General features: G+C 53.6%; 52 protein-coding genes (2 of these 52 cut by a window edge). 31 read left to right on the top strand and 21 right to left on the bottom strand.

The window, feature by feature from the left end:
- On the bottom strand, positions 1-920 hold the 5' portion of the coding sequence (gene nhaA, locus DF283_RS01460) for a Na+/H+ antiporter NhaA (RefSeq protein WP_303672835.1). Its footprint begins 469 nt before the window's first position; only the first 920 of its 1,389 coding nucleotides appear in the window; its start codon is at positions 918-920; its stop codon lies off the left edge, out of view.
- A 123-nt stretch (positions 921-1,043) separates the two neighbouring features.
- Entirely contained in the window at positions 1,044-2,075 is a 1,032-nt protein-coding gene (locus tag DF283_RS01455) for an L-threonylcarbamoyladenylate synthase (RefSeq protein WP_303672833.1), read from the bottom strand.
- A gap of 242 nt (positions 2,076-2,317) precedes the next feature.
- Here DF283_RS01455 and DF283_RS01450 point away from each other — a divergent pair, with 242 nt between their 5' ends.
- The 9 genes from DF283_RS01450 (at position 2,318) to DF283_RS01410 (ending at position 14,180) form a co-directional block, all read left to right on the top strand.
- Positions 2,318-2,803 (top strand): peroxiredoxin, encoded by a 486-nt coding sequence (locus DF283_RS01450; RefSeq protein WP_303672832.1) that lies wholly within the window; start codon positions 2,318-2,320, stop codon positions 2,801-2,803.
- Between the two features lie 40 nt (positions 2,804-2,843).
- Positions 2,844-3,548, top strand: coding sequence for an ABC transporter ATP-binding protein (locus DF283_RS01445; RefSeq protein ID WP_303672830.1), 705 nt, complete (start codon positions 2,844-2,846; stop codon positions 3,546-3,548).
- Positions 3,541-6,150 (top strand): ABC transporter permease, encoded by a 2,610-nt coding sequence (locus tag DF283_RS01440; protein ID WP_303672828.1) that lies wholly within the window; start codon positions 3,541-3,543, stop codon positions 6,148-6,150. The genes DF283_RS01445 and DF283_RS01440 overlap by 8 nt, the downstream gene beginning before the upstream one ends.
- Before the next feature lie 4 nt (positions 6,151-6,154).
- Positions 6,155-7,291, top strand: a complete 1,137-nt coding sequence (locus tag DF283_RS01435; protein ID WP_303672826.1) for a lipocalin-like domain-containing protein — start codon at positions 6,155-6,157, stop codon at positions 7,289-7,291.
- Between the two features lie 95 nt (positions 7,292-7,386).
- Complete coding sequence (locus DF283_RS01430; protein WP_303672825.1) at positions 7,387-7,899, top strand: hypothetical protein; 513 nt, start codon at positions 7,387-7,389, stop codon at positions 7,897-7,899.
- Between the two features lie 17 nt (positions 7,900-7,916).
- Entirely contained in the window at positions 7,917-8,636 is a 720-nt protein-coding gene (locus DF283_RS01425; RefSeq protein WP_303672823.1) for a pseudouridine synthase, read from the top strand.
- 435 nt (positions 8,637-9,071) lie between these two features.
- Positions 9,072-11,540 (top strand): ATP-dependent Clp protease ATP-binding subunit, encoded by a 2,469-nt coding sequence (locus DF283_RS01420; RefSeq protein WP_443082976.1) that lies wholly within the window; start codon positions 9,072-9,074, stop codon positions 11,538-11,540.
- Positions 11,541-11,560: 20 nt separating this feature from the next.
- Positions 11,561-12,598: a hypothetical protein gene (locus DF283_RS01415; RefSeq protein WP_303672819.1), complete on the top strand. Its 1,038-nt coding sequence runs from the start codon at positions 11,561-11,563 to the stop codon at positions 12,596-12,598.
- 214 nt (positions 12,599-12,812) lie between these two features.
- Positions 12,813-14,180 (top strand): tetratricopeptide repeat protein, encoded by a 1,368-nt coding sequence (locus DF283_RS01410; RefSeq protein ID WP_303672817.1) that lies wholly within the window; start codon positions 12,813-12,815, stop codon positions 14,178-14,180.
- Between the two features lie 9 nt (positions 14,181-14,189).
- Here the strand turns inward: DF283_RS01410 and DF283_RS01405 are convergent, their stop codons facing one another.
- Positions 14,190-15,521 (bottom strand): DUF512 domain-containing protein, encoded by a 1,332-nt coding sequence (locus DF283_RS01405; RefSeq protein ID WP_303672816.1) that lies wholly within the window; start codon positions 15,519-15,521, stop codon positions 14,190-14,192.
- A 161-nt stretch (positions 15,522-15,682) separates the two neighbouring features.
- On the opposite strand from DF283_RS01405, the gene DF283_RS01400 reads away from it, so the two are divergent.
- Together DF283_RS01400 and ruvX are read left to right on the top strand one after the other, a co-directional pair.
- Positions 15,683-17,407, top strand: a complete 1,725-nt coding sequence (locus tag DF283_RS01400; protein ID WP_303672815.1) for a hypothetical protein — start codon at positions 15,683-15,685, stop codon at positions 17,405-17,407.
- Between the two features lie 13 nt (positions 17,408-17,420).
- The gene (gene ruvX, locus DF283_RS01395) at positions 17,421-17,891 is read left to right on the top strand and encodes a Holliday junction resolvase RuvX (protein ID WP_303672814.1); all 471 of its coding nucleotides are present in this window, start codon (positions 17,421-17,423) and stop codon (positions 17,889-17,891) included.
- On the opposite strand, the gene DF283_RS01390 is transcribed toward ruvX, so the two are convergent.
- From DF283_RS01390 to dprA, 10 genes are all read right to left on the bottom strand, one after another.
- A complete protein-coding gene (locus DF283_RS01390; RefSeq protein WP_303672813.1) occupies positions 17,888-18,838 on the bottom strand; it encodes a UDP-glucuronic acid decarboxylase family protein in 951 nt (316 codons plus the stop codon). The genes ruvX and DF283_RS01390 overlap by 4 nt on opposite strands.
- Complete coding sequence (locus DF283_RS01385) at positions 18,835-20,193, bottom strand: UDP-glucose dehydrogenase family protein (protein WP_303672812.1); 1,359 nt, start codon at positions 20,191-20,193, stop codon at positions 18,835-18,837. Before DF283_RS01385 ends, DF283_RS01390 begins: the two co-directional genes overlap by 4 nt.
- 203 nt (positions 20,194-20,396) lie before the next feature.
- Positions 20,397-21,401, bottom strand: a complete 1,005-nt coding sequence (locus DF283_RS01380; protein WP_303672810.1) for a GDP-mannose 4,6-dehydratase — start codon at positions 21,399-21,401, stop codon at positions 20,397-20,399.
- Positions 21,398-22,609 (bottom strand): LL-diaminopimelate aminotransferase, encoded by a 1,212-nt coding sequence (locus tag DF283_RS01375; protein ID WP_303672809.1) that lies wholly within the window; start codon positions 22,607-22,609, stop codon positions 21,398-21,400. Before DF283_RS01375 ends, DF283_RS01380 begins: the two co-directional genes overlap by 4 nt.
- Positions 22,610-22,826: 217 nt before the next feature.
- Positions 22,827-23,729: a TIGR02281 family clan AA aspartic protease gene (locus DF283_RS01370; RefSeq protein ID WP_303672807.1), complete on the bottom strand. Its 903-nt coding sequence runs from the start codon at positions 23,727-23,729 to the stop codon at positions 22,827-22,829.
- Positions 23,730-23,924: 195 nt separating this feature from the next.
- Positions 23,925-24,047 (bottom strand): hypothetical protein, encoded by a 123-nt coding sequence (locus tag DF283_RS01365; protein WP_303672805.1) that lies wholly within the window; start codon positions 24,045-24,047, stop codon positions 23,925-23,927.
- Positions 24,048-24,332: 285 nt separating this feature from the next.
- Positions 24,333-26,090: a DNA repair protein RecN gene (gene recN / locus DF283_RS01360; RefSeq protein ID WP_303672804.1), complete on the bottom strand. Its 1,758-nt coding sequence runs from the start codon at positions 26,088-26,090 to the stop codon at positions 24,333-24,335.
- Between the two features lie 71 nt (positions 26,091-26,161).
- Entirely contained in the window at positions 26,162-27,103 is a 942-nt protein-coding gene (locus DF283_RS01355) for an NAD(+)/NADH kinase (protein ID WP_303672803.1), read from the bottom strand.
- 61 nt (positions 27,104-27,164) lie between these two features.
- Positions 27,165-30,158, bottom strand: coding sequence for a DNA polymerase I (polA, locus tag DF283_RS01350; protein ID WP_303672802.1), 2,994 nt, complete (start codon positions 30,156-30,158; stop codon positions 27,165-27,167).
- Positions 30,146-31,303 (bottom strand): DNA-processing protein DprA, encoded by a 1,158-nt coding sequence (dprA, locus tag DF283_RS01345; RefSeq protein WP_303672801.1) that lies wholly within the window; start codon positions 31,301-31,303, stop codon positions 30,146-30,148. The genes polA and dprA overlap by 13 nt, the downstream gene beginning before the upstream one ends.
- 144 nt (positions 31,304-31,447) lie before the next feature.
- Between dprA and kdsA the strand changes: the two genes are divergently transcribed.
- The 5 genes from kdsA to DF283_RS01320 all read left to right on the top strand — a co-directional run bounded on the left by kdsA (position 31,448) and on the right by DF283_RS01320 (position 37,442).
- Positions 31,448-32,290, top strand: a complete 843-nt coding sequence (gene kdsA, locus DF283_RS01340; protein ID WP_303672800.1) for a 3-deoxy-8-phosphooctulonate synthase — start codon at positions 31,448-31,450, stop codon at positions 32,288-32,290.
- A gap of 823 nt (positions 32,291-33,113) precedes the next feature.
- Positions 33,114-34,241, top strand: coding sequence for a DNA polymerase III subunit beta (gene dnaN, locus DF283_RS01335; protein ID WP_303672798.1), 1,128 nt, complete (start codon positions 33,114-33,116; stop codon positions 34,239-34,241).
- Between the two features lie 50 nt (positions 34,242-34,291).
- Entirely contained in the window at positions 34,292-35,509 is a 1,218-nt protein-coding gene (gene recF / locus DF283_RS01330) for a DNA replication/repair protein RecF (RefSeq protein ID WP_303672797.1), read from the top strand.
- Complete coding sequence (locus tag DF283_RS01325) at positions 35,506-35,880, top strand: DciA family protein (protein ID WP_303672796.1); 375 nt, start codon at positions 35,506-35,508, stop codon at positions 35,878-35,880. Before recF ends, DF283_RS01325 begins: the two co-directional genes overlap by 4 nt.
- Positions 35,881-36,128: 248 nt before the next feature.
- Positions 36,129-37,442, top strand: a complete 1,314-nt coding sequence (locus tag DF283_RS01320) for a S41 family peptidase (protein ID WP_303672794.1) — start codon at positions 36,129-36,131, stop codon at positions 37,440-37,442.
- A 20-nt stretch (positions 37,443-37,462) separates the two neighbouring features.
- Here the strand turns inward: DF283_RS01320 and DF283_RS01315 are convergent, their stop codons facing one another.
- A complete protein-coding gene (locus tag DF283_RS01315) occupies positions 37,463-38,212 on the bottom strand; it encodes a M48 metallopeptidase family protein (protein ID WP_303672793.1) in 750 nt (249 codons plus the stop codon).
- Positions 38,213-38,254: 42 nt separating this feature from the next.
- Entirely contained in the window at positions 38,255-39,253 is a 999-nt protein-coding gene (locus tag DF283_RS01310) for a bifunctional riboflavin kinase/FAD synthetase (RefSeq protein ID WP_303672791.1), read from the bottom strand.
- Between the two features lie 170 nt (positions 39,254-39,423).
- On the opposite strand from DF283_RS01310, the gene DF283_RS01305 reads away from it, so the two are divergent.
- Complete coding sequence (locus tag DF283_RS01305; RefSeq protein ID WP_303672789.1) at positions 39,424-40,368, top strand: DNA methyltransferase; 945 nt, start codon at positions 39,424-39,426, stop codon at positions 40,366-40,368.
- 190 nt (positions 40,369-40,558) lie between these two features.
- Here the strand turns inward: DF283_RS01305 and DF283_RS01300 are convergent, their stop codons facing one another.
- Positions 40,559-40,786 (bottom strand): hypothetical protein, encoded by a 228-nt coding sequence (locus DF283_RS01300; RefSeq protein ID WP_303672787.1) that lies wholly within the window; start codon positions 40,784-40,786, stop codon positions 40,559-40,561.
- A gap of 230 nt (positions 40,787-41,016) precedes the next feature.
- Here DF283_RS01300 and DF283_RS01295 point away from each other — a divergent pair, with 230 nt between their 5' ends.
- Positions 41,017-41,949, top strand: coding sequence for a hypothetical protein (locus tag DF283_RS01295; RefSeq protein ID WP_303672786.1), 933 nt, complete (start codon positions 41,017-41,019; stop codon positions 41,947-41,949).
- A 35-nt stretch (positions 41,950-41,984) separates the two neighbouring features.
- Here DF283_RS01295 and DF283_RS01290 read toward each other — a convergent pair whose 3' ends face one another.
- Complete coding sequence (locus DF283_RS01290; RefSeq protein WP_303672785.1) at positions 41,985-43,343, bottom strand: DUF1015 domain-containing protein; 1,359 nt, start codon at positions 43,341-43,343, stop codon at positions 41,985-41,987.
- Positions 43,344-43,440: 97 nt separating this feature from the next.
- Between DF283_RS01290 and DF283_RS01285 the strand changes: the two genes are divergently transcribed.
- The 5 genes from DF283_RS01285 (at position 43,441) to DF283_RS01265 (ending at position 46,255) form a co-directional block, all read left to right on the top strand.
- Positions 43,441-43,947 carry a 23S rRNA (pseudouridine(1915)-N(3))-methyltransferase RlmH gene (locus DF283_RS01285; RefSeq protein ID WP_303672784.1) on the top strand — a complete coding sequence of 169 codons (507 nt, stop codon included), beginning with the start codon at positions 43,441-43,443 and terminating at the stop codon, positions 43,945-43,947.
- Between the two features lie 120 nt (positions 43,948-44,067).
- Positions 44,068-44,499 carry a YwiB family protein gene (locus DF283_RS01280; RefSeq protein ID WP_303672782.1) on the top strand — a complete coding sequence of 144 codons (432 nt, stop codon included), beginning with the start codon at positions 44,068-44,070 and terminating at the stop codon, positions 44,497-44,499.
- A gap of 172 nt (positions 44,500-44,671) precedes the next feature.
- Entirely contained in the window at positions 44,672-45,058 is a 387-nt protein-coding gene (locus DF283_RS01275) for a rhodanese-like domain-containing protein (RefSeq protein WP_303672781.1), read from the top strand.
- A gap of 65 nt (positions 45,059-45,123) precedes the next feature.
- Positions 45,124-45,816: a class I SAM-dependent methyltransferase gene (locus tag DF283_RS01270; protein WP_303672780.1), complete on the top strand. Its 693-nt coding sequence runs from the start codon at positions 45,124-45,126 to the stop codon at positions 45,814-45,816.
- Between the two features lie 88 nt (positions 45,817-45,904).
- Positions 45,905-46,255, top strand: coding sequence for an arsenate reductase family protein (locus DF283_RS01265; protein WP_303672779.1), 351 nt, complete (start codon positions 45,905-45,907; stop codon positions 46,253-46,255).
- Between the two features lies 1 nt (position 46,256).
- Here the strand turns inward: DF283_RS01265 and DF283_RS01260 are convergent, their stop codons facing one another.
- Positions 46,257-46,754 carry a hypothetical protein gene (locus DF283_RS01260; RefSeq protein ID WP_303672777.1) on the bottom strand — a complete coding sequence of 166 codons (498 nt, stop codon included), beginning with the start codon at positions 46,752-46,754 and terminating at the stop codon, positions 46,257-46,259.
- Between the two features lie 151 nt (positions 46,755-46,905).
- Positions 46,906-47,133 (bottom strand): hypothetical protein, encoded by a 228-nt coding sequence (locus DF283_RS01255; RefSeq protein ID WP_303672776.1) that lies wholly within the window; start codon positions 47,131-47,133, stop codon positions 46,906-46,908.
- Positions 47,134-47,590: 457 nt separating this feature from the next.
- Here DF283_RS01255 and DF283_RS01250 point away from each other — a divergent pair, with 457 nt between their 5' ends.
- Positions 47,591-48,544, top strand: a complete 954-nt coding sequence (locus tag DF283_RS01250; protein ID WP_303672775.1) for a HEAT repeat domain-containing protein — start codon at positions 47,591-47,593, stop codon at positions 48,542-48,544.
- Positions 48,545-48,667: 123 nt separating this feature from the next.
- Positions 48,668-49,405, top strand: a complete 738-nt coding sequence (queC, locus tag DF283_RS01245) for a 7-cyano-7-deazaguanine synthase QueC (protein ID WP_303672774.1) — start codon at positions 48,668-48,670, stop codon at positions 49,403-49,405.
- 309 nt (positions 49,406-49,714) lie between these two features.
- Here the strand turns inward: queC and nagA are convergent, their stop codons facing one another.
- Positions 49,715-50,902 carry an N-acetylglucosamine-6-phosphate deacetylase gene (gene nagA, locus DF283_RS01240; protein WP_303672773.1) on the bottom strand — a complete coding sequence of 396 codons (1,188 nt, stop codon included), beginning with the start codon at positions 50,900-50,902 and terminating at the stop codon, positions 49,715-49,717.
- A 179-nt stretch (positions 50,903-51,081) separates the two neighbouring features.
- On the opposite strand from nagA, the gene DF283_RS01235 reads away from it, so the two are divergent.
- The 3 genes from DF283_RS01235 to cdd all read left to right on the top strand — a co-directional run bounded on the left by DF283_RS01235 (position 51,082) and on the right by cdd (position 53,830).
- Complete coding sequence (locus DF283_RS01235) at positions 51,082-52,086, top strand: hypothetical protein (RefSeq protein WP_303672772.1); 1,005 nt, start codon at positions 51,082-51,084, stop codon at positions 52,084-52,086.
- 76 nt (positions 52,087-52,162) lie between these two features.
- Entirely contained in the window at positions 52,163-53,389 is a 1,227-nt protein-coding gene (locus DF283_RS01230; RefSeq protein ID WP_303672771.1) for a S41 family peptidase, read from the top strand.
- Between the two features lie 21 nt (positions 53,390-53,410).
- A complete protein-coding gene (gene cdd / locus DF283_RS01225; protein WP_303672769.1) occupies positions 53,411-53,830 on the top strand; it encodes a cytidine deaminase in 420 nt (139 codons plus the stop codon).
- On the opposite strand, the gene DF283_RS01220 is transcribed toward cdd, so the two are convergent.
- A complete protein-coding gene (locus DF283_RS01220; RefSeq protein WP_303672768.1) occupies positions 53,827-54,906 on the bottom strand; it encodes an ABC transporter ATP-binding protein in 1,080 nt (359 codons plus the stop codon). The genes cdd and DF283_RS01220 overlap by 4 nt on opposite strands.
- Positions 54,907-55,147: 241 nt before the next feature.
- Between DF283_RS01220 and DF283_RS01215 the strand changes: the two genes are divergently transcribed.
- The 3 genes in view from DF283_RS01215 to DF283_RS01205 are tightly spaced (at most 35 nt apart) and all read left to right on the top strand, a layout consistent with a single transcriptional unit that may run on beyond the window.
- Positions 55,148-56,554, top strand: a complete 1,407-nt coding sequence (locus tag DF283_RS01215; RefSeq protein WP_303672767.1) for a cbb3-type cytochrome c oxidase subunit I — start codon at positions 55,148-55,150, stop codon at positions 56,552-56,554.
- 35 nt (positions 56,555-56,589) lie between these two features.
- Positions 56,590-57,630, top strand: a complete 1,041-nt coding sequence (locus tag DF283_RS01210) for a cbb3-type cytochrome c oxidase subunit II (protein ID WP_303672766.1) — start codon at positions 56,590-56,592, stop codon at positions 57,628-57,630.
- 2 nt (positions 57,631-57,632) lie between these two features.
- Positions 57,633-57,671 carry the 5' end (the start) of a cbb3-type cytochrome oxidase assembly protein gene (locus DF283_RS01205; protein ID WP_303672765.1) on the top strand. The gene runs 129 nt beyond the window's last position, so the window shows 39 of its 168 coding nt (coding positions 1-39); it begins with the start codon at positions 57,633-57,635; its stop codon lies off the right edge, out of view.

Raw genomic sequence — 57,671 nt, 5'->3', positions numbered from 1 at the left:
TCCTGCACACTGGCTTGATGCTCCTGATTGGTCAACATCAGCACGGGTTGGGGATCCAGATCAGCCGCCTGAAAGCGTTTCAGGGAGACCATGCCTCGCTCGTAGAAATCCACCGGGTTTAAACGAGAACGAGCCGGAATGGCAAAAGCCAAAAGAACGCCAGCCAGCGTGGTATGTAAGCCCGATTGCAAAATAGCCCACCACAAAGCCAGCCCTAACAAGGTATAGGGTAGCGCGGAGCGGATTTGCAGGCGATTCAGAGCGTAAAGCACGCCCAGTATCAACAAAACCGAGCCCAACGCCTCCCACTGCAAACCTTGGGAATAAAACAGGGCGATCAGCACAATGGCGCCCAAGTCATCGATAATGGCCAGGGCGGTCAAAAAAACCTTCAGGCCCAGAGGCACGCGATCCCCCAACAAAGCCAAAATGCCCAAGGCAAAAGCGATATCGGTCACCGTGGGAATCCCCCAACCCGAGAGATAGGACGACCCCGCTGGAACCGGTTGCGACCCGACAATTGCCAAATAAAACAAAGCCGGGAGCAACATACCACCCAAGGCTGCCATGAAGGGCAACACGGCTTTTTTGGAAGAAGACAGTTCTCCCACCCACAATTCCCGCTTGATTTCCAGACCCACCACAAAGAAGAAGACCGCCATCAAGGCATCATTAATCCAGAAATGGAGCGAGTGAACCAAACGCCAGGAGCCCACTTGCAGCCCTACCGGCAAATGCCAGAGCCCTTCATAACTGTCTCGCCAGGGGGAATTGGCCCAAAACAGGGCAATAAGGGTAGCAACCAGCAACAAAATACCGCCGGAGGTTTGCAGCTGAAAAAACTGATGAAAGGGCTTGAATAAAATTTGCTTGAGTCGGCCAGCCATGGGAATCTCCGTCAACTCGACTTGCGTCGGCAAAATTTAAAATCGTTCCTCAGGCGGGGTGGGCGTCACTGCCCCTCAATGCCGTTGACTTGAAACGCTTTGCTTTATTGTACCGCTTTCCCCACACAGACCCAAACAGCAACCCTTCCAGCGACTTTAGCCCACAAAGGCCGCCCGGGTCAACCGATCGACCACCGCCGCCCACGGCGCATCCGCGGGCACCCGCTCCACCCAAATGCAGGAAAGCCCCAAAGCGTCCAGATCCCGCAAGGTGGCGTATAGCAAACGGGCGTAATCTTCCGGCTTGTTTGGCATTTCAACCCATTTTTCCACGGAGCCAGCGGGAAAGGCCAAAACCACCGCCTCTGACACGGCCAGAACCCCAATCCGGTCTTGAGGCTGTAAATCCGCCAATGGCACCGGTAATTCAGAAGGACTAAATAACCGCAAGGGAGTACGGGGGGCATAATGACTGGCCAAAGTACCCGGGGCTCGACTGACTGTAGACGTTGGCGCGTTTGCCAAAATCCCTGACTGGGGTTCAAAACCCCTTGACGCCGCCTGCAAAGCCTGCTGAATCTGATCTTCAGTAATGAGACCGGGCCGCAGAATCACTGGCCGTCCCTCCCGGAAGGCCACAATAGTGGACTCCACTCCCACCTGACAGGGGCCGCCATCCAGAATGACATCCACATCCTCGCCCAGATCCTGTTGAACGTGCTGGGCCGTGGTGGGACTCAATCGCCCAAACCGATTGGCGGAGGGCGCGGCCACCCCACCCCCGAACGTTTGAAGCAGGGCCAGCGCCACAGGATGATCCGGCACCCGAATGCCCACGGTATCCTGTCCCCCCGTCACCGCATCGGGCACCCGGGAAGAACGCTTTAATATCAGAGTCAATGGGCCCGGCCAAAAGGCCTCTGCCAATACCTGTGCGCCTTCTGGAATGTCCACCGCCCACTGAGCCAGTTGCTGAGCGCTGGCCACATGCACAATGACCGGATGATGGGTGGGTCGGCCTTTCACGGCGTACAGCTTAGCCAAGGCCTCGGGATTCTCGGCATCCGCCCCCAGCCCATACACCGTTTCCGTGGGAAAAGCCACCAGACCACCCGCTTTCAGGCATTGGGCGGCAGATTTCAGTTCCGGCTGAGAACTATCTATAAGTTGAGTCGGTGCGGGGGACATCTCAGATCAATCCAACAGGGTCTGTTCGTAAATCCATTTAGAGACTACCATTGTAGCTAAAGCAGGCCATTCATAAAACGACAACCAGACAGACGCCCAAACAAAGTCTTTAAGGGCCTGAAGGACTGCCTGAGGGCGGGCTACCCTAACAAAACCCAAACCGGTCCATCGCTTGCCTGAGAGACCGACTTGACGCATGATAAACTAAGCAAGCTACCGAACGGTACATCACTGGAGGGACTATGCTCAATCTTTTGGACCCCCAACCGACCTTGCAAGTTGGCCAAACCGCGCCCGACTTTGAGTTACCGGACGCTGAAGGCCAAGCGGTTCGTCTGTATGATTTGCTCGCCAAGGGCTGGGTGGTATTGTTTTTCTATCCCAAGGACAATACACCGGGCTGTACGGCCCAAGCCTGCTCCTTTCGCAACAGCTATCAGGAATTTCGCGCTTTAGGGGCGCAAATCTTTGGCATTAGCGCCGATTCCAAAGAGTCGCATCAAGGCTTTAGCCAGCAACAAAACCTCCCCTACCCCTTACTCAGCGATAGCGATGGTGCCGTAGCCAAAGCCTTCGGGGTGAAAAAAACACTGGGCCTGCTCCCGGGACGGGCCACATTTGTCATCGCTCCAGATCGCACCGTGCGACTGGCTTATGCCTCCCAATTAAACCCAGAATCCCATCAGCAAAAAGCACTGGAAGTTTTACAGAATCAAAAACAGGCCTAGTCGCTCCGTTCGCGTTCATCCCAAGAGGTTCCTTCCGTTCATGTCTGCCACCGCCTCGTCCGCCAGCCCTCAACCCATTATTCAAGTTGAACAACTCAAAAAAGAATACGGCGAACATCAGGTCAACGCCCTGAAAGGGGTCAGTCTGTCCATTCGGCCCGGTGAGTTTGTGGCCCTGATGGGCCCCAGCGGCTGCGGCAAAAGCACCTTACTCAATATTTTAGGCACTTTGGATGAACCCACCAGTGGGCAGGTGCTGTTTCACGGAAAAGCCCTGTTTGGTAAAAGCGAAAAAGCACTGACCGAGTTTCGGCGTAAGGAGCTAGGCTTTATTTTCCAGTTTTTTAACCTGCTTTCCACCCTCACCGTGCGAGAGAACGTCTCTTTACCGCTGGATTTAGAAGATCGCTTGCCCGAAAGCGAGCGGGCCACCAAAGTGAACGCCATTCTGGAGCGGATGGGCATGAGCCATCGGGCCGACTTTTTCCCGGCCACCCTATCTGGTGGAGAAATGCAGCGAGTGGCCATCGCCCGGGCCCTGGTGCATCAGCCCACCGTCATTTTGGCCGATGAACCCACCGGCAATCTGGATACGGAAAACGGCACCGCCATCCTAAAACTACTGCGAGAAATTTCCGATCAGGAAAACGGCCCCATCATCCTGATGGCAACCCACAGCGAGGAGGCCGCCGCTTGCGCCCATCGGGTCATTCGCATGCGGGACGGTCAGATTCGCCATGAATAAATTTCTGCGCTGGATTCCGGGGCTGATTGGTCGCTCCCTGGCCCAAAACAAGCTGAGAACCCTACTGACCATTCTGGGGATCGCCCTGGGGGTGGCCATTCTGCTGGCCATCAATCTGGCCAACGAAATGGCCCTGAGCAACTTTAAAACCAGCATCAACCGGGTCAGCGGCTCCAATAACCTGACCATTTACCCCACCCAAAGCGATGTACTGGATGAAACCCTGCTGAATCAGTTGGGCTGGATCTGGCTGGTTCCGGGAAAAGCGTTCAGCCACTTCAGCCCCGGCATTGAGCAAACCGCCTTGTGGGCCGATACCCAAACCGTCAGCGACCCGGCCAACCCGCCCCCGGTGATTCGGGCGTTGGGGGTGGACATGCTCTCCAACCTGCAAGCGGACGATGCGGACAGTATGAAGTTGAGCGCCTCCTCCGGCAATAGTTTTGACATTTTAAAGCCCTATCACGCATACGTGGGGGAAGTACTGGCCCGACAGCGCCAACTCAAGCCGGGCAGTCACTTTGATTTATATCTCAACGATGGTATCACCCGCTTTACGGTGGCCGGTATCCTCTCCCGAGGGGAGCTGGGCGACGCCTACGGCGGACAGATCATGGTTATGGATCTTTCCACAGCCCAGCAGGCCTTTGGACTACGGGGCCTGATTCATAAAATTGACATCCGGGTGCCGGAAGAGAGCGTGGCCGCTGTTCAGGACAAGCTGAAAGCGCAACTACCCCAGGGAGTCACTGTACAACGGCCCGCCCAAAAAGGGGAGCAGGTGGAAAAAATGGTGCGCTCCTACCAGTACAACCTGACCACCCTCAGCTTTATCGCCCTGCTGGTGGGGGTATTCCTCATCTACAACACCATGTCCATCACCATCATCCGGCGACGCTCTGAAATTGGCACCCTGCGGGCCATTGGCTTTTCCAGGCGGCACATTTTCGGGTTGTTTGTGACCGAAGCCTTACTGATTGGCCTGCTCGGAACTCTATTGGGCCTTGGATTCGGGGTGTTTTTATCCCAGTTTGCCATCAAGGCCATTGCCACCACCGTGGCCGCCCTGTATACCGGGCAGGTGCTGGATCAGTTTTCGATCAATCCCTGGTTAATTGTGCAGGCCTTCGGATTTGGCATCATTATGACCCTGCTGGGAGCCTTAGCCCCGGTGCTGGAGGCCACCACGGTCGCCCCGGCGGAAGCCAGCCGACGGGCCACCTATGAGTCCAAAATCTTTGAGTCTTCCGGCAAATTGAGCATTGTAGGCACCCTGTTTTTGATGGGAGCGGTGATCAGCGCCTTGCAACCGCCGATCAATGGGCTACCGGTGTTTGGCTTTATGGCCGCTCTGGGCACCATTTTGGGCACGGCCCTGTGGTTACCGCTCTTGCTGAAAGGCTCACTGAGCGCTTTATTACCCGTGCTGAAACGCGCCTTGGGCATTGAAGCCCGACTGGGCGGCCTGATCCTGCGGGGAGCGCTGGGCCGTACCGCCGTTTCCGTGGCCAGCCTGATGATAGGCATTGCCATGATGGTCAGTCTGGCGGTGATGATCAGCAGCTTCCGGCAAACGGTCATCACCTGGGTGGAACAGACCCTGAAAGCCGATTTGTGGATCGAGCCCGTTTCCAAATTCGACAGCAAGCAAAGCGGTCGCATCCAACCGTCTGCGGTGGCGGTTATTCAGGCCATTCCGGGGGTGGCCGCCGTGGATGATTTTTATGAGTTTCCCATTCAATACCACGGCAATCCCACCAACCTGGGGGTGGGCCAATTTCAGGTTTTGGCCCGACACGGGAATTTACAATTTTTAGACAACGAAGCGCCTCAGGCTGTCTTGAAGCGGGTCATGGCCGAGCCCTCCGTGATTGTCACCGAGGCCTTTTCCACCCGCAACAAAGTAGGCAAAAACAGCCTGATTGAACTGGCCACCCCCACCGGCCTTCGGAAATTCCGGGTGCAAGGGGTTTATTACGATTATTCCAGCGATTTGGGCTACATTGTGATGCCTCGGCAGTGGTACGCCCGCTTTTACCAAGACAATCGCATCAGCAATCTGGCCGTCTACCTGAATCCGGATACCGACCCGGAAGCGGTTCGTCAGGCCATTCACGCCAAGCTGCAAGGCAAAAGCCGTCTGGAGATTCGCAGTAATCAGGAACTCCGGGAAAACGTCTTGCGCATTTTCGATCGCACCTTTGCCATTACGTACGCCTTGCATGTGATTGCCATTGCCGTGGCCTTGCTGGCGGTGATGAACGCCCTGTTCGCCCTGGTACTGGAAGCCCGCCGGGAATTTGGCCTGCTGAAATATCTGGGGGCCACCAACGCCCAGATCGGTAAAATTGTAATGGTCAAAGCGGGCCTGCTGGGCTTCTTTGGCAACACCAGCGGGCTGGCCGTTGGATTGGCCCTGTCGTTTTTGCTGATAGAAGTAATCAACAAGCAGTCCTTCGGGTGGACCATTCGCTTTGAACTGCCCTGGTTCTTCCTGCTGCAATCCTTTGGTCTGGTCATGATCACCGCCATTGTGTCCGGCATCATCCCGGCCCGGATTGCCGCCCAAACCCCTGCCCCCCAAGTGATTAAAACGGAGTAATCCCATGATCTCCCTGCCATTATTTTTAAAAAAAATCCCCCGCTGGGGGCTGCCACTGTTGGGCTTATTGCTTTTGATACCGCTGGCTTTGGCCTTTCAGTACAAAGCGGCCTTGCCGGGTTATCAATATCAATTCCCCCGCGATCACGCCTCTCATGAGGCGTATAAAACCGAATGGTGGTATTACACCGGCCACCTGCAAACCCAATCCGGCAAGCGCTACGGCTATGAATTGACATTCTTCCGCATTGGCAACGATCCCCAAATTCGCTCCGAGAGCAGCTCTCCCTGGAACACCAACAACCTGTACGCCACCCACTTCGCCCTGAGCGATGAAAACCAAAAGACATTTCACTATTACGAAAAACTGAACCGGGCCGGGCTCAATCAGGCCGGAGCCCGCAGCGACAGTTACTATGTGTGGAACGAGTTGTGGTGGGCCGAACTGCTGGGCCAGCACATGGTGCTGCGGGCCAGCTCCCCGGATGGCAAGCAAGAGGCGCATTTGCTACTGACCAGCCTGAAACCCCCGATCATTCACGGACAGGGCGGGGTTAGCCAAAAGGCCGCTTGCGTGGGTTGCGCATCGCATTACTATTCCCTGACCCGACTGAAAACCGAGGGTTTGCTGTTCATCGATGGCAAGGCCGAGCCAGTCACGGGCCTCTCCTGGATGGATCATGAGTTTGGCAGCAACCAGCTCAGTCGAGAACAAACCGGATGGGATTGGTTTAGCATCCAGCTGAATGACAACACCGAACTGATGCTTTACCTGCTGCGCCGAGAAGACGGCTCCATTGAACCCAATTCCAGCGGCACCGTGGTGGACGCCCAAGGACATAGCCGCCATTTAACCCTGAACGAGTTTAAAGTCATTGAAACGGGTCAATACTGGACCAGCCCGGCCAGCAAAGGAACCTATCCGGTGGGCTGGCGGATTGAAGTGCCTTCGGAAAAGCTGGCGCTGAAAGTGACCCCCAGCTTTGACCATCAGGAACTCTACACCGCCGGTTCCACCAAAGTAGCTTACTGGGAAGGCAGTTCCAGCGTCAGCGGCAGCCGGGCCGGAAAACCCCTGCAAGGGCAGGCTTATGTGGAAATGACCGGATACGCCAAAGAAAGCGTGAAAGGCAAACTGTAAACAACACCCCTTCACATTGCAGGTTCACACATTGATTTCGGCTACAATAAAAGCCGGAACAATGCCGCAACCCGTGCTGCAATGGTGATGAAACGATGTCTGCAAATTCACTGAAAACCAAACCGCAAAACGCGCAGCTGTCTCTAACAGAGGCCCAACGCATGGCCAGCCTGCATCGCCAGAATTCGCCCACCACCTCCCGAGAGGCTCTTGGGCGAGTGCTGGAAAGCGCCCGCTTCGCCCTGGAATCGTTTGACGCGGATCAACTAATGACCACCCAGATTTCCCTGGAAGACACCCTGATTCGGGTGCTAGTGGCCATGAACAGCCTGAACATTCACCCGGAATTGGCCATGCAACGGGCCTTGAGTCGCCTGCAGGAAGGGCATGCCCAGGGGACTTTTCACATTTACGTGGATCGGGTGGAAATACAGGCTCAGGGGGAAATTCGGGGCGAGTGGCCTCTGTATTCCCAGTCTGATTATGAAGCCGCTTTGCGTCTGGCCCACGAATTGGGCTGCGCCGTGGTACATGAAGATTCCTGCCAGCTGGGCCTATTTCAGCACGTTCGCCTGCATCAGGGCAAAGCAACGGCCCACTCGGCCTAAAGGAAGCAAACACCCCCATGATTCGACTGAATAAAGCCATTGCCGACAGTGGCTACTGTGCCCGTCGCAAGGCCGATGAACTGATTGCCCAGGGCAAAGTAAAACTCAACGGGGAAGTGGTGACGGAACTGGGCACCAAGGTAAACCTGGAAACCGATCAGATCACGGTGAATGGCCAGCCCCTGCAATCGCCTCCCAAAGTGTATTTACTGCTGCACAAGCCGGTGGGCTACGTCACCAGCCGGAAAGCAGGCAAAACCCAAAAAAGTTTTTATGAGCTGATTCCGCCAGAGTGGCGCAGTGTAGACCCGGCAGGACGACTGGATCAGGATAGCAGCGGGGCGCTGATTGTCTCCAACGATGGGGATTTTATCTACAAGGTCACCCACCCCCGGTTCCACTTGCCCAAGGTGTACGAAATCACCCTGGATCGTCCACTTCAAGAGGGCGATATCCAACAGCTTAAAGAGGGCGTGCGGCTGATGCCGGAAAACAAGCTGGCCAAAATGACCCGGGTGGAGCCCCTGAACGGCCATCGACCCACGTATCAGGTGGAACTGATCACCGGGTTTAATCGACAAATCCGGCGCACCCTGATTGAACTGCGTTACCGGGTTCTCAGCCTGCATCGGGTGTCCTTTGGGCCGGTTCAAATTGAAGGCTTGGGCGCTGGGGACCTTCGTCCGCTGACGGACACAGAGCTTTCCGGTTTATTGGCGCCTCCGTCGCCAGAGTAACGGCAAAAATCCGGCCAATATAAACACCGGGAAGTGAAACAGCCAGCTCAAGAGCAGGGTTAAAACCAAGCTCCCCAGCAGGGTTAAGCCCAGCGTGGCCCATCCCGCCGTTGACTTTGACTCTGGACTGGGCTCCGTTAACTTTTGCGGCAACCGTTGGCCACAATGAGCGCAATATCGGTCGGTTTCCCGGGTTTCACCGGAACAGTTCGGACATGCCATCGGTACACGAACCCCCTTGATTCCTGAAAAAAACATTAAATTCTGAATGTTAGAGCTTTAACGCTCTTGTACGGGTTTCCCCGATAGGATACACTAGAAAGGTGAAGTGAGGGGAGCGTGTGCGTTTGAGAGAGTTTTCCTGCCGCCGGTCGCCTCTTTTACAATTTGATACTAAAATGTTTACAAAGAGATCGGTTTGCATCTGAGGCGCCTATGTTTGAAAGATTTACAGAAAAAGCTATCAAAGTCATCATGTTGGCCCAGGAAGAAGCACGTCGCTTAGGCCACAATTTTGTGGGCACCGAACAAATTTTGCTGGGACTGATTGGTGAAGGGACTGGCATTGCCGCCAAAACCCTCAAAGGCATGGGCGTTAACCTGAAGGAAGCGCGCGCCGAAGTCGAAAAGATCATTGGCCGAGGCTCCGGTTTTGTGGCCGTTGAAATTCCGTTTACCCCACGGGCCAAACGTGTTTTAGAACTGTCCTGGGATGAAGCCCGGCAGTTGGGACACAATTACATTGGCACCGAACACTTGTTGCTGGGCCTGATCCGGGAAGGGGAAGGCGTAGCCGCTCGGGTACTGGAAAATCTGGGCGTGGATCTGACCAAGGTCAGAAGCAACGTCATCCGTATGCTGGGCGAAACCCGGGGCGCCGCCACCACCGCTACCCCCGGACGCAGCAAAACCCCAACGCTGGATGAATTTTCTACCAACCTGACTCAATCCGCACAGGAACAGCGGCTGGATCCGGTGGTGGGTCGTGAAAAGGAAATTGAACGGGTGGTGCAAATTCTGGGCCGCCGTTCCAAAAATAACCCGGTACTCATCGGGGAACCCGGCGTGGGTAAAACCGCCATCGCCGAAGGTCTGGCCCAACGCATCGTCAACGGCGATGTGCCCGAAATCCTGAACGATAAAAAAATCGTGCAGTTGGATATCGGCTTGCTGGTAGCGGGCACCAAGTACCGGGGCGAGTTTGAAGAGCGCCTGAAAAAGGTCATGGATGAAATTCGCCAATCCGGCAACATCATTCTGGTCATTGATGAATTGCACACCCTGATTGGGGCGGGTGCCGCCGAAGGGGCCATTGACGCCGCCAACATCCTGAAGCCTGCCCTGTCCCGTGGGGAGTTGCAGTGCATCGGGGCCACCACCATCAGCGAGTACCGCAAGCACATTGAAAAAGACGCCGCGCTAGAGCGTCGTTTTCAGCCGGTCATGGTGGAAGAACCGTCCGTGGAAGAAACCATCGAGATCATGCGTGGGCTGCGGGAAAAATACGAAGCGCACCACAAACTGGTCATCACCGATGAAGCGTTGGAGGCGGCTGCCAAGTTGTCTTCCCGCTACATTGCCGATCGTTTCCTGCCCGATAAAGCCATCGACCTGATCGATGAGGCCAGCTCCCGGGTACGTCTGTCATCCAGCGCCTTACCACCGGAAGGCAAAGCCCTGGAAAAAGATCTCAAAGGCATCATCCGGGAAAAAGAACAGGCCATCCGCAACCAGGAATTTGAAACCGCCAGCGACCTGCGGGACAAGGAAGCGGAGCTGCGGGAAAAAATTCGGGAAATGGCCGAAGACTGGAAAAAGCAACAAGAAGACAAGAAAATTCTGGTCACAGCCGAGCATATCGCTCACATCGTATCCAGCTGGACTGGGGTGCCTGTCTCCAAGCTGACCGAAAGCGAGTCCGAAAAACTGCTGAAAATGGAAGACACCCTGCACGAGCGGGTCATCGGCCAGCATGACGCGGTGACCGCCATTTCCAAGGCCATCCGTCGGGCCCGTGTCGGTTTGAAAAACCCCAATCGGCCCATTGGCTCCTTTATCTTCAGCGGCCCCACCGGGGTGGGAAAAACCGAATTGGCCAAAGCCCTGGCCGATTACTTCTTCGGCTCTCAGGACAATATCATCCGGGTGGATATGTCCGAATACATGGAGCGGCACACGGTCAGCAAGCTGATCGGTTCCCCTCCGGGGTATGTTGGCTACAGCGAAGGCGGACAACTGACCGAACTGGTGCGTCGCAAGCCGTATGCCGTCATCCTGTTTGATGAGATCGAGAAAGCGCACCCTGATGTGTTCAACCTGTTGCTGCAAATTCTGGATGATGGTCGCCTGACCGATTCCAAAGGCCGCAACGTGGACTTCAAGAACACCATCATCATCATGACCAGTAACGTAGGGGCCCGGGGCATCGAAAACCCGTCGCCGTTCGGCTTCTCGGTCAGCGATGACGATGAAAAGGCCCGCTACGAAAAAATGAAGGAAACCGTGATGGACGAAATGAAAAAAATGTTCCGTCCCGAGTTCCTGAACCGTCTGGATGACACCATCATCTTCCACCAGCTGACCAAAGAAGAGATTCGCAACATTGTGGATATCATGTTGCAGGATCTGATCAAGCGGTTGGCCACCCAAAGCATGACCTTGTCCGTCCCGGATGAAGTCAAGGACGAACTGGCCAAAGAGGGCTACAGCCCCTCTTACGGTGCCCGTCCCCTGCGTCGGGTCATTCAGAAGAAACTGGAAGATGAACTGTCTGAACAGATTCTGCTGGGTCGCTTTAAAGAAGGCGATAACATCTCTACCAGCCTGAAAGACGGTGAAATCGTTTTTGAGAAAACCGATGAGAAACCCGCTAAAAAAGCAGATTCTCCCCAGGTAACCGCTTAGCTTAATCACGCCAGAGGCAGATGAGCAACACCCATAAAACCAGCTATGAGGTCTCTCCATCCCCGGCGGCAGGGATATCAGTTTTCGATCTGATCCTTCCGCCTCAGGCGATTCCTCTGCTGGTTTTATTGCTTCTGGTGACTCCCTTGGTCATTTTGACCGCCGAAAGCCTGATTGTGCCGCTGTTTGAGTGGATTCGGGCGCGCATTATGGTGGCAGCCGGACAAGAGCCAACCTTCGGGGATTTGCCGTCCTACTTTTTTATCAAACTTGGCGCTTTTACCATCCTGTCCTTCCTGGGCGGCTTCCAGTTGCTCCTGCGCATCAAGTCCATTTACTTCACCAGCTGGGCCAGGGCTTTTCCTCGCCCCCACAGCCTGCATGTGGATTACCAAACGGATAGCAATCAGGGCATGACGGCCCTGATTCAGTGGAAAATTTATCAGGTGGCCGCCATTTGTCTGCCCCCCCTTGTCATGGGCACTATCACCTTTGTTGTGGGCCTCATCGAACTGTATCTGTTTAATACCTTCAGCGATCTTTCCTTTATTGGGCTTTCCATGCAGCTCACCATTGAGCTGTTCCTGATTATGATGCTGGGGTTGTTCACCCTGTTTGCTGTCTGTAATAGCCTGTGGAATACTTTAACTTCCCTGTTTGGGGACGTCATTGCCGTCACCGAACCCGATTTATCCAACGCCCTGATTTTACAGCGCTGCGGACGCATTGCCTTTTCCTCCCCGTATGTGTATGTCCTGTTTCCGGCTTACCTGATTTTAACGCTCGGTATTTTGGGAGAAGTGTACTGGCTTTTAAGTGCCGTGGACGTTCACGACTTTACCAGTTTCCAGGCCAATATGGCGCTCATCTTCGGTCTGGAAGTCCTGACGGTAGCCTCCTATCTGGGATTTAACTTTTTCAAGTTCTTTACCTACCACCATGGCCTGTCCATTTATTACAGCAAACTCCCCCCTCAGCTGAGAGACTGCTTCAGCCCACCTCCCACCCGAAGCAACGCCCATCAGATAGCGGCACAGCTTTTCGCCCGGCGGCCCTGATTCATATAACCCTCTGTTTCAAACGGAAAAACGGCTGACATGGGCCCTGCTGTTCTGTGCAAAAAGAAACGCCTGAATGCGGCCCGCCTAAAACTGCAAATCCCGATTTTCTACATACACTTTGAACAGCTCCTGCAAACGCAGGATTTTTTCGATTCTTTTCTGGAGTTTCATCCCAACGCACCGAAACCACGGATAGGGCCCAAAGCCCGGATTGAGCATTCCAGCGGCCAAGCCCTCCATTCGACAGTGGGAGCAGTCAGCATCCATGGTATCCCGTGTTTATACACCACTCATCACCCCGTACCAGCGTCCTCAGCAAAACGCGGGCAACGGCAATGCGGGCACTGTAAACCCCGATGAACAAAAGGCCTCCGGCTGGCAGCCACCTCAGGCGGAGCAGCAGCGGGCAGCCCGAGAATCGGGATCATCCAGCTCTGGACTAAAAGCCATCCAGCACAGCCAGTTTCAGAAAATTCCCCTGAACGATGTCATTCATGACTTCAACAACACCATGACCGCCCTGGGGGTGGATGAGACTACCCAACAGGAAGTGGCCACCTATCTGGGTGTGGTACGCCTGCAAGCGGGCAAAGAACAGCCCGAAGTGGGATATATCAAGCAAACCCTGCGCACGGCGGCCAATACCCTGGATCAGTACATCGGCAAGGCCTTGGGACAGCCCTCCAAAGTGGTGAAGGAATGGGTGGATGCCCTGCTGATGCAGGACATTGACTACAAGGCCAACATTGCCCCGGAAGAAGTCAACCCGCCCAAGACCGCAAGCCAACGCCCCCCCTCCCAGCCACCCGATCCGGGTCCAGACACGAACCCAACGATGGTTCCACCGGATAAAGCAGAAACAACCGGTGTCAAAACACAGCTGAAATCCCTGATTGAAACGGCCAAAACCCTGCAAAGCCAGCAACAGTTCCTGCAGGCTGATGAAACGCTGCAAACGGCCCTGGACTTGCTTCAGGAACGCAACAAGCCAGACTGGGAAGGCAAAGTCTGGGGGTTAAGAGGAAAAATTCTGGATCAAGGCGGGCAGTGGCAAAAAGCCCTGAACGCTTACGAGCAGGCCGCCGATCGCTTCGCTCAGGCCCAACTACCCCAAAAGCAGTCCTATGCGCTGCAGGCAGCCGCCTCCCTGCTGGAAGATCACGGGGATCTGCAAAAGGCCAAAGGCTACTACGAACAAGTGGTTTCACTGGACGAGAAAACCGGCGATTCCAGAACGCTGCTGCATTCCCTGAACGATTTGGGCAGTGTGGCCCTCAAAGTGGGCGATACCACGCAGGCTATTCAGGCGCTGGAAAAGGCGGCCCAACTGTTACCCACGGAAAACATTTCACCCGCGGTACAAAGCGACATTCAGGCCAATCTGGCGGCCGCATACCGCCGAACCCAAAATTACAGCCAGGCCATTGATACCTACCAGCAATCCCTGCGAACCGCCCGGCAAGCCAAGGACAAAACACGCTACATCAGCGGTTTACAGCAGTTGGCATCCCTGTTTGTAGAGGCCAACCAGCCCCAAAACGCCATGAAAGCCCTGCAACGCTTGCAGCAATTAACCTGAGTCCACCCATTAGGCCGTAACGGGTTGCTGATTAAAAATTTTATCCACCAATTCACGGGCGCTGTAAGGATCTTGCACCACCAAAAACGGCAGGTTCAAGGCTTGCGAAAGCTCGCTGACCGTTTTGCCATCCAAAAAGGCCTCCGTGGATTGTTTGAGCATGACGGAAGGAATAATGGCGGCCCGGTAGCCAGAAATATCCATTTGAGAAAGCGTCGATAAAATATCCTGCCCGGTGACCAGACCGGCCACATCGACCGAATCCCCCCAAAACTGGCTTTTAACCGCCAGTAAATCCACATACAAGCCCTCCACCGCGTTCAGGCGGGTGGCGATGGGCTGTAAAATCATGGCCCCCAGCTTGCCGGTCAGTAGCAGTACATTCAAGGGTTCCGCAATCCTGGCAGGCAACTCATTCTCCAGATTAAAAAAGTCTTCCAGCAGCATGCGGGCCGTTCCCACCCCGTCATCCAACTGGGGAAACTCGCCGTATTCCGCATAGGAGGGCAGCGGGAGCCCCGCCTTAAAGTAAAATTCATCGGATAAAAAGACAAAATCAGCCGCATCGGGATGCTGAGCCTTAAACGTATCCACGATTTGAATGACGCCCAAAGCGCTTTGGCTGTCCACGGGGGTTAATTCCGAAAGCTGCTCCCGGTATTGGGTCAGGCCCACCGGCACCACGGCCACCGACATGGCCTCCGGGCGCAAGGTATAGAGATCGGCCAGCGACTGGCGCAGGCTGTCCCCATCCGTCAAACCGGGACAGACCACAATTTGGCAATGAAAAGGCACTTCCAGACTTTTCAGCCAGGAAAGCTCCTTCAGGATGTGGCCGCCCTTTTTGTTTTTCAGGGCCACCTCTCGCACTTCCGGGACGGTAGAATGCACCGAAACATACAAAGGGCCAGGCCGCAAGCGGGCAATGCGCTCCCGATCCCGCTCCGTAAGATTGGTTAAGGTAATATAGGTATTGGCAAAGTAGGACAGACGGTAATCATCATCCTTCACATACAGGCTGGCCCGCAGTCCGGCAGGTTGCTGATCGATAAAACAGAAGGGGCAGGCGTTATTGCAGGTTTTAATGGGGGTAAACACCGGCGAGGTGAAAACAAGCCCCAAATCCTCGTCCGCTTCTTTCTCCAGTTCATAAATCTCCTCTGAACCGTCGTTGTGTCGAACGTGCAGTTCAAGGTATTCTGAACCGGAGACTTCAAACTGATAGTCAAACATATCCTCCAGGGCATCGGAGCCATTGATAGCCAATAGGGCGTCCCCGGGCAGCAAGCCCAGCTGATCAGCAATACTGCCAGCGGCCACCGAAGCAATTACGGCATTCATTTTGAAGGACACGTCGGGTTTTCTCCTGCCTTACATGGCTTGACCAAGCACGATCATAACCGCTTCCCTAACAAAAACCAGTCCCGGCCCTGACTTGCCCGGATGGCCTGACCACGATTGGAAGCGGTGGTTAGAGACAGTAATGTAATACAATTTGAATTATGAACCAATCGCCCCCCCCCACCTCCAAACTTTTTATCCGCAGTGAAGTGCTGTCGGTCATCGATTTTTTGAACACCTGGGATGAAGCGTCCCGGCTGGATAAAAACAAGCAAATCAGACGCCTGCAAGTCATCACCGACCGGGAAACCGTCCTGCGCATTCTGGTAAAAGAGTTACAGCGAGCCGGTAACCCCTGCAGCATGCAGGTTGTTTCCGAGTTGCTGATGGAACTGGGCAGCATTGAGAGCCTGCAAAAACCGCTATGGTCGCTCATAGAAAACGCTAAAAGCACCGATGAGGTCAAGGACGCCGCCAACGTCATTCTGCGGCAACTGGGCGATGAGACCGACCCCAACCTGTATCTGGATTATCTGGACGATCCGGCCGGCCTGATCAACCGGGAAACTGAACGGATGCTGGAGGTTTCTACCCGCAACCCGGAAGCGCTGATTGATTTTATCGACTTTATTTTTTCCCTGCCCGTGGATGAGCAGTGCAACCTGATCAGCTCGCTACAATCGGACTACCCGGTGGAATACCTGCTCAACATTTTTTTACCCGCGCTTTTGGCCCTCCCGCCGCATCAAACCCAGGAACTGCTGTTAACCCTGCTGGGCGAAACCCGGTCCAAAAAAGCGGCCCTGTTTCTGGCTGAGCATCAGGACTGGTTTGCGGATGACCCCAAATTGATGAAAGTCATCAAAAAATCCATTAACGCCCTGAAAATCGGGGGCTTGTATCGAGACGAAAAACTGGATGAGGCTCGACTGGAAGCCACCGAAATCCATCCACTGGTGGCTCAAACCGAGCTTTACCAATGCTATGCCACCATCCCGGACGGCATTGGCAATCAGGGCATCATCATCAGCCGGGAGCGGGAAAACGGCGACATCTGCATGATGAGCGTGGCCATTAACGACCTGCATGGGGTAATGGACTGCTTTGGCTTTTACGAGCTGTCCAAGCCGGATTTCCACAAACTGATTGAAAAATTCCATGAGGAAAACACCAAAATCCACACCCCGGCGGCCTACTGCCTGCAAAAATTAAACGCCGCCGAAGCCATCAATCACCAGCAAAAGTTTCGGATTCCGTATGAGTACACTTGCTGGAAGGTCTTGTTGCAAGATCCGGCCCTGTTAGCCCTGCCCGCTATAGACCTGATTTCTAACAGCGCCCAGTGGGCCAATCCCAACTGGCATCAGGCCAGCGTCAGCCTCTATCAGCATCCCGACTTTAGCACCTGGTTTCTGGAGGAAGGCGATCACCCGGTGGTGACCAGCATTCTGGAAAACGTGCTGGAAGTCTGCGCCCGCGCCATGGCCGAAGCCAATGACGCCGAGAAAGAACATAAACTAAAGCAGTTGGAAGCCGCCTTTATCGCCACCCTGGATAAACTGGCCGAAGCCATGGTACACGGCCTGTTAAACAGCGAGTGGAAAGAGATTTTGATCAACCGGCTGGCCGATTCCGCCTACCTGTTGATGGAACAAAAGGCCAGCACCTTCGCTGGACTGGCCGCCACCGAGGTGCAAAAGCTGGTGAACTACCACGGCATCGAATCGGAACTGGATGGCTTTATCAAGCATTATGGGCGCCGCTGCGTGGAAGAGGATCTGTTGCGCCTGAAGCAAGGGGCCCAAACCAGCCCGGAACTTCAAAACAGCGACACCTTTGAGCATTTGGTAGATGCCGTATTAACGGCATGGGAGCTGGAACCGTGAGTAAAAGACCCTCATGAGCGATGACGAGTTGCTGCCGCCCCGCGTTTTGGGCATTGATCCCGGAGAAAAACGCCTGGGTTTGGCCATTAGTGATCCCTTCGGCAACTTCGCGGTGGGCTTGGAGACCATCAGCAATTACGAGGGCAAAGACCTGCTGCCTGAGTTTCGGGCGGTCTGTGATCGCTATGAGGTCAAAGAGATCATCATTGGCTTGCCCTTGCACATGAGCGGGGAAGAAGGGGTTTCCGCCCAAAAAGCCCGGGAATTGGGCGCCGTCTTAAGCGAGGGGCTGGGCCTTCCGGTGGCCTTTATGGATGAGCGGCTGACCTCTAAAATGGCCGAGCAATCCCTGCGGGATATGGGCATTCAAAGCTCTCGGGAGCGGCACAAAGGCAAGGTGGATCAAGCCGCCGCCATGCGCATTTTGCAGGATTATCTGGATCGCAAGAAAATGGGGAAAGTCAAAAAACAGGTGAACCGCTAACCCTGCTTTTTCAATTGGGCGTCAAAGTAGGCGATGGTCTTTTTCAGGCCCGCTTCCAGCATAATGGTGGGTTCCCAACCGAGTTTTTCCTTGGCGATGGTGATGTCCGGGCGGCGCTGAGTGGGATCATCCGGCGGCAAGGGCAAGCGCTCAATTTTAGAGCTGGAGCCGGTCAGGGCAATGACTTTTTCCGCCAGTTCCAGAATGGTGAACTCACCGGGATTGCCAATGTTCACCGGGCCGGGATAATCGTCCGGGGTGTTGTCCATCAGGCGAATAAAGCCTTCCACCAGGTCATCCACATAGCAGAAGGAGCGGGTTTGCTGGCCTTCCCCGTAAACGGTAATGGGCTTGTTTTGCAGGGCTTGCACAATAAAGTTACTGACCACCCGACCATCGTTAATGGCCATGCGGGGGCCGTAGGTGTTGAAAATCCGCACGATTTTGACCCGCAACCCGTGCTGCCGGTGATAATCCATGCACAGGGTTTCAGCAATACGCTTGCCTTCATCGTAGCAACTGCGAATGCCAATGGGATTGACGTGACCCCAGTAGCTTTCCTGTTGGGGATGCTGTTCCGGATCGCCGTACACTTCCGAGGTGGAGGCCTGAAAAATTTTGGCCTTGGTGCGCTTGGCCAAACCCAGCATGTTGATCATGCCCATGACATTGGTTTTAACCGTTTTCACCGGGTTGTACTGGTAATGCACCGGGGAAGCCGGACAGGCCAGATTATAAATTTCATCCACTTCAAGCAGAATGGGTTCAATCACATCGTGCCGAATGATTTCCAGATACTTGTGATCCAGGAGGTGCAAGATATTGTCTTTGCTGCCGGTAAAAAAATTATCCAGACAAAGCACCTCATGGCCCTCTTTCAGCAGCCGCTCCGTGAGGTGGGAGCCGATAAAGCCGGCTCCGCCCGTAATCAGAATTCGCTTTTTCATACGCCCGCCCGCTCCCGTTGCGTTTCTGATTCATCCACTTCAGCGGCATCCACACCGGGACGCCCCACGCAGTAGTATTCAAAACCCCGACGACCCATGCGCTCAATCTCATACTGGTTGCGGCCATCAAAAATAACGGCCCGCTTCATCAGGGTTTTCATCTTGTCAAAGTCGGGACGGCGGAACTCGTTCCACTCGGTCACCAGTAGCAGGGCATCCACCCCCTCTAAAGCCTCGTAAGCGGTTTCGGTATAGGAAATCTTTTCACCGAAAATCTGGCGGGCCACATCGGTAGCCTTGGGATCAAAGGCCTTGATCTTAGCCCCTTTGGCCAGCAAGGCTTCGATAATGGTTTTGCTGGGCGCTTCCCGCAGGTCATCGGTTCGGGGCTTAAAAGCCAGACCCCACATGGCGAAGGTTTTGCCTTTTACATCCCCTTCAAAGTAAGCCAGCACTTTGTCGATGAAATCCTGACGTTGCTGATCGTTTTTCTGATCCACCGCTTCCAGAATGCTCATGTGATGCCCATTTTCCTGACCGGTTTTAATCAGGGCCTTCACATCCTTGGGGAAGCAGGAACCGCCGTAGCCCAGGCCGGGGAACAGGAACTGCGGGCCAATGCGGCTATCGGTGGAAATGCCGGTGCGCACCATGGAAATATCAGCGCCCACTTTTTCGCACAGGGTACTCATTTCGTTGATAAAGGAAATTTTGGTGGCCAAAAAGGCGTTGGCCGCGTACTTGGTCATCTCGGCGGATTTGATGTCCATGTTGATAATGGGGTTGCCGGTGCGCAGGAAGGGCCCGTACAGCTCCCGCATAATATCGAAGGCCCGTTGATTGTCGGCCCCAATAACCACCCGATCCGGCTTCAGGAAATCATCCACAGCCGCCCCTTGTTTCAGGAACTCCGGGTTGGAAACGATGGAAAACTCGTGAGTGGTGGTCTCCGCCACAATGGCCCGAATTTGATCGGCAGTGCCGACAGGAACGGTACTTTTGGTCACAATGACCCGGTAACCATCCATGGCCTTGGCAATTTGACGGGCCACCCCAAAGACAGCGCTCAAATCAGCGGAACCATCGGCTTTTTCTGGGGTACCCACGGCAATAATGCAAATCAGGGACTTGCGCACGGCCTCATCCAAATCGGTAGTGAAGGACAAGCGGCCTTCCTTGGTGTTGGAGCGAATCAGCTCCTCCAGACCCGGCTCATAAATGGGAACCTGCCCCAGACGCAAGGTTTCAATCTTGGCGGGGTTGTTATCCACGCAGATAATATCGTTTCCCATTTCGGCCAGACAGGTTCCGGCCACCAGGCCAACATATCCGGTTCCAACAACGCATACTTTCACGGGCGAGGCTCCATTTTTAAAACGAACAAAAACGCTCTTTCATTCTAGCGCAAGGTTTCGGGCTTGTTACTTCAAAAACTGGTGTGACCCTAAAGCAAAAAGACCGACACAAGATCAGCTGGGTCTTACTTTGAGTGAAAAACCAATAGCCGGGTACAAATTGCCTCCGCACAAATCTTCCCCATCAGGCGGGTATCTATCCATTAAGCCATCGTGGGCGTTTTGCGGTAATGTTTGTACCACTCCACAAACTTGGGGATGCCATCCCGGATTTTGGTCTTGGGGCTGTAGCCCAACAACCGGTGGGCCTTGGAAATATCGGCAAAAGTCACCGAAACATCTCCCGGCTGGCGGGGTTGGCGATCAATGATGGCCTTTTTCCCCAGTGATTGCTCAATCAGGGAAATCAGGGTACCCAACTCGGTAGTTTGGGATTCTCCCAGATTGAAAATCTCATACGGGGTTTTATCGTAAGCCGTGGCGGCCAACACACCCTGAATAATATCGTCAATGTAGGTGTAATCCCGACGGCTGGAACCATCTCCAAACACGGGAATCGGCTTGCCCTCATCAATCAGGCGGGTAAACTTGTGAATGGCCAAATCCGGGCGTTGCCCGGCCCCATACACGGTAAAGAAGCGCAAGGCCACCACTTGCAACTTGTACAAATGGCTGTAGGTGTACAGCAGGCTTTCTCCCATGGCCTTGGTAGAGGCATACGGGGAAATGGGCTTGGAGATATCCTGATCTTCCCGGAAGGGAACCCGATCGGGGGAATCACCGTAAACAGAGCTGGAAGAGGCGAATACAAACTTTTTCACCCCGAACTCACGGGCCAGATCCGCCAGATTGAGAGTGCCCGTGACGTTGGTATCCAGATAGAGACGGGGTTCTTTCAGGGAGGGACGCACTCCGGCCCGGGCGGCCAGGTGAATAATCCCACCGCTTTGCAAGGCTCGCCCGTGATGCTCAAAAATATCCCGCAGGCCGATAAATTCCCGAATGTCCTTGCGGTACAACCGAAAATGGGAATTATTCAAAAAAGGAGCCACGTTGGCTTCTTTAATGGCAGGATCATAAAAGTCGTTGAACTCATCGACCACAATCACACCCGCCCCGGCATCCAGCAGGGCTTTGGTCAAGTGGGAACCGATAAACCCAGCTCCGCCGGTGATCAAATAAGTCTTTCCCGCAAACGGATTGCTCATGACTGGTAACGGATGCCTTTCTCTTTCAAGCGGTCAATGGCCTTCTGCAAAGTTTCTTTGGGGGATACCAACGACACCCGGAAGTAGCGATCCCCGGCCTCTCCAAAGGCAATTCCGGGGGTAATCACCACATCGGCGGTATCAATCAGGTGGCGGCACCAGGCCTTGGAATCGGGGAACGCCTTGGGAATGGGAAGCCACATGTAAATGGTGGCCTTGGTGGGCTCCACCTGCCAACCCAATTCACGGAACCCTTTGACCAGAACATCCCGACGCTCCTGATAGGTTTTGACCAGACCGGGCAAAAACTCTTCGCCGTGGTTCAAAGCGTAAATACAGCCATCCTGAATGGCGGAGGCCAAGCCGTAGTCCAGGTTTGTTTTCACCGAATACAGGGCTTTCACAATCTCCGGATTCCCCACGGCAAACCCGGCTCGCCACCCGGCCATGTTGAAGTTTTTGGAGAAGGAGTGAAACTCAATGGCCACATCCTTTGCGCCCGGCACATTAAAAATACTGGGCGGGTGGAAGTCGTCAAAGGTGATTTCCCCGTAGGCCAAATCACTGACCAGAACGATATTGTACTTGCGGCAATAGGCCACCAGCTTTTCATAAAAAGCCAAATCGGCCACCCCGGCGGTGGGGTTATTGGGATAACTCACAAAAAACAGCTTGGCCTTTTGGGCCACTTCTTCCGGGATGCTGTCCAAATCCGGCAGAAAATTATTTTCAGCGGTCAGCGGCACGTGATGGACATGCCCATCGGCAATCCAGGTGGCCCGGCTGTGAACCGGGTAGTAGGGAGAGGGCACAATGCTGTAGTCCCCGGCATCAATGTAGGCAAAGGTAATGTGAGCCAAACCTTCTTTGGAGCCAATGAGGGGCTGAACCTCGGTTTCCGGGTCAATGTCCACGTTATAGCGGCGCTTCATCCAGGCAGCAACGGCTTCTCGAAACTCAGGTTTTCCTTTGAAATTAGGGTAACCGTGGTTGGCCGGATCGGCCACCCCTTGCTGAATGGCTTTGATAATGGGTTCGGGTGTGGGCTGGTCGGGGTTGCCCATACCCAGGTCAATCAGATCCGCGCCCCGATTCCGCGCCGCCGCTTTCAACTCATCCAGTTCAGCAAAAACATAGGTGGGCAGCTTACTCAGGCGATTGGCCGGAGACTTTAGCTGACTGTGAGCGGTGCTAGGGGGCGTGGACATACCAAAACGATCCTTATTCGTGACAATTTTATTATAGATAAAAAACCAGATTCCACCTATCCAAGGCGGCATCAGGGTTTAAACTTTCATGCTGCTCCGCTGGACAGGGCAAAGTCAAGCGGTGTACCGGTTTGGCTATTTCCGGTCTGGTCTGTGGCCTTTTCCCCCTTGCCCCAAAGGCCAATCGAACGGCCCACCCGGGGCTTCAAAAACCCCGCTAGAACAACCGGTTCTGCTGAAAAATCAGGTGCCCCGCCTGCGGGTCAATGGTCACCACAAACTGGCGCATAAAACTGAGACCCAACAAGCCGGAAAAACTGGAACCTGCCCGCACCGGTATGACCGTGGCTTCCACGTTACGGGCCTCCAGACCATTAACTTGCAAGCGCTCAATGGTGATTTTGGGCACCTCAATGCGCCCGTTGGCAGTGGTGATCAGTACCTTTTCACAATTTGCCAGATTCAACCCCAGTTGCTCAGCCATTTGCTGGGAAATGGAAGTGTATGTTGCGCCCGTATCGATGATAAAGGCGCCGCTACTCTGTTGCCTGCCCTCATACAGGACGGCATCCACAATCAGGGCGTTGTGGGTATCTTTTAACAGAACCTTGATCGGCTCCTGCAATGGACTGCTGACTTGCTGAAAGGCGGATGTCGTGACGGGAGCGTAGGACACAGACTGCAACGTGGGGGATGGAGCCGTACGGGAAGACTCCTGAACACTGATAGCAGCAGCCAGGGCATTCACCCGCTCATGGGCGTAATGCACCAGGCGCGCTTCCCGACCCTGACGAATGACAAACTCATACTCATACAGGGCTTCGGAGAGGTGACCCAGCTTGTCCAGGGTCAAGCCCAGGTAGTAGTGGGCATTGGCATTGCTACTGTCAGCTTGCAATGCCCGACGAAAATAATCCTCAGCCCGATGATAGTCCCCCGAGCGGAACGCCTGCACCCCTCGGGCATAATCCGGCAGAAGGTAACCGCCTGTCGTAGCGGCTCGATCCTTGTTAGACTCTGCGTAAGGCTCTGCCTGAACCGCCAGTGCCCAAGCCATCAGGCAGCACAAGGCCGCCGTTGGCAGACCTTTGGTGACTCTTAACAGTGAAGCCGACCCCATGCACGATCCCTTTGCTATTCCGTCGCACTTGGAAACCCTATCGGCACCACCCTCAAAAATCTTTAATTTTTATTCAGATTTAAAAAATAGACATGACTTTATATAACAAAAAATCACTCCCTGTTGTTTTTATGCAAATACAAGGGACAGGGCTTTATCAGAAAGCTCCTAAAGGGACACAATTGGGGGACAGTATTATGGTTCAACCGCTTTGGGGTGGCCCCGGCTACCCGGGATTTCCACCACCGGGAAGTTATCCACCGCCGCCGGGTGGAGGTATTCCACCGTATCCGGGCCCTCCCGGCATTCAGGCCGCATTTCCGTATGGACCCAGTTTTGATGGCTTGAACGCCCATGGCCTGACCAACAACGCCTATACCAATTCGTTATTTGAAGATGTTAATTTCATGCAAGGGCTGATTTACAGTGGCCGTGGGGTTGGATATCCACCCATGCCGCCATTCCCGCCCCCCATGGGCCCGCCTCCTCAAGGCCCACCGCCGCCCCGATAATTCGGGCCAGTACAATCAACCATCCCTGAAAGCCCTTTGGAGGTATCGCCACCCAGCCTGCCGCCAAGGGCTTTTAGGGTACCCAAAAAACCTAACCTACAGTCGTATAGCCTTCCATTTGCCGATAAAACTGATCGGCATCGGTCTGCAAACGACGAATGAACTTCTCCACGGCGTCATCCCCGCTGTCCATGCCACTCACCAAACGACTCAGCACCTGAACGCGCTGCGCATCATCCCCAGCCAGAACGTGAACCAGTACCTGCACGGTTTCCGAACCGTCTTTTTGTTGCAAGACCTGCTTTTCCACATGGAAATGCTGGCGTCCCATGGCCGCAATCATGGGCTGGTGGGTAATGGCAATCACCTGAATGGCTTTAGACAGGGCTGCCAGTTTCTCCGCCACGGTTTTGGCCGTGGGGCCGCTAATACCACTGTCAATCTCATCAAACACCAGGGTCAATAAGCCATCCGCACCGGCGGTTAACACTTTCATGGCCAGCAAAAACCGAGAAAGTTCCCCCCCACTGGCCACTTTGGCCAAAGAGCGCAAGGGTTCCCCCGGGTTGGCCGAAAACAGGAACTCCAATTCCTCCAGCCCTTCCCGGCTGTAGGAAACAGGCAGGAAGTCAATGTCAAACGACACCCCGGGCATGGCCAATACCTGCAATTGTTCCAGCAAGCGCTGCTTGAGCGATTCAGCCAGATGTCGACGAGCCTCACTCAACTGCTGACTGACCTGCTGTAAATCGGTTTGCTTTTCCGCTATGGTCGCTTCCAAGGCCTGAAAATTCTGCTCGCCCGACTCCAGAAAATCCAGCTCCTCGGCCAAGCTATCCCGCCGCTCTATCACCTCTGCCAGGGTATGGCCATACTTGCGCTTTAACTTTTCCAATGTATCCAAACGGTCTGAAAGCTGCCCGATGCTTTCCGGTTGTACTTCCACCCGATCCGCATAGCGGCTCAATTCACTGGCCACAGCCTGCAATTCGGCATAAACCCCATCCAGTTGCGTCGAAAGCGTCTGCAACGCCGGATCGTAAACAGCCCCCTCCGATAATTTTTTTTGCAGAAGCGATAACTGATCCAGCACAGCGGGGGTTTGAGCGTCTCCTTCGGTGAGCAGATTGGCCCCTTGCTCTGATATTCGAATCAGACGCTCCGCATGACTCAAAATTTCCAGTTCCTGCCGGGTTTTCACATCCTCCTGATCATCTTCCAAGCGGGCCTCTTGCAATTCTTGCAACTGGAACATCAAAAAATCCCGCTGGCGCTCAATATCCTGCCGGTTTTTCATCAGCGTGTCCAATTGGCGATTGAGCGTGGCCCATTCATCGTAGGCTCGGGCCACCTGTCGCTTTAAAGCCCGATGGCTGGCATCCCCGAAGGCGTCCAAATAGGCCCGCTGCTTGTCTCGCTGGAACAGACTGGTCAACTCATGCTGACCGTGCAAATCAATCACCCAGGGCCGCAAGGCCTCCAGAACATCCCGGGTCACCGGCGTGCCATTGATGCGGGATCGACTCCCCCCGGGGGTAAATTCCCGAGACAGTAAAATCTCGGTTTCATCCGGCAGCAAGGAAACCCCTTGGGCCTCCAGAAAGTCACGCAACGGCTGAGAATCCTGCAAGGCGGTGATGTCAAACAGCAATTCAACGTGTCCCCGCTGGGTGCCCGCCCGTAAAATTTCCCGGGGAGAGGCTTTGGCTCCAAAGGCCAAGGCAATGGCATCCAGCAAAATGCTTTTCCCGGAGCCACTTTCGCCGGTAATGACCGTAAAGCCCTTGTCAAAGGAAACCGATACGGTTTCCACAATGGCGATATTTCGAATTTGAAGCTGTTTGAGCATAACGAAAGGGGTCTCAACCAATGTTGGCCAAAATATCAGGCCTAAAAAAATTAGAATCAGACTGAAAAAAATCAGACTGAGGGAGAACTTTGCTGCGGCGGATGCTCCGTATAAACCTGCGCTCCGGCTCGGGCCTCCTGAGATTGCCAGCGAGGATTCATCGACCACTGCAACTTACGCTTGAGCAGGGAGTAAAAGTCATTTTCGCTCTGTTCAAAATTCACCATCTGGAAGGGAATGGCCGCCCGAACCACCACCAGAGATTCTCCCGGCTTCAGCACACCGCATTCCAGACCATCCAGGGCGTAGACCACGTCCTGATTTTTGGCATCCGACTGGATTTTAAATTCCTTGTTAAAAGGCACCACCACCGCCTTGGCGGAAAAACTATGGGGACAAATGGGGGTAATGGAAATGGCGTCCACTTCCGGAGAAATCACCGGGCCGCCTGCGGCCATGGTATAGGCCGTGGTGCCACTGGGGGTAGACAAAATCAGTCCATCGGAATCGTAAACGGCCACGGGCGTATTGTTGACATGCAAATGCAACCGGCATAACTGGCTGGGGTTGGCGTTTTTCACCACCACATCATTCAGGGCCAGCTCTTCTTGCAAGGCGGTGACATCACCTCCCGCTTCCCCGCAATTTTCAATGGAAAGCATCATGCGGGACTCCAGGCTGTATTTGCCCTGAATGAGCAGATCCAGGTAAAACGGAATCTTGTCAGCCTCAATGTGGGTTAAAAAGCCCAAAGCACCGGTGTTAATACCCACCAGTGGCACATTCTCGCTGACAAACTTGCGGGCCGCCCTTAAAAAAGTGCCATCGCCGCCCAACACAATGACCAAATCGGGGTGGGCCGCCGCCGGAGGTACTACCGGGCAATCCTTGCCCAACACCTGCAAATGGGAAACATGCACCCCGTGATGGGTTAAATATTCCAGCACCTGATTGGCGTAAACGCTCTGGGGATCGGTACTCAGATTCTGAACCAGGGTAACGTGCTTTAGCATGGGGCCTCACAACAACACTGCCAGCAGTCCACGAAAACACCGCGACCACTCATTTCCCATTCTACTCCATCCAACTGGGGCCAACATAGACATCCACCTCTAAAGGCACATGCAACGGCTGTCCCAACTCCATGGCAGTACGCACCAACCGCTTCACCTGCTCCAGTTCGGCATCCGGCACTTCCAGCACCAGTTCATCGTGAACCTGCAGAATAATACGAGTCTTTAAGCCTTCCGACAAAAGCTGCTGATGCAAGCGGATCATGGCCACTTTCATCAAATCGGCGGCAGACCCTTGCAAGGGGGTATTGAAAGCGGCGCGCTCGGCGAATTCCCGGATACTGCGGTTGCTACTTTGCAGGTCTCGAGAGAGATCCCGGGTGCGCCCGCAGATGGTTTGCACCTGCCCGGTTTTGTGGGCCTGCGCTTTGATGGCGTCAATACACTGCTTGACCTTGCCATACCGGGAAAAGTAAAGCTGAATGAATTGAGCCGCTTCGCTTTGGGGGATTTTAAGCTGCTGGGCCAAACCAAAGGGCGATTGTCCGTAAACCACCCCAAAATTGACCGTTTTGGCTCGGTAGCGCTGCTCTTTGCTGACTTTATCAAGGGGCAAGCCGAACACCAGAGAGGCCGTGGCCGTGTGAATGTCTTCCCCTTGCTGGAAGGCCTTGACCAAGTGCGGATCTTCCGAAAAATGGGCCAGCAAGCGCAGCTCAATCTGGGAATAATCGGCGGACAACAACGACCAGCCTTGGGCTTGCTGTGGGACAAAGGCCTGCCGAATCAGACGGCCCAGCTCCGTGCGAATGGGAATGTTCTGCAAATTGGGGTTACTACTGGACAAGCGCCCGGTGGCCGTCACCGTTTGGTTAAAGCTCGTATGCAGACGATGGGTTTTCGGGTTGACCAGAGCCGGTAAGGCATCGATGTAGGTCGATTTCAGCTTGAACAGCTGTCGATACTCCAGCAGCTTGCGCACTATCTCATGCTCATCGGCCAGTAATTCCAGCACCTTCACATCGGTGCTGTAGCCGGTTTTTCCCTTGGTTTTACGGGTGGGGGCAATGCCCATTTTGTCAAACAGGACTTCGGCCACCTGCTTGGGGGAATTCAGGTTAAAGTCCCCGCCCGCCAGATCACAAACCTCCCGTTCCAGGATTTGCAAGCGCTCCGCCAATTCATCACTCAGCTTTTTCAGGTAGGCCGTATCCAGAGAAACGCCCGTCCACTCCACATCTGCCAATACATGGGCCAGGGGCATTTCAATTTCATAAAACAGCGTCCATTGTTGCTCATCCAGCCGCTCCAAAAAGTACCGAGCCAGGGCTATGGTGGCGTAACCGTCACAACTGGCGTAAGCCGCCGCCAGCTCCACCGGCACCTCGGAAAACAACTTTTCCTTCTTGCCGGTGCCAATCAGCTCCCTAATCTCGGTCATGGACTGGCCCAACACCTCTTCCGCCAGCGCTTTTAAGCCGTGCCGCCGGTCGGGGTTCTGCACGTAGCTGGCAATCATGGTGTCAAATACCAAGCCCCGTAAAGGGATTTCTAATTGCCTGAAAATATTGCACTCAAACTTGGCGTTATGAACCAGTTTCACCACCGACTCACTGGTTAAGACCGGGCGCAAGGCTTCTAGAATCTGTGTTTCGGTAAGCGATGTTTCCAACCCTTCCGCTCGAATGGGAATGTAAAAATTGGCAATAGACGCTTCAGGTAAGTTTTCCTTCAGGCGCAGCGCTGGAAAGGCCGCCGGATAATCGGACAACGCCAATTGGTTCTGGGCGGGCCGCTCAAAACGCTCAAAGGCGTCCCACACGGATATGGCGACCCCGGCCAATTGGGCCGTGTGTACATCCAGGCCGGTGGTTTCCAAATCCAGAGCAAACACCTGGGCTTGCTCAATCTGCTGGATGAGCGCACTCAAGTGCTCCAGTCGGGTCACAATGGTATGATCCACCCGCATGGGCTGCACTTGAAGGCTGGCTAGCGAGGAAACCTCCTCCCTCCCGGGTGAATCCGCTGCATCCAAGACTGAGTCTGTGGACTCGGACAGCGCTCCTGATTGGGTTTCCATCAAAAATGATCCAAACAAAACCGGGGCTTGCTTGAGAATCGATTTAAATTCCATTTTCTCCAAAAAGGCAGTCAAGGCTTCCAAATCGGGGATCACCAGATGGCAATCCTCCCAGACCACGGACAGTGGCACTTCCCGGTTAATGGTAGCCAATTGCTGGCTTAAAAAAGCCTGATCTTTGTAGGTTTCCAGCTTTTCCCGCAGCTTATTGGCAGGCAATTCCTCAATGTGCTGGTATAAATTCTCCAAGGTCTGGTATTCCGTCAGCAGCTTGACCGCCGTTTTATCGCCAATGCCGGGTACACCGGGAATATTATCGGAGGTGTCTCCCTTGAGGGCCTTAAAATCAATCACCTGCTCCGGGTAAATGCCCCACTTCTCAAACACCCCTTGCCGATCGTAGGTTTTCATCTCCTCACGGGGCATGCGGGCCGGAATCAAGACTTCAATCTTCCCGGCGTGGGCTTTGGCCGGGTTGGCGGGATCTAAATCATCCACCAACTGAAAGGCATCCTGATCCCCGGTCAGGATTTGCACCCAAAAGCCTTCCCGGGCGGCTTTACAAGCCAGGGTGCCGATCACATCATCAGCCTCAAAACCTTGCTTCTCGTATATGGGGATGCCCAATAGCTCCACCCCCCGGCGGATTAAGTCCATTTGTGCGCGCATTTCATCGGGCATGGAATCGCGATGGGCTTTATATTCTGGGTAAAGCTCGTTGCGGAAAGTTATCCGGCTGACATCGAAAGAAACGGCGATGGCATCCGGCTTGATTTTTTTGAGCAAAGCAAACAGGTTGTTGAAAAACCCATACACGGCCCAACTGGGCGTCCCCTCGGAGGTGCGCATATTGGTGCGCTCCAGGGCAAAATGCATGCGATAGGCCAGCGAATGACCGTCAATCAACACCAGGGTCTTCATGGTACCTGCCCCTTTGGCTGTTCCGCTTTTTTCCAGAATCTCTACTTGCGACAAACTTTAGCCCCCGGCAACAAAACAATCAAGCCTTCCAACTCCAACAGAGTTAAAAGCTCATTGATTTTAGCAGAAGCGTATCCGGTTGCCCTCGGTAAATCATCAATGCCCATGGGATCATAAGCAATGGCTTGTAATAATCGCCCCTCTTCTTCGGACAACTCCGGCAAACTGGCTACTTGCGGTTGACTGTGCCTCATCATTCCATCGGTGTGTGGAGTATCCCAGCCCAAATCAGTCAACAACTCTGAGCCTTTATTAACAAGCGTGGCCCCTGTTTTGAGCAGCTCATGAGGCCCCTGGCTCCCGGAACTAAAAATATTTCCGGGTACGGCATACACAGAACGTCCCTCTTCGGCAGCTAAACGGGCCGTGATCAGCGCCCCGCTTTTGATATCGCCTTCCACCACCACAATGCCCTGACACAGCCCGGCCACAATGCGGTTCCGTTGGGGAAAGGAATACCGGGTGGGCTGGGTACCGGGTGGGTATTCACTGACCCAGGCCCCGCCCGCCTCCAGTATTTCCTGAGCCAGCATCCGGTTGGACGCCGGGTACAAAATATCCAGCCCGCACCCAAACACAGCCACCGTGGGCAAACTACACTGGATGGCCTGCCAATGGGCACAGGTATCAATCCCGGCAGCCAGTCCACTAACAATGGCCACTCCAGTCGATCGCAATTCCTGAATCAGTTTTCCAGTCACTTTTCGCCCGTATTCACTGGATTTACGGGTGCCCACAAACGCCAGACACCTCCCGGAAAAGGCTTCCAGCCTCCCTTTGACATACAACAAGACCGGGGGGTTATAAATTTCTTTCAACAAGGCTGGATAGGCTTTCTCAGTAATGGCAACGGCCTGAATACCCTCGGAACGCTCCCGCTGATGCAGTGTGATGGGTAATCCCTCATCCCTGCGTTTTAAAAAAGCGGCCAACTTACTGGCCCCCAAGTGAAGTGCCAACTGGGCCTCGGGAGCATTCCACAGGGCTTCCGGAGATTCAAAGGCCCGTAGTAACTTCAGAATAGACAAGTTTCCCAGCCCATCCACCTCTAACAAAGCGCGCAAGTAAACAGCGTCCGGGTAAGGCGCTTGGGGAACAGAGGTTATAGAGGGTATTTCAGTGGGCGGTATCAAACTCATACCCCTCATGGTGGCAAAAGACGACTGTTCGCCACAGGGTAAAATCTTCGGTTTTACTTCCCTTGCCAGCCAGTCCGCTTGAAGCATCCCCCGAAAAATGGTTTGATAAGGCAAAATTCCCCAATGCACAGGATGAAACTCCCCATGTCCAATCCCCTCAAATCCCAATTCATCGTCATCGCTGGCCCTTGCATTCTTGAAAATAACCGGGGCGAGGTCAATTTTGAGACCGCCCGTCAACTCAAAGCCATCATGGCCCAGTTTCCCGAAGTCAAATTTTACTTTAAAAGCTCCTATGACAAGGCCAATCGCTCTTCCATCAACTCCTACCGAGGGCCGGGGCTGGAAGAAGGCCTTCAGATCCTGAAAGAAATCAAGGAGAGCGTGGGCGTCTCCATCTTGACCGATGTGCATTGGCCCCATGAAGTGGCTCCCGTGGCGGAAGTTGTGGATATGATACAGATTCCGGCGTTTTTATGCCGCCAGACCGATTTGTTGCTGGAAGCCGGTAGGACCCCCATCCCGGTAAACATCAAAAAAGGGCAATTTTTGGCCCCGCTGGACATTCGCCACGCCGCCCACAAGGTTAAAAGCATGGGTAACCAGCAGGTCTACATTACCGAACGGGGCAGCACCTTTGGCTACAATAACCTGGTGGTGGACATGCGGGCCATCCCCATGGTGCAATCGCTGGATTTGCCCATTATTTTGGACGCCACTCACAGCGTGCAGCTACCCGGTGGAGCCGGAGAAACCACTGGGGGGAATCGGGAGTACGCCCCCTTACTGGCCAAAGCCGCCGTGGCGGTTGGCTGTAACGGCTTGTTCTTTGAAACCCACCCCCAGCCTGAAAAGGGGTTAAGCGACGCCAGCAACATGTTGCCCCTGCATTGGGTGGAACCCATGCTGCAAACCTGTATGAAAATCCGGGCCCTGGTGCAGCAGGAAGGCCCTTACCACCTTTCTGAAGCGTTGCAGGAAGTTTAAAATCAGGATCAAATAGCCCGATAGTCTGACCTCAAATCCAAATTGAACGATTTGGACGATAGCGACTGGTTCAGGCCTTCAAACCCATCCACCCACCACCGCCTGGGACTTTAAACCTTGTCGGCGCACAGCGCCGCTTGGTACCCCTTTTTTATTAGTGTTCCCGCTTTACGATCCCTCTGCCCGGACTGCCCTTGTGGTGCCAACCGTTTTGATCCCTTCTCCGTTCTCTGGGGGCCTTCTCAAAGCCGCATCCCGATCGCCAGCAGATGCTTCGCCAAGACCAGCTACAGCTTTCCGATCGCCGTAAGGCCTTTTGCAGCTCTCCCAGATCGAAACCCCTTCGCTTCAAAGCCTTTCCCCAAAGCCGATCGTCAAAACCGGCATGACGATCCACCGAAAGGCCCGCCACCGGATCACAATCCGCAATATTCGGGATCAATTCGTAATAAAGAGCGCTACTTTACACACCCTGATCTGTTTAAAACCTGTTGAAGCGATCGATTGAAGAAGTGATCAAGTGCTGTTCAAAACCCGGATCTGTCAGAAACTTTCAACAACCTCAACAGGATCTCGACAAGTTTTCAACAACCCAAGAACCAAGCATATCAACATTATCAGAGAGTTTTCTACAGGTTTTAGGTCGCTCTAAGTACGATGATGGATCTAATTTATAAAAAACGATCACGATCAGGAACGATCAAAACTTGCCTCTGGAACAGCTTGTAAAAAGATCGGGAGATTGGCTTGAAGATCGCTACCGCAAATGTGTACTCTATAGTTGAATGAGTAAACGAAATGGACAGTAAGGAGATCCCGGATCATGAAATTTGCCGTTCAACGTGAAGATATCCATCAGGCTGTGTCCGCCGTGCAACGGGCCACGGCTACCCGTGTTATCCAGCCCATTCTGTCCAATATTCTCATTGAAAGCGTTGGCCCGGACACGCTCAAACTCTCGGCCACCGATCTGGATTTTGGCATTCAAACCACCATTCCGGCCAAAGTGCTGGAGGAAGGCCGAACCACGTTATCGGCCAAAAAACTGGCGGAGATCCTCAGCAAACTACCCACGGGCCGCGAAATTGAGTTTGAAATTGAAGAGGCCGTGCAAACGGCCCGTATTCAGTGCGGAACCGCCTTGTTTGACATGCGCACCCTGCCCGCCGATGAGTTCCCCGTGATAAGGCAGATTGATGAACAAGGCTACTTGGAAGTAGATGGCAAGGCTTTTATCCGGGCCATCAACCAGACCGCCTTTGCCGCCGCCAGTTATGACGCCAACAACGTTCTGGGCGGTGTCTTTTTTCAGTTGAATGAAAGTGGACTGGAAATGGCCGCTACCGATGGCTCTCGTCTGGCCCGGCGGATTGAAACGGTCTCTGAAGGGGGCGTAACCCCTCAAATGAACGTATCCGCCATTATTCCGGCCAAGGCCTTGCAAGAGTTTCTGAAGTTATGCGCTTCCGATATCAGCGCCCAGCCGGTTCGTTTGGCCATTCAGGACGGGCAAATTGCCTTCCGCACCCCCCGGTTTTACGTGTTGTCCCGCTTGCTGGATGGTCAGTATCCCAAGTACAACCAGCTCATTCCGGTGGACAATAAAATCGTGGCCTTCGCCAACAAGAAAGCCTTCATTGATTCTCTGGAGCGGACGGCCGTTATGGCCAACGAGCGCACTCATATCGTCAAACTATCTCTGGACAGGAACAACATGAGTCTGGCCGCTCAGACTCCGGATGTGGGCGACTCCAAGGATACGCTGGAAGTGCTGTACGACGGGGATGCCCTGAACATCGCCTTTAACTACAAATACGTGATCGATGCCCTGAAGGTGATTGAGTCCGATGATGTGCGCATGGAAACCAATGGCCCCTTGTCGCCCACCATCTTCCGGGGCAAGGAAGAAAATGGGTATCTGTGTCTGGTCATGCCGGTACAGGTCAAATAAAGGCCGAAATCCCAGACAGGGATTTTCTTTTCCTGTGAGAGAGATGAGTCATGCGTGTTCAAACCCTGCATCTGGTCAATTTTCGGAATTATTCGGAACTCAGCGTGACCTTCTCCCCCCGAAAAAATATTTTTCTGGGGAATAACGGGCAAGGGAAAACCAACCTGCTGGAAGCCCTGTACTTCCTGAGCAACGCCCGTTCCCACCGTACCAGCACCGATCGGGAACTGATACGCACCGGGCAATCGTTTGCCACCCTTCAGGCTCAACTGGCCAATCATCATTACGAAGGCCGATTGCAGGCCGAAGTGCAAATCAAGCTGGATGACGAGCGGCTGAAAACCACCTTTAAAATCAACGCCAGTCCCCTGCGCAGTCGATCGGAAATGCTCGGACATTTGCCCAGTGTGTTCTTTTTCTTGCCGGATTTGCTGTTATTGCGGGGAACACCGGAAGATCGCCGCCGCTGGCTGGATGCGGCCATTGTGCAGTACGATAAACGGCATCTGATCTATCTGGCGGAGTACCAGAAGGTGCGCCAGCAGAAGAATCGACTCCTCAAAAGCCCGCCGGAGCAAATTTCCAGAGAGCATCTCAGCGCCTGGAATGTCCAATTGGCCGCCACGGCTGCCAAAGTCATTGCGTCCCGGCAGCAGTATCTGGTCATGATTGAGGACTTGGTTGCCCTGGCCTATCTGGAACTGAGCGATGCCCGGGAAGCGTTGACCTTGCGCTATCAAAGCGCCGTGCTAGGGGAGGAAGCCTTGAAACAAGCCGTTCCTGCAGGCTTGCCGGATGTTTCCGTCATTGAGGCCGGTTTGGCCCAGTTGCTGGCCCTGCGCATGCCGGAAGAGCTGCGGCGAGGGACTTGTCTGGTGGGGCCGCATCGGGATGATATTGACTTTTATCTGGATGGCCTGCCCGCCGATGCCTATGGTAGTCAGGGGCAGCAACGCAGCATTGTGTTGGCCTTGAAACTGACCGAATTGAAATGCCTGACCGCCAAGTTGCAGGACCCCCCCGTGTTGTTGCTGGACGATGTGATGGCCGAGCTGGACCCGGATCGGCAACGCTTGCTGGTGGAGCATATTCACCCGGACAGCCAGGTCTTTATTACCACCACCCACCCTACCTCTTCCTGGCAGACTTTGCTGGAACGGGAAACGGGGAGTCATTCGGACGCGGACGCTGAGTTGGCCGCGTTTACCGTCATTCAGGGCACGGTGTCCCTGCGGCGTACATCCACGCAAATGGAGGTTTCCCCATGAACGAGCCACCCCGCTCCACCTATCGCAAAAAGCCCACGCGGGTGGGCTCATTGGCCGCTTTCTCCGAGGTGTTGCCCCAGATTTGCCAAAATCTGGAGCTGGATAAAAAGGTGAATGAAATGGCCTTGCTGGCCTTGTGGCCGCAGCAGGTCAGCCAGTTGGCCGGGGCCACCCTGGGTCAGAATACCCGGGCCGTGCGCTTGCGGAAGCAAGGCTATCAAACGGTTCTGTTTGTCAAAGTGGCCAATGCGGCCTTGGCCTCGGAACTGACCTTTCATATTCCGGTCTTGCTGAATGCCCTGAACGGCTATAAAGCCCAAACGGGCTTAACCGTGGATCGCATTCAGGTATCGGTGGGTAGTTTGAAGTAATTTTAGAATCACGGACAGGGGAGGGAACCAATCGATGTCCGCCCACGTCTTTTCCCAACAGTTTGCATGACTGTTTGAGTCAATAGGATCGAGCCCGCGGGCTTGGGATTTTGAGTCTGCCAGTCCCGGGCCTCCCGAGGCATTCCCGCAAGAGGCTCGGCAAAGCTCCCGGAAATTGTTTATAATAAGTGTTACGTGGCTTTAATTGGGCGTGTTGTCACAAGCCCAGCAACCTGGATGGAACGTCAATGAAGAGAAACAAGCTATTTGGTGCCCTGCTTATTCCGCTGGCCATGGTTACCACCATCCAGTCCGGTTTTGCTTACACGCCCCAGTCCCTTTACGATGAGGTCTGGAAACTGATTAACGCCCGGTTTGTGAATGAGGATAAAAACGGGCAGGATTGGCGCATTTGGCGTCATCGCTTTGATAGCCAGATTAAGGACGAGGCCGATGCCAACGTGGCCATTGAAACCATGCTGGCCAGCCTGAACGATCGCTACACCCGCTTTCTGGACAAGGATGAATTCGCCGAGGAAGGCCGCTCCATTAAGGCCACCCTGTTTGGCATTGGTATTCAAATCGGTCTGCGCGATGACAAACTGGTGGTCATTGCGCCCATCGATGAAACTCCTGCCGATAAAGCCGGTCTGAAGGCCAATGACGAGATTCTGGAAATTGACGGTAAAAATACCAAGGGTATTTCGGTGAAAGACGCCGCCGATTTGATTCGAGGGGAAAAGGGCACCAAGGTGCGCTTGCTGATTAAGCGGGATGATAAAGCCGCCAAGTACTACGACATCATGCGGGATGAAATCAAGCTGAAATCGGTGTCGCTGGACAATCCCTTCAGTGTCAGCATTCCCCATAACATCGGCTACATCAAGCTCTCCACTTTCCTGAGCAGCAACGCCGCCCAGGAAGTGCAAAACGCAATGAAAGACCAAGGGGACAAGAGCGGCTATATTCTGGATTTACGTTCCAATCCGGGTGGACTGCTATCCAATGCCATTCGTATTGCCGACTTTTTCCTGGAAGAGGGCTCTATCGTCAGCACTGTGGATCGGGACGGGTACAAGGAAGTGCGCTACTCCAGCCCTTCTGTTCTGACCAATAAGCCCTTGGTAGTCCTGATTAACGGCGGCAGCGCCAGTGCCAGCGAAATTTTGAGCGGGGCCTTGAAAGACAACAAACGGGCCGTGCTGATTGGCGAGCGCAGCTTCGGGAAAGGGTTGGTTCAGGAGATCAACCAGTTGCCGGGCGGCTCCGGGGTGAACATCACCACCCAACGGTATCTCACCCCCAACGATACCGATATCAACAAAAAGGGCATTGAACCTGATATTGCGGTGGAATTAACCGAAGAGGATGCCAAGGCCAAGAAAGATCCGCAATTGCAAAAAGCAATTGGCGTGGTTGAGGAAATGGTCAAAGGTAAAACGGTGAAAGACATTATTAACCAGCAAATTCTGGCCAAGGCTCAGGCCAAATCGCCAGTGACTGCAGGGGATAGCAAGAAGGAAAGCACCGCTTTGCCCAAAGTGCAGCCGTCTGCCCAGTGATCGATCCCGCTTTCGGTGGCCTAGCCTTTAAAGCCTTCGCCCCAGAGTAATAACTGTTTGACAAAGCCGGGTAACAACCCGGTTTTGTCTTTTGGGGTCTTGTTTTTTTGAGGCGCTTTCACCGGGGCAGGCTGGGGCGTTGGAGGGCGTGTGGGAGTTAAAGCGGGCCGCTTGGGCGAGCTGGCGTAACTGGCCTTTCCCGCAGGCGCTTCGGGCATTGTGCCGGAAGCGTCCTCCTGGATGACCGCCTGATGGTGAAAGGCTTTCATAATGCGGGATTGCGTCCGGTAATCCGGCATATGCTTTGCCACCAAGGCCCAAAAACGGGGCCCATGCCCGGATTCAAAGTAATGGGCCAGCTCATGAACAATGAGATAGCGCAAGGCCTCTTTGGGGGCCTGATTCAGGCAATACCGGGACACGGTCATGGTTTTGGTCTTTAAATTGACCTGGGCCAAATGGTTGTACTTGGCCGTACCGATTTGTACTTTCCCCAACGGCACCTGAAAGGTCTCGGCGTTAATGGCCTGCACAAAGGCGGTCAGGGCCTCATTGTCCGCAAGGGTGACGGTTTCCTGCTGAGTTGCTTTATCCAATAAGGCCCGCTCCTTGGCGTCCTTTTTTTGCAGCCGTTCCACCAACTCCTGAGTGACGCTGTGCTTGAGGTGCCGGGGCCAGTGACGAGGCAACTTTACGTGAATGGTGCCTCCATCCCGAATGCAGGCAGAGGCCCTGCGTAGTTTTTTGGATTCTTCAATGAGTACTTGCATACGAAAACATCGTTTCTGACTTAGAAGAGGGTGAGAGATGCTTTATTGGAGCTGTTGAGGGGTCGGTTTGGCGCAGGAAGAATCAACGGCGGCCAAATGATCGGTCCAGTGTTGCCGGGCCTGTTGGCAATCGGCCTGAATGTGGGCAATCAGGGCCTGAATATTCGGGAATTTTTGCTCATCTCTCAGCTTGTGGGTAAAGCGCATGGTCAGGGTGTGGCCGTAGAAGTCTGCTTGGGTGTAGTCCAGTAAATGCACTTCCACCCGCTTGCCCACCGGATCGTCAAAGGTCGGACAAACGCCAATATTGCAAACCGCAGGGTAAGTCACCCCATTCAAGGTGGCGTATCCGGCGTAAGTGCCACTCCCGGGGATGAGTCGATGGGCTTCAATGCTTAAATTGGCCGTGGGGAAACCCAGTTTTCGTCCGCGTTGCAGGCCGCCTTCTACCGTACCGCTGATGTGGTAATGCTGTCCCAACAGGGTATTGGCCAGTTCCACATCGCCATAGGCTAGCAATTTGCGAATCAGGGTGCTGCTGACAATTTGTCCGCCCCCTTCCGGCAGGGTGGTTTCGGTGCGTACCGGATCAATCACCTGCACGGAAAAGCCGTGGCTTTGACCAAACCGCTTCAGCAGGTCGCTATCCCCGGCCCGGTTCTTGCCAAACCGATGGTCATAGCCCACCGTCACGCTTTTGACTCCCAAATGCCGCATTAAAATGAGCTCGATGAAGGCGTCTGCGCTTAAATTTTTCAGCCAGTCGTCAAAATCCAGAATCAGGGCGTGATCAAAGCCCATGGCCTCAAAGCGGGCCAGCCGTTCTTGCAGGGTAGAGAGCAACTGGGTGGGGGTTTTGCTGATTAAAAATTGGGGATGATTGGCAAAACTGACCACCACGCTGGGCACCTTAAACAGGCGGGCTTCTCTTAAAGCGTTTTCCAGCACCATGACATGTCCCACATGCACCCCGTCAAACATGCCCAGGGCACAAGCCGACTGGGGCAGGGAAATATCATCGATGGAGCGGTGGACTTGCATACAGCCAAAGCCAAGTTTGGGATCTGATTGTATTGTAGATCGCTTTGCTTGCAACGCAAAGCCAGAGGCCAGTGTTTGCATGCGGCCTTTTAACTCAACTTTCCAGAGCGCTGTGAATTACCTCTGTTTAAAGGACGTGGTTCACGGGTCGGTGCCTATAGGATGAGAGCATGAGCAAAGCGCGTCCTCCAAAAAAGCCAACCGGCTCCAAAAAACGGGTCTCCCAAGCGGCGGCGGCCCAGTCCATTTCCATGGAGCCCGTGGGGGTGGAGCCCCCGGCCAAGGTCTTGCCCTACAGTGACATTGATGTCAACCGCTGGCGGGAGTATGAAGACGTGGAAACCGGCAGCCTGTGGATGATCAACGGGCGGGAGCGCCAGAATGGTCACCAGCTGGATTATCATGGCAATTGCGTGCCCCAAATCCTCACCCAGTTGCTCACCCGCTACACCAAGCAGGGGGATGTGATTCTGGATTTGTTTTTAGGCTCTGGCACCTCAGCCATTGAGGCGGTTAATTTGGGCCGCAAGGCGGTTGGGGTGGAGTTAAAGGCTGATATGGCCAACTATGTGCGCCAAAAGCTGGAAGAACAGGGCAAAAGCGAGCAGGTTCAGATTATTAATGGGGATAGTGCCAATCAAAGCTGGACGGGTAAGGCCATTCAACGCAGCCTGAAGCACTTTGAGCAGGAGCAGGCCCAGTTTCTGTTTCTGCACCCGCCTTATGCCGATATTATCCGCTTTTCCGACTCGGAGCAGGATTTATCCAACGCCGACAGCACGGAGGCTTTTCTGGACATGTTCGAGCAGGTCTGCGAGCTGGGTTACGACATGCTGGCGCCGGGGCGTTTTGCGGGTTTGGTGATTGGCGACAAGTACGCCGCTGGAGAACTCATCCCCTTGGGCTTTCTGTGCATGGAGCGCATGAACCGGGTGGGTTTTAAAACCAAGAGCATCATTGTCAAAAACATCAGCGGCAACGAGAAAGCCAAGGGCCGTATGAGTAACCTGTGGCGCTATCGGGCCCTGGTGGGTGGCTTTTACATCTTCAAGCACGAGTACGTCTTCCTCATGCAGAAACCCAAGCAGGCTTCCGGCCGGGGAAAACGCTCATAAATCGACTTTTATAAATCCACTTTCATAAATCAACTTGGGTCAGGCTGCCTGCATAACAGGTTTTCTAAAACTGCGTGCAGCACAGACAAACCACGGAACAGCTTCCGGGAATGCTTCCAGGCTCAGGACTTTAACTCGCTGTACTCAAACAGTTAGAAAACGTGTTGCGCTGGCAATCTTACCTTGGTGTTTAGGGCTTTTTGTCTTTCTTGACGTAGCTGTAGTCAAAGAAGGAAATGGGCTTGCTCACTTCAATGGGGCGGAAGCCTTCCCGTTTGGCTTCGTTGCTCATGGTCACCAGTACGGCCACGGCGCAAAGGCTGACAAATACCAGAATGATACCCACGTAGGTCAGTCGGGCGTAAAGTTGCGAACGGCGGTGTTTTTCAATATCTGAAAGAGATTTTTGGGAAGTCATCGGGGGGCGCTCCGTAAAAGTTTTTTTGAGGTTGGCTACTTCCATCTTAGAAAAGACGGTTGCCCGGATGCAAGTCTCAATATTCAGCCCGTTCCCATTTTTGTATTGTTTGTGCTTAAATTGCCTACAAAAAATTGTTCAAACCGATTGGGTGTGATTAAGTAATTTGGGTTTCATTTCTTTTTGGTTCAAGTGTTACATGGTTATTTTTGAGTGGGGAGGATTTGCCAATGGTTTTGGCTGTTTCTTTTAAAAATTCCGGGATGGGGCCATCGATTGCCGAGACGGATTCGTTAAGCCCAAAAAGACAAGCCCGATCCGGCTTTCTGGGAGGACGAAAGCATCAGGGGGTTGTGCCTTCCGGGGGCAAACGGCTGGTTATTACCAATGGTTTGCTTAATCCCAATCCTCAGGCGGTGCGCAACCCCATTCCCCGGCAGTCCATTCAGGCCCTGCAGGCCACGTTTCATCCCTATTTAAAGCTGACGGAAGACCCCAACGAGGCCTTGCGATCTCTGGTATTACTGGGAACCCGGCTGCTTCGGCAGGCGGAAGGCCTGAGAAGGGAGGGTAACGTGTCCAACGCCAGGCTCATTGCGCATTCCAATTACCCGGCATGGGAGAAACAGTCTTCCGGGTGGGCAGACCTCGATCTGTTGCCTGCCATACAAAACAGGGCGAAAGATAAGAACTGTTTGCAGCGCAGCACTGCCACGGTGGGTGCGCTCCTCTTTTTTTCACTACTTTATCAGCAGCCGGAAATATTGGCCGAAGGGTTGAGTTATTTTGCCCGGGAAGGAATCCGGGAAGGCGTCAAGGACGCTCAGGGGCAGTGGGTTAACCAGTCGGAAAACCTGAAATTCGATCTCAGGAGTTTGTTTGCCAAGGTGCAAAACAAGGCCCTGCCCGCAGATACTCTTATCTTTTCAAAAGCGGACCGTGAATTAATGGCCACAGTCGCCGCAGGGCAGGGCTTTGACATTCAAACGGACGCAGGGCTTCAGGCCTATACCCGATGGATAGTTCAGCTGCTGCAAAAAACCGCTGAGGTCATTGAAACCGTGGGGCAGCCTTATCAGCTGTCGATGATGGGGTATGGCAGGGATGCCCACGGTTTACTCAAAAAAACCGGGTATCAGGACGTGTTTCAACGTCGGGAGTAGGCTGCTTCCGCCCGTGTCACCTGCTAACTTCCGTTTCACACAGTGGTCAGCTTATGGGCCGCTGGCAGGTTTTGAATGGATTGAATCCCACTTAAGGCGTGCCGCTGGCTGTTGAGAAAGGTTCGGTAGGGGTAAATCACCAATCCACTCAGGATTTTTGGGTAGAAGTAGGTGGACTTTTGGGGCATGCGATGGCCGCTTTCGCAAATTTGATGCACCAGTTTGACCGAGGGGGCCGCCAGGAAAAAGCCGCCCACCGTTTTACCGTCACGCCACAGGGCTTCAATCTCATCCTCGTTGCGGTAAAAGCCCAGCAAATGCCCTTGTTTCAACGCTTCCCCGGTGCTGTTGAAAATGCCTTTAAACACGGTCTCTTCCAGCAAGGCCGCATCAAAGGTATCCAGCAGCGGTGGCAGGGCTGGGGTAGCCTCGGGCTTTAGGCGCAGTTTGATTAACGCGTTGGTGCCGGGTTGCCGGTAGCTGAAGGTTTCATCCGCGCTGACCCGCTCGTATTTCTGGAACAATTCGGCTTCAAAGCGGGTCTGATCCCAGCCTTGAGGCCATTGGTACAAAATGCGGTGGGTGGGATACACCTTTAAGCCCGCATCGTCCATATTGGTCAGGAAAATCATGGCGTAATCAGACAACAGGCTTCCCTCCGGCGGCTCTTGTCCGGTGGCTTGCTTTACTTGCTCCCGCACCTCTTGCTGGTAGGCCAGGGCGGTTTCGTAGCGGTGGTGGCCATCGGCAATCAGCAGGGTTTTTTCTTTGAATAAAGCCTGTAGCTTTTCAATGACTGCCGCATCGGTGACCGGCCTGAACTGGTGGATGACCCCATCGGCGTCCGTGGCGCTGGCCCAGTCTTGTGGGTTGGATTGACTGTAGAGCAGGCTTTCCATGGTGCGCTGGGGATCGCTGTAAATCATAAAGACCTGGCTCAAATTGCACAGGGTACTACGCATCAGCTGGATACGATCCTGCTTGGGGCCTTTTAGAGTGTATTCATGGGGTAGTACTTTGCCGCTTTCAAAGGTTTCCAGCTTAAGCAGGGCGATCAGGCCTTTGCGCTCAATGGTTTGTCCCGCTTCCTGCCAACTTTGAGAGTAGGCGTAGATGGCTGGCTGTCCTTCCGGGATGAGAGTTTCTTCCGCCTCCCATTGCTGAATACATTGAGCGGCCCGGGTGTAGGGGGTATTCTGCTCCGAATCTTCGGCGGTTTTCTGGTTGAGATCCACCCGCACGAAGTTGGCCGGGTGCTTGGCGTAAAAAGCGGCCTGTTGGGCGTCATTGATCACGTCATAGGGCGGGGTAGCCACGCTATTCAGCGAGGCCCCTTCCTGGGCCAGTTTGGGCAGGTTGTAACGCAAACCACGAAAGGGGAGAATATCCACCATGATCAATCCGGCTCCTTGTTGGATGTTTAAACGGTAAATACAGCATAACCGGCTTGACAACCGGTTTCAAATGAAAGCAGCGCAGAGCGTTTTTAATATGAACATTCAAATGATTGTGGTGGGCCGCATGAAAGGCGGATTCTCCTACCTTCAGCCCGGCCTGGTTGACTATTTAAAGCGGCTGAAGGCCTACGCCAACGTGTCCGTTGTAGAAGTGCCGGATGAGGCCATATTGCCCTCCCGCACCGAGGAGCAGGTCATGTTGGGGGAAGCCCGTCGCATCCTGCCCTATTTGGAGAAAGCGGCGTACGCTATTGCCCTGTCTGAACGGGGGGAATCGTTGACGTCGGAGCAGTTTTCTACAGCTTTTTTTGAGCGCTTGGGGGCAAATCCTTCAAACGGAGGTATTCCCGGCAACGACACCCGGCCTATTATATTCATTGTGGGAGGGCCACTGGGCTTGCATCCATCGGTTTTACAGGCCTGTCACTGGACAGTGTCACTGTCCAAAATGACCTTTCCCCACCCCATGGTTAGACTGATCTTGCTGGAGCAATTGTACCGGGCCTTTAAAATCCGGCGAGGCGAACCTTATCACAAGTAAATAGGCGCAAGTCAAAAAGAGACGTAAAGATTTGAAGAGAAGCGCTCAAGTCTTCGGCCTTTTGGTCGATAGGGTTGTGGCGGGTAACCGTTGACGTGGAAAAAGTCAGGTGAGTGTGCGATGAGTGACGTGAAAAAAATCAAGAAAATGGTGATGGTGGACATCTGCCACACCCAGTCCGTGAACGGGTATGATCCGCTGGAAATCGAGGAAGAAGCGCTGGGTTCGCTGTATCAGGTGGATAAAGATACCTACATACTGGCTTTTGACACCATGTTGCGGGAAAAAAAGGTCACCACCACCATTAAGGTCTCTAAAAATACCGTTTCGGTGGTCAAAATCGGGGATGTGCATAGCCGCCAGACCTTTTCGGCCAATGAATGGTACGCCAGCCAGTATTTTTACGGGGGCGCTTCTCTGGTTTGCCGCAATTTCACAAAGAAACTGGACTATGCCCTGACTCCCGAAGGCGGCATCATCGAGATTCTCTATGAACTGTGGAGCGGAGACACCCACCTGGGATATTTCAACCTGGAACTCTTTATCCGCTAGAGCCTGTTTTGTATTTCTAAGCCAGCCACTGAGCCGATTGGTTTAGTGGCTGTTGCTTTACAGGGTGTTTTTAGTTGGAAATTAGCCGGTTTACTTATGGGAGTCCGCCGTCCTTCGCTGTAAAATAGAGTCAATAGACGTATAAATAATCAATGGCAAGGAGGGAAAGCTCATGACCCAAACCCAGTCCGCTAAAACCTGGCATGATTTTGTGGCCGATGCCAAGACCCGCATTCGGGAAGTGACGCAGAACGAGTTGCGTCAGTGGATTGCCCAAGGCAAGGACATGATACTGGTGGATGTACGGGAAGCTAATGATCATGCCCATTCCCGTATTGAAAACTCCACCAACGTCCCCCGGGGGGTCTTGGAGCTGGAAATTGAAGATACCGCTCCCGATAAGAATCGCACCATCGTGACCTACTGTGGGGGTGGTGGCCGTTCGGCCCTTGCTGCCGATGTATTGCAGCAAATGGGCTACCGCGATGTATACTCTCTGCAAGGAGGCTACAAGCAATGGAAAGAAAAACCCTACCCCACGCTGGAATATGACCGTTAGTTTGTGACTAACGGTTTTCCCGCTCTCATTCCCCGCTCAATCCCCAGGTTTCAATGATGACCCCCATGAATCCAGCCGCGCTGTTATTTGATGAATGGGCCGCTGCGGGCCGTGATGAATCCATGGCCCGTGGGCACTGGCCTATGGTCTCCCAGATTTTGGGCCGGATGCAGTTGGCGCCGGGCCAAACGTGTCTGGATGTGGGGTGTGGTAATGGCTATGCCGTGCGGGAAATGGCTCGTCGGGTGGCTCCCCAGGGTCGGGCGTTCGGGGTGGATGTGGCCCCCCGTATGATTGAGCAGGCCTGCCAGAATCCACAGAACCCGGTGAATAGCCAGTTTCAGGTCTCTCAGGCGGAGTGCCTGCCTTTTGCCGATGAATCCATGGATTGTCTGTTATCGGTCGAGGCGCTGTATTATATGCCCGATCCCCGGATGGCTCTGGATGAGTTTTACCGGGTGGCCCGGCCCGGGGCCACGGTTTGGCTGATGGTGGATTTCTATCAGGAGAATCCTTATTCCCATTGTTGGGCCGATTTGGTGGAAATTCCCATGCACCTGTATGCCCAGCAAGAGTATATGGCCCTGCTGAGGCAGGCGGGGTTTCAGTCGGTGCAGGCCGATCGGTTGTTGAACCCCACTCCCCTGACCCCAGAGGAGCAAGCCAACTTTAAGCCGGGTTGGGGCTACGAGCGTTGGCAGGATGTGGTGGATTTTCGCACCCAGATTGGCTCTTTGCTGGTGTGGGGCCAGAAATAAGATTTGATTTCGCCGGGTTGGCTATATTTGATAAACGACAAGGCTGCCTTGCCTTATCATGAACAGAAAGTTAGAAGGGGATGGACGGATGAGACTGCGCTTTTACGGTAAAAAAACGTGCGTAACCTGCCAAAAGGCCAAGGCCTTTCTGGAGGAGCATCAGATTGCGTTTGAGGAACTGCCTATTGAAACCCATCCACCCAGCAAGGTGGAACTGGAGAGGCTGGTGAACGAGACGGACGTGAAGGCCAGTTTGAACAGTCGCAGCGCCATTTATAAAGCCCAAAATCTGGGGAAAAATGTGCCGGACAAGCAAGCGGCCATTGCCCTGATGTTGCAGGATCCGAATTTAATCAAGCGCCCGGTGCTAATCAACGAGCAAGGGCAGATGATGCAAGGCTTTGAGCTTGATCAACTCAAAGCGTTTTTAAAGAGCTAGCCTAGTTGGAAACGGCAGCGGCTTTACTCTCGCTGAATGATTTGAGGTAGGCCAGGCTGCTGATAATCAGGGCAAAACCGATCCCCAGGTTAATCGGCCCCCGCACAATGTTTTGCACCTGGAAAACATTGAGGGCCACGCTGATAGAGACCATCAGGGCGATCATAATCCAGCTGCGCAGGCTGTAAACGTTAATGGGTCTTTGTGGTTGGTTAAACTGGTTCAGTCGCTCAATATTTTTCAGGGACGTTTTTGCAAGGACAAACTTGCCTTTGCCAAAGCCAATGGCCAGGGCCACGGCCACCAAACCAGCCAGTAAAGGGATGTTGTGGATGGCGGGGGACTCTGCCAGAAAACTGGTGCCACGGCTGAACAGAATGATGCCACCGACCAACCACAAGGTGAAGGCCAGTTTTTTCAGGCTGGGAACGCCCAGACGAATTGGCAACAGCAGTAAAATGGCCACGATAAAGGGCATAATGGGCAAGTTGTTGGACATGGGGAAAACCTCGGTTGGCTAGGGGTGAATTTTCATATCTTGCCCCAGATCCCAATTTGCCGCAAGCGGCTCTCCCGGAAAACACATAAAAAAGCCGATCGCTTGAACGGATCGGCCTTTTTATTTTCACTGTTCCCCGGGTTTTCGTTTTTCAGGAGAATTTGCTGACCATGCTGGCGCTGGGTTCGCCAATACTTTCCAGTAATTGCTCCACGGCCAGGTTCATTTTGCAGCCGTAAGGCCGACTGGAAAAGAAGTTTTGATAGTAACACCCGTCGCAATTGGCTTTGCGACTGTAGCATTCCACCGCTGAGGCACTCCAGCGCTTGAAGGTGCCTACAACGATGCTATCGGTCTCAAATGGATCAATTGTACTCACGCTAACTCCTCTACCCTATCCCACAAAACTGATCTGTTTTCCACGTTTTGAAATTATAAACAATCGAGCAAGATTTTGTTTACAAAAATTAATCTCGAACGGACTCCAACAGGGTTTGGAAGAGGCTTGGAATGGATGATTTCGACTGGTTTACAATTCTTCAAGGATTCTCTGTGCGTATGCAAATCTGATTAGCTTCTTGAAATTTTAATATGTTTTTGCATAGGCAGGTTTTTTTGAGGAGGGTTTTTCTTGTTTTTTAAATTTTGAAACAATCGGCTTCATGCCTGCTGTTGTTTTTGTTAGAATGGCCACGTTTTACAAGGTGTACTTGCCATGAACCGCTGTCAATCTGGCGTCGCGCCGCTGGGAGAGAAAATGTTTGTAGAGGGCTGCGCGTTTGTCTGCTGAAAAAATGGTACATTGGTCTCAGAAGACACGTTTAATCCGGAGCCAAATGGACGCTATTCCCCAAAAAATCTATGAGCTAATGGGGATGATTGAGGCCAGAGACAGTCACGGGGTCGAACACCGTTTGCGGGCCATTTCATCGCTGGGTGATTTGTTGTTGAAGGAGCCCATGGAGGCGGGGGTATTATGCTTGCTGGAATGTGTGCGGCAAGAGACCGAGGTGCGCATTATCATTCAGGCCATGAGCGTCCTGAGTCGCATTAAGGCGGAAGATGCCGTGCCGGTACTCATTGATGCGCTGCTGGCCACGCACATACAGATTTATGACCAGACGGGCTCTCCGAGCTTTGTCGGGGGCGACGATAGCATGCGTTTGCGGTGTAGCGCCGCCCAGGCATTGGGAAAAATTGGTGATAACCGGGCCATTATTCCCCTGATGAGCGTATTAAACAACCGGGATGAGAATTATAGATTGCGTTTGGCTGTGGCTGAAAGTTTGGGGCGTCTGGGCGATGATTATGCCGTAAAGCCCCTGATTGATATCTTAGCGGATGATCGGGAAAAGTCGGTGTATCTCAAGGAATCCGCGGTGAAGGCGTTGGGTATGCTAGGCGATATTCGGGCCATTGAGCCATTGATCGATGTGCTGGAATCCAAGCGGGGGATTCGGGATAAGTTCAATTTCCTGAAGGAGCAGATTATTGAGGCAGTGGGCCGGATTGGTCAACCCCATCGCAAGGCATCTTCTAGTTTGCTGAGCGCATTGAAGGATGAAGCGCCCTCTATTCGTCTTGCTGCTGTGGAGGCTTTGGGCCAAATTGGGGATGAAGACTGTATTGAACCGCTTAAGCAGTGTGTTTTGGATGAGAATGACGAAGTGGCCAAGGCTGCCGTATACGCTTTGTATAAGCTGGCTGGAGAATCATTTATTCGGGAATTGCTGAGTCAGGAGAATTTACCGCGCTTTTTGCGGGAAGAGATGGAAGGGTATATTCCCTGAAGAAAGGCGCCAAGGCGGCTGTTTTTCGGCGTTCGGGGGCGTCTGATTGATTTCTGGCATGTGTGGCTGGATGGAGTGTGTTATGTTGCAAGCACGATTTCCATACCCAGCGAGGTTTCCTGTATGCCTGCATCTTCTTCATTCTCTGCCTCTAGCGCTTCGTCTCCTGCCAATCGTGCGGTGGTTCTGCTGTCCGGTGGCCTGGATTCCACCGTGGCGTTGGCCGATGTTTTAATCCGGCAGCCGGTGGCCTGTGTTTTAACCTTTGATTACGGCCAACGGGCCGCCGCCCGGGAACTAAAAGCAACTAGGGCCATTGCCCGGCATTATGGGCTGACCCATCATATTGTCCCCTTGCCCTGGTTGTCGGATTTGCTGCCCCAAGCCCTGACTCCGAAACAGGTTTTGGAGGATAAGGGAATATCGTTGGCTCAGCCTCTCACGGATGCCGAGTTGTTTGATGTGAACCGGGTGTGGGTGCCCAATCGCAACGGCTTGTTTTTGAATATCGCTGCCTGCTATGCGGAAGCGTTCAATGCGGATTCGGTTGTTTTTGGGGCCAATGCCGAGGAGGGCGTTGATTTCCCGGACAATACGGAGGCCTTTCGCCAGAAGATGAGCGAGGTATTCGCTTTTTCCACCCTGAATGGGGTGCAGGTGCAAACCCCTTTGGTTCACCTGAATAAAACGGAAATTATGGAACGGGGATTGGCCCTGAATGTTCCGTTTGAATGGGTGTGGAGTTGCTACGAGGATGCTGAAATCCAGTGCGGACAGTGTCCCTCTTGTATTCGGGTACAAAATGCCCAGCGTCAACTGCAAGCCCAGACCGGCAAAGCGGCGGGTTTGGCTTTTCAATAAAACCCGCGCTTTTGTTACGCTAAATTGACGGCGTTGGATCGCCAAGCGATTCACTGCGCCATAAACCATAAAAATCACCCTCTGCCGTGTTGTTTGTCATTCCCACGAAAGTGGGAATCCACTGAGCGGAGAAAAGCAGATCCAGCAGTCAAAAGAGAGAAGTAAATCAATCCAACGTGAAAGGCAGCGTGGATTCCCGCCTCCGCGGGAATGACAGATTGAAACTTGAAAAGTAGGGCAAAATGAGCGTGTCATGCCTCAAAGGTGCGGTATGGGATGATCCCGAAATCAATTAAGCTGAGCGGGTTACTAAGCCGAACGGGCCACGCTGGCATTCCGCTGGTAGGCCACTTCTCCGTTAATAAAGGTGGTTTCCACTTCCAGCGTGTCTTTGTTCCAAAGCACCATATCGGCCAAACAACCGGGCTCCAGTTTGCCGATGCTGTCTTCATTTAAAAACCGGGCCAGATTCAGGGAGGCCATCTGGACGGCGCTGCCAAAGTCGCACAATTGCCAATTGACCAGATTTTTCAGGCAATCATTCACCAGTTTGCCGCTTCCGGCCAGGCCCCCTTCCTGATTAATTACCTGATTGCCCCGCACGGTCACGGTCTGCTGGGAGAAATTGCCACGGCTGCCATCGCTGAGTCCGGCTAGGGGGCTGGCGTCGCTGGTTAACAAAATCCGGTTTTGCGGTTTTGACTTTAAAATCATCTGGATGGCCGCCGGGTGGACATGGGCCCCGTCACTGATAAATTGCACGAAGACGTTATCGTCACACAAGGCTGCCGCCATAATGCCCGGCTCCCGGTGATGGAAGGGGCGCATGGCGTTGTATAGATGGGTCACACTGTTGGCCCCTTGCTGAAAGGCCTGCATGACCTGGGCATGGGTGGCGTTGCTGTGTCCAATGGAAACCTGAATCCCCCGCTGGCTTAATTCCCGGATAAAGTCCAGGTTATTGCCCACCTCCGGGGCCAGCGTAATCATTTTGGTGTGCGGGGATAGCAGAATGTTTAAATCATCGGGGGTGGCGGGTCGAACGTCCGCTTGAGGATGGGTGCCCCGGAAAGCGGGGTTGATGAAGGGCCCTTCCATATGAAGGCCCAGCGGGCGGCAATGAAAGGGGGTTTTGTGGTGGATGACTTCTTCCAGGGTATGGACGGCGGCCACCATGTCGGTCAGGGCCCCGGTAATGACGGTAAATACAACACTGGTAATGCCAAAGGCGGGTAGCTGGGTTAATAGCGTCTGCACTTCACGAATGCTGGTCTGGTTTAAATTGCAGCCCAGGGCCCCGTTGAAGTGCAGTTCTATCAATCCGGGGGTCAGGTAGCAGCCTGACCCGGAGAAGACCTCCACGTTTTCCTGATTCAGCAACAGGGAACCAGGAACCTCCTGGCTGATACTGCGAATCCGGTTGCCCTCTATCAGCAGTGTACTGTCCGTTTGCCGCCCATCCGGGTGAACCAGCGTGGCACCCGTTATTATTTTCATCGTGGCATTATCCATCATAGAAGGTATTCTAACAGTTTTTCTGACAATGAAGCCTGTTTTGTTCAGATTGCTCTGCGCTTGTCAAGGCTTATTGCTGAAATTCCACCGTTTAAAGGGTTTTCAGGTCTGCTTTCAAGCCTGTACTTGCCACACTCCCTGCGGGGACGGATAATAAAGATATGAGTGATTCTGATCATACAACCGGTACCACGTCTCTTTTAAAGCAAAAGCTTTTTGAGGCATTACGTACGTCGGTCTCTTCGACCGAGAGTGGTTCTTCTCGTCCCGAGAAGCCGGTGGAGTCCGTCAGGACTTTTCAGGGTCGATCTTCCGGATTTTTACCGGAGCGGGCTCCCCACAAGGCTAGAGAGAAGGATCTGCCAGAGAAAGATCTCGATAGCCCGCTTTCTGCGGAATTGCTGGAAAGCAAGCAGCGTTTGGAGCTGCAAATGGAAGCGGTGAAGAAACACGCCGCCATTGAGGTGACACCAGACAGAGGAGTCTCTAAACAAGAATTTGATGATACACTAACGATGAGAGGTATGGTGCCTGATGCACAAACGGAGGCTCTCTTTTCAGCCGAAGTTCCTTCCTCTACATCTCAGGCAAATAATGTGAAGTCGGATAGCTCAATTTCGGGAGGACGTATGGCTGACCTTTCAGGTTACAAGGATTTATCGAAAGCCCCTATTTCATTTGGTGAAGAGGAAGTACACACCTCGCCTTTGGCACCAGATCTGGGGTTTGAACGCGCACATTTTCAATCCGTGCCGCAACAGCAGTCTTTTTCCGCTGCTCAGCACTTCGCTCAGGAGGCTATTCCTCAGGAAGTGGATACCGAATTTAGCGGGAACGTAAAGACCCTGATTCGGTTGGTTAATGAACTGCCGGAAGGGGTGACCAAGCAAACCGGTGCCCAAATCATTCGCCTGACCATGGAAGCCATGGGCATCTCCATGGAAGACGTGCTGTCTGAAGCGCAATCGGCGCAATCGGAAATGTTGGACGCCGTTCGGGCCAACATCAAGAAGATTGAAGAGTACAAAACGGTTATCCGTAAACTGGAAACCGACATCAAGTACTATCAAGGTAAAGCGAACGAACTGTCTGAAATCATCGACCTGTTCATTCTTTCCAACACGTCGGGCGGAAAAATGGGCAATCCAGAGGATATGTCTCATTAATTCAGTCTGTTCCGCTTACTAGAGACAAATGAATATTTTCAGTTCTCTATCCTGTGCTTTGAAGATCCCTGCCGTTATGTCACGGCGAGGGATCTTCACCTTCTTGGGCCTGTTGTGGCTCAGTACGATTTTGCTGTCCGGTTGTAACGGCCAGTCTTCCAATCCGGCTTCGGTATTCGTGTCAACCTTGCAAAGCGATCAGGCCCAGCTGGCCGATCAGCTGTATGAAGAAGCCTGGCGGACAGTTCAGGAGGAGTACGTCGATGGCACCTTCAATGGTCAGGATTGGGCCAGTTGGCGTTATCGTTATCGGGGGAAACTCAGGGACGTGCAGGATGCCTATGTGGCCATTGGCACCATGGTGGCCAGCCTGAACGATGAATACACCCGTTTCCTGCAACCGCGGGACATGAGCGAGCAGAGCATGAGCATTGACTCTCGTCTATACGGGGTGGGGATTCAAATTTCCAAGCGGGACAATAAATTGCTGGTGTTGGCCACCATTGATGATACCCCGGCCCAGCGGGCCGGATTAATGCCCAAGGATCAGATTACGCACATTAACGGCAAGGAAACCGCCGGGATGAGCGTGGAAGACGCCGCGGATCAGATTCGGGGAGAGAAAGGCACCTTTGTCACCCTGAGCATCAAGCGGGGCAAAGCGGAGTTGTCCAAGCGCATTCAGCGGGATGAGATCAAGATTAAATCGGTCTTTACCAAACCGTTGAACGATCCGCGCATTGGTTACTTGCGGCTTAGTTCGTTCATCAGCGAAACCATGCTGGATGAGATGAAAGAAGCGCTGCAGCAGTTATCCTCCAAGCAGGCCCTGGTTCTGGACTTGCGGGGGAATTACGGTGGTTTGTTCTCCAATGCCGTTGAGGCGGCCGATATGCTGATGGATCAGGGCAAGATCGTTTTCATTGTGAACCGGGAGCATGATCGGCGCTCTTTTGAGGCGCATCCTGGCACTATTAACGCCAAACCACTGGTGGTGCTGATTGACGGCGGCAGTGCCAGCGCCAGCGAAATTCTGGCGGGCGCCCTCAAGGACAATCATCGGGCCACGCTCATTGGCTCTCAATCCTTTGGCAAGGGGCTGGTGCAAAAGGTGAATCCGTTGATGAACAACAGCGGCATTAATATCACCATTTCCAAGTATCTGACCCCCAATGGCACCGATATCAACAAAAAGGGCATTGAGCCTGATATCAAGGTGCCTTTCACCGAGGCCGATTATCTGGCCCAGCGGGACCCGCAACTGGATCGGGCCGTTCAATATTTGCGTGGTTTCCTGAATTAGAGGGTGGAAAGCAGGGTGTGAATGGCCATTTCCGTTGAGCAAACCCGGTCACTTCTGAATGCCGCGCAGGCAGCTGCGGAGAATGCCTATGCCCCCTATAGCGATTTTCCGGTAGGGGCAGCTTTATTGACCACCAGTGGAGTACTTTTTACTGGCGTGAACGTGGAAAACGCCAGCTTCGGGCTCACCCTGTGCGCGGAGCGAACCGCTGTGGTCAAGGCGGTAAGTGAAGGGCATCGGGATTTTCAGGCCATTGCCGTGTGGGCCAGTCGGCGTCCCCACGGTTCGGTGACGCCCTGTGGGGCGTGTCGGCAAGTCCTGGCGGAATTTTTATCGCCGCATACCCCGGTGATCCTGACGGATGAAAGCAACGGGCAGTTGCGGATTTTATCCATGGCAGAATTGCTGCCAGAGGCCTTTGGACCTGCCTTTCAGCGCTAGCTGCTGACTTGGCTACTGAGCTGCTCCGGGTAAAAGCTCCCCGGATACAGATAGCAGCTCACGGAGTGAGAATCGCTCAGTTGGGCTTCCTGAGGAAAGCGGGAGGGGCACACCGGCAGGCGTTTGTGGCAGCGGGGTTCAAAACTGCAACCGGGCGGCATTTCGGTGATGGAAGGCGGTTGGCCCTCAATGGGTTCCAGTCGGCTGCGGGTCATGGTGGGTAGAGAATTCAGCAAGCCCAAGGTGTAAGGGTGCTTGGGATCTTTAAACAAATCGTAGGCGCTGGCTTTTTCCACCACCCGACCGGCGTACATAACGGCCACTTCATCGCACATTTCGGCCACCACCCCCAGATCGTGGGTAATCAGCAAAATGGCGGTCTGGTGTTCTTTACGGATGTCCCGAAGCAGCTCCAGAATCTGGGCTTGCACGGTCACATCCAGGGCTGTGGTCGGTTCATCGGCGATCAGCAGGGAGGGTGTGCAGCTGAGGGCCATGGCAATCATCACTCGCTGGCGCATACCCCCTGAAAACTGGTGGGGGTAATCATTTAACCGATCTTTGCTGTTGGGGATGCGCACCATATCCAGCAGTTCAGTGGCTTTACGTTGGGCGTCCCTCTGATTTAGACCTTGATGCAGGGTCAGAATCTCCGTAATCTGCTCGCCAATGGTGTACACCGGGTTCAGGGAGGTCAGCGGATCTTGTGGGATGAGGGCGATTTGGGCTCCCCGAATTTGGCGCATCTGCTCGTTGTTGAGATCCAGCAAATTTTGTCCGTTGAAGTGGATGCTACCCTCGGCAATCCTACCGGGCCGGGGGATCAGGCGCAGAATGGCCATACTGGTCATGCTTTTGCCGCAGCCGGATTCGCCCACCACCCCAAGCACTTTGCCCGGCTCCAACGCCAGCGATAAATGATTCACGGCGTAAGCCGGGCCGTCGTCGGTGGGAAAGGTGACCGACAAATTCTGGATTGAAAGTAAGGGTGTTGAAACCATAGGGCCATTATAGCCCATTTGTTGACCGGCAGGTGAGGGAAGGTACTCTTGCCTCAGGGTGTGCCATCTCCACAAGGCGTTTCTCTTGGGCCTTTGCTGCTTTTAAAATGGGGGAATCCCCCGTGTGCGGATCTGATCCGGGAATACTTTTAATTTTTTTGGTATGTTGTTCTGGATTGAACTTGGGTCTGGAGTCGATCGGCGTATGTGTTTCCGCATATTCCACTTGATTTCCCCGTGTTTATATTATTGATGGAATATTAAAGGTATCAAATTGATCCCCTCGTAAGCCTTATCCTGGAGAAAAACCAAGTCTATGCAAGCCCTTACCAACCTATGGCGCGCCGTATTTAGTGACGAGCCCTTTAGTGCCAGCCGAAACTTCTTGATTTGTGCCATATTCTACCTGGTGTTTGGCATGTTATTCGGCCTGATTGCATCACTGTTGATGTATAGTCCGGATTTGATCCACGGGATTCCTCAACTGGCTTTCGGGCGTTTGCGTCCAGCGCACATTAACACGGTGCTGATTGGCTGGTTGTCCATGGGATATGTTTCTTGCATGTATTACATCGTGCCGGTTTTGGCGGGTCGCAAGAGTTTATGGTCTGAACGTCTGGGAAACATTACCCTCTTTCTCTGGAATTTGACGGTGTTCGTTGGGGTCTACAGCATCCTGAATGGTTACACCGAAGGCAGGGAATATGCCGAGCTGAACGGGCCGTTTGACTGGTTGGTGCTGGGTGCCCTGTTGCTGGTTGGTTTGAACGTTTATATGACCATTTTCACCGGCACCGAGAAGAAGTGGTATGTCAGCCTGTGGTACTTCATGGGTGCGCTCTTCTGGTTCCCCATCGTGTACGTGATTGGTAACCGGGCTTTTGTGCAGTTTACGGGTCTGAATGATGCCATTGCCGGTTGGTTTTATGGGCACAACATTCTGGGGATGTGGTTTACCGTGGGTGGTGTGGGTATTCTTTATTACCTGTTGCCCCGTTTTTCCGGCAACCCGCTCTACAGTCACACCTTGTCCATGATCGGCTTCTGGACTATCGGGATGTTCTATGCGCCCACCGGGACGCACCACATTCTACAATCTCCCGTTCCGGAGTGGTTGAAGGCCATTGCCGTTATTTCCAGTGTCTTCTTGTTGATTCCGGTGTTAACCGTGCAGGTCAACTTCTTTATGACCCTGAAAGGCAAGTGGCACCTGATGGCGGATCACATTCCCATGCGGTTTGCCATGGCTGCCGGTTTGGCTTATTTGCTAACCTGTATGCAGGGGCCTTTTCAGGCCACCCGGTCTATTAACTGGTACCTGCACTTTTCCAACTGGGTAGTGGGTCACGCTCACCTGGCCCTGCTGGCCACCTTCTCTTTCATTGTGTTTGCGGCTTCCTACTTCATTATTCCCAAAATCACGGGCCGCAAAATCTACAGTCGTTCTTTGGCCATCTGGCACTTCTGGCTCAGCTTTATCGGCTGGATTGTGATGATGCTGTCTCTGACCATTGCCGGTCTGATTCAGGCTGCTGGCTGGCACTTTACCCTGCCCTACGATCAGTGGGTGATGGAAATGGTGCCTTACTTCATCGTGCGGACAGTGTCCGGCTTCCTGTTGATTGCCGGTCAGGTGCTGTACATGCTTAATATTTACAAAACGGTCTTCTCCAAATCGGCTGAGCCGCTGCCGGAGTCTCCGACCGGAATCGCTTACGTATAGGGCGAACGCAAGGACTATTTAAGGAAAAGACGACTATGCAACCTCGAATTCTTAACTACCTGATTGCCGCTGTCTTTGTGGCCCTGATCTTTCTGACCATCATTTTTGTCACGGCCATTTTGCCAGCCACCACCTTCCAGCCGGAAGCCACGGCCGCATCACACATCTATACGGCCAGTGAATGGCGGGGTCGGGAAATTTATAAGCGGGAAGGCTGCGTGTATTGCCATACCCAGTTTGTCCGCTACCAGGATCGTGAAATGGGTGAGATGGTTCAGGCGGGTGACTACCTGAACGAGACCCCTCACCTGTTGGGTACCGAGCGGACTGGCCCGGATTTGTCCAACATCGGGGGGAAATACCCGGATGCCTGGCATTGGGCGCACCACGTTCAACCCCGTTCCGTGAAACCCGGTTCCCTGATGCCTTCTTTCAGCTACCTGAAAGACAGCGAAATGAAGGATCTGGTGGCTTATTTGCAGACGCTGGGCAAAGAGCGTGAATTGGCAGCCCGTCGTCGTAAAAAGCCGACCCATGAATCCGCGGCGGGTGGCCATGCTGCCGCTCCGGCCCAGGGTCCTTTGACCTGGCTGGAAGCCCCTCAGGAAATGCGGGATGAGTGGAAGCGTATTTCCAAGAACGTCGACACCAACAACTCGGCCATCGCCAACTCCGGTCGTGGTATTTACATGCAAAACTGCGCCCAGTGTCACGGTGTCACCGGTCGGGGTAATGGTCCAGTCAGTTCCTCTATGATTAAAAAGCCCGCCAACCTGACTCGGCCTTTCTACAAGGGTTACACCGATGCCCTTTACTACTGGCGCTTGAAAGAAGGGGTAACCGGAACCCGGATGCCCCGTTGGGGACGTAGTTTGAGCGAGCAGCAGCTGGCGTATCTGGTGGCTTTCATCAAAACCTTGCCGGTGAATGCCGCTACCCCATCTTCCGAGGTGGAAGTTGTAAACTATTCTCAGTTGGATCAGCCGGATGTCATGTCGAAAAACTACGAGCAGATTTCTCGGCTGACGGAAATCAAGGACGAGTATCCTGAGCAACTTGGAGGCGGAAGACATTAATTATGTGCCCATCCTGTCTTTCTGGTGGTATCGGACCTGGT

Source organism: Vampirovibrio chlorellavorus (assembly GCF_003149375.1).
Lineage (GTDB): Bacteria > Cyanobacteriota > Vampirovibrionia > Vampirovibrionales > Vampirovibrionaceae > Vampirovibrio > Vampirovibrio chlorellavorus_B.
The sequence above is the reverse complement of the archived record's forward strand: the minus strand, read 5'-3'. Positions and strand labels throughout refer to the sequence as shown.

What these genes read in the sequence shown, in the direction of transcription:
- DF283_RS01405 (WP_303672816.1), bottom strand. Translation starts at nt 15,521, where the DNA reads ATGAATGCCGTAATTGCTTCGGTGGCCGCTGGCAGTATTGCTGATCAG.
- DF283_RS01275 (WP_303672781.1), top strand. Translation starts at nt 44,672, where the DNA reads ATGACCCAAACCCAGTCCGCTAAAACCTGGCATGATTTTGTGGCCGAT.
- DF283_RS01445 (WP_303672830.1), top strand. Translation starts at nt 2,844, where the DNA reads ATGTCTGCCACCGCCTCGTCCGCCAGCCCTCAACCCATTATTCAAGTT.
- DF283_RS01430 (WP_303672825.1), top strand. Translation starts at nt 7,387, where the DNA reads ATGTCTGCAAATTCACTGAAAACCAAACCGCAAAACGCGCAGCTGTCT.
- DF283_RS01425 (WP_303672823.1), top strand. Translation starts at nt 7,917, where the DNA reads ATGATTCGACTGAATAAAGCCATTGCCGACAGTGGCTACTGTGCCCGT.
- DF283_RS01280 (WP_303672782.1), top strand. Translation starts at nt 44,068, where the DNA reads ATGAGTGACGTGAAAAAAATCAAGAAAATGGTGATGGTGGACATCTGC.
- nagA (WP_303672773.1), bottom strand. Translation starts at nt 50,902, where the DNA reads ATGAAAATAATAACGGGTGCCACGCTGGTTCACCCGGATGGGCGGCAA.
- DF283_RS01215 (WP_303672767.1), top strand. Translation starts at nt 55,148, where the DNA reads ATGCAAGCCCTTACCAACCTATGGCGCGCCGTATTTAGTGACGAGCCC.
- DF283_RS01390 (WP_303672813.1), bottom strand. Translation starts at nt 18,838, where the DNA reads ATGAAAAAGCGAATTCTGATTACGGGCGGAGCCGGCTTTATCGGCTCC.
- DF283_RS01420 (WP_443082976.1), top strand. Translation starts at nt 9,072, where the DNA reads ATGTTTGAAAGATTTACAGAAAAAGCTATCAAAGTCATCATGTTGGCC.
- DF283_RS01290 (WP_303672785.1), bottom strand. Translation starts at nt 43,343, where the DNA reads ATGGTGGATATTCTCCCCTTTCGTGGTTTGCGTTACAACCTGCCCAAA.
- kdsA (WP_303672800.1), top strand. Translation starts at nt 31,448, where the DNA reads ATGTCCAATCCCCTCAAATCCCAATTCATCGTCATCGCTGGCCCTTGC.
- DF283_RS01380 (WP_303672810.1), bottom strand. Translation starts at nt 21,401, where the DNA reads ATGAGCAATCCGTTTGCGGGAAAGACTTATTTGATCACCGGCGGAGCT.
- ruvX (WP_303672814.1), top strand. Translation starts at nt 17,421, where the DNA reads ATGAGCGATGACGAGTTGCTGCCGCCCCGCGTTTTGGGCATTGATCCC.
- DF283_RS01450 (WP_303672832.1), top strand. Translation starts at nt 2,318, where the DNA reads ATGCTCAATCTTTTGGACCCCCAACCGACCTTGCAAGTTGGCCAAACC.
- DF283_RS01230 (WP_303672771.1), top strand. Translation starts at nt 52,163, where the DNA reads ATGTCACGGCGAGGGATCTTCACCTTCTTGGGCCTGTTGTGGCTCAGT.
- DF283_RS01285 (WP_303672784.1), top strand. Translation starts at nt 43,441, where the DNA reads ATGAACATTCAAATGATTGTGGTGGGCCGCATGAAAGGCGGATTCTCC.
- DF283_RS01260 (WP_303672777.1), bottom strand. Translation starts at nt 46,754, where the DNA reads ATGTCCAACAACTTGCCCATTATGCCCTTTATCGTGGCCATTTTACTG.
- DF283_RS01400 (WP_303672815.1), top strand. Translation starts at nt 15,683, where the DNA reads ATGAACCAATCGCCCCCCCCCACCTCCAAACTTTTTATCCGCAGTGAA.
- DF283_RS01320 (WP_303672794.1), top strand. Translation starts at nt 36,129, where the DNA reads ATGAAGAGAAACAAGCTATTTGGTGCCCTGCTTATTCCGCTGGCCATG.
- DF283_RS01375 (WP_303672809.1), bottom strand. Translation starts at nt 22,609, where the DNA reads ATGTCCACGCCCCCTAGCACCGCTCACAGTCAGCTAAAGTCTCCGGCC.
- DF283_RS01415 (WP_303672819.1), top strand. Translation starts at nt 11,561, where the DNA reads ATGAGCAACACCCATAAAACCAGCTATGAGGTCTCTCCATCCCCGGCG.
- DF283_RS01440 (WP_303672828.1), top strand. Translation starts at nt 3,541, where the DNA reads ATGAATAAATTTCTGCGCTGGATTCCGGGGCTGATTGGTCGCTCCCTG.
- dnaN (WP_303672798.1), top strand. Translation starts at nt 33,114, where the DNA reads ATGAAATTTGCCGTTCAACGTGAAGATATCCATCAGGCTGTGTCCGCC.
- DF283_RS01295 (WP_303672786.1), top strand. Translation starts at nt 41,017, where the DNA reads ATGGTTTTGGCTGTTTCTTTTAAAAATTCCGGGATGGGGCCATCGATT.
- DF283_RS01325 (WP_303672796.1), top strand. Translation starts at nt 35,506, where the DNA reads ATGAACGAGCCACCCCGCTCCACCTATCGCAAAAAGCCCACGCGGGTG.
- DF283_RS01455 (WP_303672833.1), bottom strand. Translation starts at nt 2,075, where the DNA reads ATGTCCCCCGCACCGACTCAACTTATAGATAGTTCTCAGCCGGAACTG.
- recF (WP_303672797.1), top strand. Translation starts at nt 34,292, where the DNA reads ATGCGTGTTCAAACCCTGCATCTGGTCAATTTTCGGAATTATTCGGAA.
- DF283_RS01355 (WP_303672803.1), bottom strand. Translation starts at nt 27,103, where the DNA reads ATGCTAAAGCACGTTACCCTGGTTCAGAATCTGAGTACCGATCCCCAG.
- queC (WP_303672774.1), top strand. Translation starts at nt 48,668, where the DNA reads ATGCCTGCATCTTCTTCATTCTCTGCCTCTAGCGCTTCGTCTCCTGCC.
- DF283_RS01235 (WP_303672772.1), top strand. Translation starts at nt 51,082, where the DNA reads ATGAGTGATTCTGATCATACAACCGGTACCACGTCTCTTTTAAAGCAA.
- DF283_RS01435 (WP_303672826.1), top strand. Translation starts at nt 6,155, where the DNA reads ATGATCTCCCTGCCATTATTTTTAAAAAAAATCCCCCGCTGGGGGCTG.
- DF283_RS01370 (WP_303672807.1), bottom strand. Translation starts at nt 23,729, where the DNA reads ATGGGGTCGGCTTCACTGTTAAGAGTCACCAAAGGTCTGCCAACGGCG.
- DF283_RS01300 (WP_303672787.1), bottom strand. Translation starts at nt 40,786, where the DNA reads ATGACTTCCCAAAAATCTCTTTCAGATATTGAAAAACACCGCCGTTCG.
- DF283_RS01305 (WP_303672789.1), top strand. Translation starts at nt 39,424, where the DNA reads ATGAGCAAAGCGCGTCCTCCAAAAAAGCCAACCGGCTCCAAAAAACGG.
- DF283_RS01365 (WP_303672805.1), bottom strand. Translation starts at nt 24,047, where the DNA reads ATGCGGCCTGAATGCCGGGAGGGCCCGGATACGGTGGAATACCTCCAC.
- DF283_RS01310 (WP_303672791.1), bottom strand. Translation starts at nt 39,253, where the DNA reads ATGCAAGTCCACCGCTCCATCGATGATATTTCCCTGCCCCAGTCGGCT.
- DF283_RS01270 (WP_303672780.1), top strand. Translation starts at nt 45,124, where the DNA reads ATGAATCCAGCCGCGCTGTTATTTGATGAATGGGCCGCTGCGGGCCGT.
- DF283_RS01315 (WP_303672793.1), bottom strand. Translation starts at nt 38,212, where the DNA reads ATGCAAGTACTCATTGAAGAATCCAAAAAACTACGCAGGGCCTCTGCC.
- cdd (WP_303672769.1), top strand. Translation starts at nt 53,411, where the DNA reads ATGGCCATTTCCGTTGAGCAAACCCGGTCACTTCTGAATGCCGCGCAG.
- recN (WP_303672804.1), bottom strand. Translation starts at nt 26,090, where the DNA reads ATGCTCAAACAGCTTCAAATTCGAAATATCGCCATTGTGGAAACCGTA.
- DF283_RS01210 (WP_303672766.1), top strand. Translation starts at nt 56,590, where the DNA reads ATGCAACCTCGAATTCTTAACTACCTGATTGCCGCTGTCTTTGTGGCC.
- DF283_RS01265 (WP_303672779.1), top strand. Translation starts at nt 45,905, where the DNA reads ATGAGACTGCGCTTTTACGGTAAAAAAACGTGCGTAACCTGCCAAAAG.
- DF283_RS01250 (WP_303672775.1), top strand. Translation starts at nt 47,591, where the DNA reads ATGGACGCTATTCCCCAAAAAATCTATGAGCTAATGGGGATGATTGAG.
- dprA (WP_303672801.1), bottom strand. Translation starts at nt 31,303, where the DNA reads ATGAGTTTGATACCGCCCACTGAAATACCCTCTATAACCTCTGTTCCC.